A 56,868-nucleotide genomic window follows, 5' to 3' on the forward strand; every position below is an offset into this window, starting at 1 on the left:
CCCCGATCCCGAGCTGGCGCCCAGGGTGCGTTCCCTGGTGCGCGGGCACCACCAGATGCACGCCTCCGAGTTCACCGGCGACCACGACGCGGGCCGGGAACTGCAGTACCGCAACGACCAGTTGATGTTCGTCACCGAGGGAGCGGTGGAGATCGAGGCCGAGGGGCGCGCCTACCGGCTGGGGCGCGGCGACACGCTGTACCTCACCGGCGGGGTGCGGCACCGGTGGCGGGCCACGGTGCCCGACACCCGGCTGGTCGTGGTCGCCGTCGCCGAGCACATCGAGGCGGTCCGGGACGGGCCTCGCCGGTGAGGGTGTGCCGGTGAGGGTGGTCTCCCTGGTGCCGTCGCTGACCGAGGCGGTGGCCCGTACCGTTCCCGGCGCCCTGGTGGGCGCCACCGACTGGTGCACCCACCCGGCAGGCCTCGACGTCGCACGCGTCGGCGGCACGAAGAACCCGAAGCCCGAGCGGATCGTCGCCCTCGCCCCCGACCTGGTGGTCGCCAACGAGGAGGAGAACCGCGCCCCCGACCTGGACGCCCTGCGCGCGGCCGGTGTCGAGGTGCTGGTGACCGAGGTGCGCACGGTGCCGCAGGCCCTCACCGAGCTCGACCGGGTGCTGGCCGCCTGCGGTGCGCGGTCCCGGCCCCGGTGGCTGGACGACGCGGAGACGGCCTGGTCGGCCCTGCCGCTCCCGCAGCGGCGCCGCACGGCCGTCGTGCCGATCTGGCGCAGGCCCTGGATGGTGCTGGGCCGCGAGACCTTCGCGGGCGACGTGCTGGCCCGCCTCGGCGTCGGCCACCTGTACGCCGATCACGCCGAGCGCTACCCGAAGATCCCGGTCGAGGAACTGCGGGCGGCCCGCCCGGACGTCGTGGTCCTGCCCGACGAGCCGTACCGCTTCACCGCCGCCGACGGCCCGGAGGCCTTCCCCGGCCTGCCCTGCGCCCTCGTCGACGGGCGGCACCTCACGTGGTACGGGCCGTCGCTGGCCGAGGCGCCCCGGGTACTGGGCGCGGCCCTGCGAGCAGCGCGCCGCTGACCACGCCGCGCGCGGTGTGCACGGCGGCGACGGCCCAGGCGACGACGAGGACGGCGTACAGGACCACGGTGAGTCCGTCGTAGGCGGCGAGCCCCGTGTGCCGTGCCAGCGCCGCCGAGCCGGTGACACAGGTGCCCACCGGGAAGGTGAACGACCACCACGTCATCGAGAAGCCCATGCCCTCCCGGCGGGCCCGCACGACGTGCGCGGTGGCGAGACACAGCCACATCAGCGCGAAGCCCATCACGGGAACGCCGTACAGGACGACGAGCGCCCCGAAGCCCTCCGCGTGCGGGTCCGGCACGACCCCCGGGGCCACGTCCGCGAACTTCCCCACGGCGGTGGTCGACTGCCCGAGCGGTCCCAGCACCAGGAACAGCGACGGGGTGAGCGCGAGCGGCAGCGGACCGCCGGTGAGCAGCCGACCGAAGATAACCGGCAGCGTCACCAACGTCGCCAGCAGGCTCACCCCGAACATCGCGACACAGGCGAGCAGCAGGGTCTGGCGGGGCTGCCCCGGCGGGAGGTGCGGGACCAGCAGCGGCCCGACGGCCGCGGACACCATCGGCGCGACGAGCGGCAGCAGCCACACCGGACTGGCCTGACCCGGCTCCATCCGGTGGCGTACGGCCATCAGGTACGGCACGGCGACCGCCGCGGCCAGCCCGATGACCGTACCGGCGCTGAACAGCACGGCGTCCAGGGCGACCGCGGCGGAGGTGCCGATCCAGTCCCGCCCGACGGTCAGCGCGCCGCCGCCGACGGCCAGCAGGGCCATCGACAGACAACCGTAGAAGGGAGCCGCCGCCGGGTCCAGCAGATGGGCGCGGGCCTGGTCGCGGTGGTGGAGCCAGTGCAGGGACCGGGCCACCAGCAGGACCGCCAGCAGGACGAGGGACAGTGCCCAGACCGTGGTGCAGACGGCGCCCAGCCCGGGTACCTGCCGGGGGAGCGCGGCCCCCGCGGTACCGACGATGGCGGTGCCCATGACGCAGGAGTACCAGTTCGGCCCGAGATGACGGACGGACGGGACACGCCGGGCCGGGGCGACGGGAGACAGGGGCTGGGCTGCGGTGACCATGCGACCACGATCTCGAGGACAGACGCCCCTGACCAGGGACCATGTCCCTATGAGGGCATAAGCTGGAGTTATGAGCAGTAGCACGGGAGGCACGGGCGGGCCGGGCGGGCCGGGCGGGCTGGACGGGCCGGGACGGCACGCGGCGGGCTCGCTCGCCCACCGGGTACCGGATCTCGGAGCCATGGAGCTGCTGCTGGCGGTGGCGCGCCTGGGCAGCCTCGGCGGGGCTGCGCGCGAACTGGGCATCACGCAGCCGGCCGCCAGCAGCCGCATCCGCTCGATGGAGCGCCAGCTGGGGGTGGCCCTGGTGGACCGTTCGCCGCGAGGCTCCCGGCTCACCGATGCGGGCGCGCTGGTCACGGACTGGGCGCGCCGCATCGTGGAGGCGGCCGAGGCGTTCGACGCGGGCGCGCAGGCGCTGCGGGACCGACGGGACTCGCGGCTGCGGGTGGCGGCGAGCATGACGATCGCCGAGTACCTGCTGCCGGGGTGGCTGGTCGCCCTGCGCACCCAGCTGCCGGACACGGCGGTGTCGCTGCACGCCGGGAACTCGACGGTGGTGGCGGAGCGACTGCTGTCCGGCGAGGCCGACCTGGGCTTCGTGGAGGGGGTGAGCGTCCCGGCGGGCCTCGACTCGGCCGTCATCGCCCACGACCGGCTGATCGTCGTGACCGCGCCGGGTCACCCGTGGGCCCGCCGCCGGCGCCCGCTCGCGGCGACGGAACTGGCGGCAACCCCGCTGATCCTGCGGGAGAAGGGCTCGGGCACCCGGCAGGTCCTGGACGCGGCCCTGGGCGGTCTGGCCCGCCCCCTGATCGAACTGTCGTCGACCACCGCGGTGAAGGCCGCGGCCGTGAGCGGCGCCGGCCCGTCCGTCCTCAGCGAACTCGCCGTGGGTGAGGAGCTCGCCACCCGGCGCCTGGTGAGCGTGCCCGTGTCGGACGTCGCCCTGGCCCGCGACCTGCGCGCGGTGTGGCCCACCGGCCACCGCCCGACGGGCCCCGCGCGGCAACTGCTGTCGCTGACGCGGGCGTAGGCTCGCCGGCCGGGTCGGGCGGCGTGTCCCGGCCGGGTCGGGCGGCGTGTCCCGGCCGGGTCGGGTGGCGTGTCCCGGCCGGGTTGGGTGGTGTGCCCCGGCCGGGTTGGGTGGCGTGTCCCGGCCGGGTCGGGTGGTGTGCCCCGGCCGGGTCCGGCGGCGTGCCCCAGCCGGGCGGGGCGCAGGCGAGCGGCCGGGCGCGTTGCCGGGCTGGGGCTGGAGGCGGGGCTGGGGCTGGAGGCGGGGCTGGAGCTGGGGCTGGGGCTGGAGCTGGAGGCGGGGCTGGGGCTGGGGCTGGAGTTGGAGTTGGAGCTGGAGGCGGGGCTGAAGCTGGAGTCGGAGCTGGGGCTTGGCTGGGGTTGGGCCGAGAGGGAAGCCGGGATGAGGTGCCGGGGCCCGGGCGCCGGGGTGCCGGGGTCCGGCATGGCCCGTGCCGTCGCGGGACCGGGCGTCTCAGGAGGGTCCCGCCGCCTCCACCAGTGCGCGCATCACCCGCGCGTCCTCGCCCATCTCCGGATGCCACTGCACGCCGAGGACCCAGCCCGGCCCCGACGGCAGCTCCAGGGCCTCCACGGTGCCGTCCGCGGCGTGTGCCGACGCGACCAGACCGGTGCCGATCCGGTCCACCGCCTGGTGGTGATAGGTCGGCACGAACAGCTCCTCGGACACGATCCCCGCGTACAGCGACCCCGGAACCGGCTTGACCGGATGGCCGCCGAACACGCCCACCACCTCGGCGTGGCCCTCGATGTGCTGGACGAGGGTTCCGCCCAGGGCGACGTTGAGCAGTTGCATGCCCCGGCAGATGCCCAGGAGCGGGACGCGCGCGGCCAGGGCGGCCTCGATGAGCGCCAGCTCCCACGTGTCCCGGGCCCGGGCGGGCGGGCCGGTGCGCGGGCCCGGTTCGGCGCCGTAGCGGACCGGCTCCACGTCCGGGCCGCCCGCGATCACCAGCCCGTCGAGGCGGGCGACGGTGGCGGCGGCGTGCTCCGGTACGTCCGGCGGGAGCATCGCGGCCAGTCCGCCCGCCCGCTGCACGAGCCGCGGATAACCGGCCGGCAGCAGCGCCGCCTCCAGCTCCCACACGCCCCAGCGCGCCCCGGACTCCAGGTACGTGCTGACGCCGATCAGGGGCCTGCCCGCCATCCGACCTCCCGGTGAGGATCATCAATGGGTTGCCTTCATACCTTTGCCGTGCCACACCGTCACGGCAAGACGCCCACGAGCGGAACACCTATGGACCGGACACCTATGGACCGGACACCTATGGACCGGACACCTACGGACCGGACGCTCACCCGCGGGACACTCACGCCAGGAACCCGCGCAGGAGCGCCGCCGTCCCCGCGCAGTGCTCGCGCGTGATCTCGCGTGCCCCGTCCGCGTCCCCGTCGAGCACGGCCTCCACCAGCGCGGTGTGCTGCCGCTGGGAGTGCTCCAGGTTGCGCACCAGCAGCGGGATGCAGTCCAGCAGGTCGTTGAGGGTCGCGCGGACGGCCGCGTACTGTGCCGCCAGCGCCGGTGAGCCGCACAGGTCCGCGAGGGTGAGATGCAGCCTCGTGTCCAGCCGGCGGTACTCCGCCAGCGGCGCTTCCCGCGTGCCGGCCAGCGCCTCGCGCAGCCGCCCCGCCTCCGCTTCCGCCGGCCCGTGCGCCGCGCACAACCCGGCCGCGCCCACCTCCAGCACCTCCCGGAAGCGCAGCACGTCCTCGAGGTCGACCCCGGCGACCCGGCGCCGCAGCTCGTCCTCGCCGCCCGCGTCCGCACGCGGCAGCACGAACGTTCCGCCGTACCGGCCGCGGCGGGCCTCCACCAGACCCTGGTCCTGGAGCACCCGCAGCACCTCGCGCAGTGTCACCCGGCTGATCCCCAGCCGCTCCGCCAGCTCCCGCTCGGCCGGCAGCCGCTCGCCCTCCGAGACCAGGCCCAGCCGGACGACCTGGAGGATCTGCTCCAGCGCCTCCTCGAAGCCGTTGCCCGCCCGCACCGTCCGCAGCACCGGTGCGAGCCGGTCCGTCACGCTCCCGCCGGTTTCCTCCGGCATACGGCCGCGCCCCCTTCCCAAGCAATGGTTTCCGGCAATACCTTATGGCTCCCGGCCAGAAGGAGGCTCTCCCCGTGCCAGACCGCACACCCCCGCTCGCGGTCGAGGAACTGCACGCCCTCGTCGCCGCCGGTGACATAGACACCGTCGTCCTGGCCTTCCCCGACATGCAGGGCCGCCTCCAGGGCAAGCGGTTCGCCGCGCGCTTCTTCCTCGACGAGGTCCTCCGGCACGGTACCGAGGGCTGCAACTACCTCCTCGCCGTGGACGCCGACATGAACACCGTCGACGGCTACGCGATGTCCTCCTGGGACCGCGGCTACGGCGACTTCGCCATGCACGCCGACCTGGCCACCCTGCGCCGCCTGCCGTGGCACGAGGGCACCGCGCTGGTCGTCGCCGACCTCGCCTGGGAGGACGGCTCACCGGTCCTCGCCGCGCCCCGCCAGATCCTGCGCCGCCAACTGGAGCGCCTCACCGGCCACGGGTACACCGCCCGGGCCGGCACGGAGCTGGAGTTCATCGTCTTCCGGGACACCTACGAACAGGCCTGGGACGCCGGCTACCGCGGCCTGACCCCGGCCAACCAGTACAACGTCGACTACTCGGTCCTCGGCACCGGCCGCGTCGAACCCCTGCTGCGCCGCATCCGCAACGAGATGGCCGGCGCCGGCCTCGCCGTCGAGTCCGCCAAGGGCGAGTGCAATCCCGGCCAGCACGAGATCGTCTTCCGCTACGACGAGGCCCTGGTCACCTGCGACCAGCACGCGGTCTACAAGACCGGCGCCAAGGAGATCGCCGCCCAGGAGGGCATGTCCCTCACCTTCATGGCCAAGTACAACGAGCGCGAGGGCAACTCCTGCCACATCCACCTCTCCCTCGCCGACGCCGACGGCAACGGCGCCATGGCCGGTGACGGGGAAGGCGGCATGTCGGAGGTCATGCGGCACTTCCTCGCCGGACAACTGGTGGCACTGCGCGAGTTCTCCCTCCTCTACGCCCCCCACATCAACTCGTACAAGCGCTTCCAGCCCGGCTCCTTCGCCCCGACCGCCGTCGCGTGGGGCCACGACAACCGCACCTGCGCCCTGCGCGTCGTCGGCCACGGCCGCTCGCTCCGTTTCGAGAACCGGCTCCCCGGCGGCGACGTCAACCCGTACCTCGCGGTGGCCGGCATGGTCGCGGCCGGACTGCACGGCGTCGAGCAGCGGCTGGAGCTGCCCGAGCCCTGCGCCGGCAACGCCTACACCGCCGACTACGCACACGTCCCCACCACCCTGCGCGAGGCCGCCGGGCTCTGGGAGAACAGCACCCTCGCCAAGGCCGCCTTCGGGGACGAGGTCGTCGCCCACTACCGCAACATGGCGCGCGTCGAACTGGACGCCTACGACGCCGCCGTCACGGACTGGGAGCTGCGCCGCTCCTTCGAACGCATGTGAGGCACCGGTTGTCCGACACATCGCCCGACGAACTGCGGGTACTGAACCCCGCCACCGAAGAGATCCTCGCCACCGTCCCCGCCGCCACCGCGGCCGACGTCGACGCCGCCGTGGTACGGGCCGCGCGGGCGCAGACCACCTGGGCCGCCCTCGCCCCCGGCGACCGTGCCCGGCTGCTGCGCCGGTTCGCCACCGCCGTCGACGAGCACCTGGAGGAGCTGGCCCGGCTGGAGGTCCGCGAGGCCGGACACACCATCGGCAACGCCCGCTGGGAGGCCGGCAACGTCCGCGACCTGCTCGACTACGCCGCCGGGGGAGTGGAGCGGCTCACCGGACGGCAGATCCCGGTCGCCGGCGGCCTGGACGTGACGATCCTCGAACCGCTCGGCGTCGTCGGCGTCATCGCGCCTTGGAACTTCCCCATGCCGATCGCGGCCTGGGGCACCGCGCCGGCCCTGGCGGCGGGCAACGCCGTCCTCCTCAAGCCCGCCGAGACGACCCCGCTGACCGCGCTGCGCCTGGCCGAACTGGCCCTGGCGGCGGGTCTCCCCGAGCACCTCTTCCAGGTGCTGCCCGGTCGCGGGCCGGTCGCGGGCGACGCGCTCGTCGAACACCCCGGCGTGGCGAAGATCGTCTTCACCGGGTCGACGGCCGTGGGACGGCAGGTGGCCGCCAAGGGCGCCGCCCTCCTCAAGCCCGTCACCCTCGAACTGGGCGGCAAGAGCCCCAACATCGTCTTCGCCGACGCCGACATCGAAGTCGCCGCGGCGGCCACGCCCATGTCCTTCCTCGACAACTCCGGCCAGGACTGCTGCGCCCGCACCCGCATCCTCGTCCAGCGCACGGTGTACGACCGCTTCCTCGCCCTGCTCGCCCCCGCGATCGAGTCCGTCCTCGTCGGCGACCCGGCCGACGAGCGCACCGACATGGGCCCGCTGATCTCCCGCGCCCAGCTGGACCGCGTCCGCTCCCTCGTCCCCGCCGACGCCGACGGCATCCGCGGCAAGGCCCCCGAGGGCGGCCCCGGCTTCTGGTTCGCGCCCACCGTCCTCACCGGAGTCGACGCGCACGCGCGCGTGGCCGTCGAGGAGGTCTTCGGACCCGTCGCCGTCGTCCTGCCCTTCGACGACGAGGCCGACGCGGTCCGCCTGGCCGACGCCACCGACTACGGACTGTCCGGCTCGCTCTGGACCAGGGACGTCGGCCGCGCCCTGCGCGTGTCGAACGCGGTCCGCGCCGGGAACCTGTCCGTCAACTCCCACTCGAGCGTCCGCTACTGGACGCCGTTCGGCGGGTTCAAGCAGTCCGGCCTCGGCCGCGAACTCGGCCCGGACGCGCTGACCGCCTTCACCGAGACCAAGAACGTCTTCATCAGCAACGTCCCGTCGAGCACGGAGGACCCCGCACAGTGAGCGAAGACATCGTGTGCCGCAGGCTCGTCGGCCGTACCGCCGTCGTCACCGGAGCGGGCAGCGGCATCGGCCTCGCCGCCTCCCGCCGGCTGGCCTCCGAGGGCGCGCACGTCGTCTGCGGCGACGTGGACGAGACCCGGGGCAAGGCGGCGGCCGAGGAGACCGGCGGCATCTTCGTCAAGGTCGACGTCACCGACCCCGAGCAGGTCGAGGCGCTGTTCCAGGCGGCGTACGACACCTATGGCAGCGTCGACGTCGCGTTCAACAACGCCGGTGTCTCGCCGCCCGACGACGACTCCATCCTGGAGACGGGACTGGAGGCGTGGAAGCGCGTCCAGGAGGTCAACCTCACCTCCGTCTACCTGTGCTGCAAGGCCGCCATCCCCTACATGCGGCGCCAGGGCAGGGGGTCCGTCATCAACACCGCGTCCTTCGTGGCCCGGATGGGCGCGGCCACCTCGCAGATCTCGTACACGGCCTCCAAGGGCGGCGTCCTCGCGATGTCCCGTGAACTGGGCGTGCAGTTCGCCCGGGAGGGCATCCGCGTCAACGCCCTGTGCCCCGGCCCGGTCAACACCCCGCTCCTCCAGGAGCTGTTCGCCAAGGACCCGGAGCGGGCCGCGCGGCGCCTCGTGCACATCCCGCTCGGGCGGTTCGCCGAGGCCGAGGAGATCGCCGCCGCCGTCGCGTTCCTGGCCAGCGACGACTCCTCCTTCGTGAACGCCACCGACTTCCTGGTGGACGGCGGGATTTCCGGGGCGTACGTCACACCGCTGTAGATCGCCGCGGGCGGCGTCCTACAGTGCCGGAATGAGCATGACGCCGCCGCCCGGCTGGTACCGCGATCCGTCGGCCCCGCACCAGGAACGCTGGTGGGACGGCACGGCCTGGACGGAGCACCGGCGCGCACCCGGGCCCACCGGGTTCGGAGCGCCCCCGTCCCCCTCCCCGCCCCCGCAGGAGCCCGTCCCCCAGCAGCCGGTGCGGCACCGGCAGCCGATGGACCCGCGGCAGCCCGAGCGGCAGACGCAGCCCGGGCAGGCGTCGACCGTGCCGCTGTTCGCGGGCGGCGGCCCGGGGCAGCGGCGGCCCGCGGGCGGCGGCGGGCGCGGAAAGGCCGTCGCCCTCACCACCACGGCGGCCGTGCTGGTCGCGGCGATCGTCACCGGAGCCCTCGTCCTCGGCGAGGACGACGGCGGCCTCGGGGCCCAGGCCCCGCCGGCCACGGCGACGTCCACCGTCCCGGAACCGGCGAGCGCGACGCCGACCGCCTCACCCACCCCCTCCGAACCCTCCGCCGACGACCCGGCCGTGGTCGAGGACCAGCTCAACGGCGTCACCTTCCCGCTGCCGGACGGATGGGTCCTGCCGAAGTACGTCACCGAGGACGACGTCATGATGACCACGGACGGCACCTACGACTGCCCCGGCGACGGCGGCGTGTGCCGGCACGGTCTGGTCATCTCCCGCACCGTCACCGCGAACGCCGAGTCCTCCCCGAAGGTCCTCGCCGAGCAGGACATCGAGGACGCGGCGGACGACGCCTACGACCGCGACCTGATCGGCAACAAGCCCTTCGGCGGCCTCGAGTCCCACGAGGAGGTGGCGTCCGGGCCGGTCGCGGTCGCCGGACGCGCCGGGTACTACGTGCGCTGGCGGGTGCAGACGGCGAAGGGCCCCGGCGGCTACGTGCAGTCGATGGTGTTCCCCTCCACCGTCGGCACCGAGTCCCCGATCCTCGTCCGCTACGTCTTCGACGCCGGCGAGGACGGGCCGCCGCTCGACGACATGGACCGGATCACCAAGGGCATCCGGCCCGTCGGCGACGCGGACACGGGCGGCGGCGTGGGCAGCGGCATCGGCCCCTCGAACTGACCGGCACGGGCCGCGGCCCGCGGGCCAAGGCCGAGCGCTACAGGGGCCCGCGGGCCAAGGCCGAGCGCTACAGGGGCCCGCGGGCCAAGGCCGAGCGCTACAGGAAGGTGTGCCCCTCGCCCCGGTACGTCGGCACCGTCGCCGTCACCACGTCCCCCTCCACGAGGTGCAGCGCGTCGAACCGCTCACACAGCTCCCCGGCCTTGGCGTGCCGGAACCACACCTTGTCGCCGACGAGGAGGTCGTCGGCGGGCGACCCGAGCAGCGGTGTCTGCACCTCGCCGGCGCCCTCCTGGGGGTCGTAGCGCAGGCCCTCGGGCAGATACGGGACCGGCAGCCGGTCGGCGCCGGGCGCGCCGGAGGCCGGATAGCCGCCGCCGAGGACGGCCACGGCCCCGACCCCCGGCCGCCGTACGACGGGCTGGGCGAACAGCGCCGCCGGACGGCCCCGGAAGGACGTGTAGTTGTCGAACAGCCGCGGCACGTACAGCCCGGACCCGGCCGCGATCTCCGTGACCGCGTCCTCCGCGGCGGTGTGCTGCACGCTGCCCGTGCCGCCGCCGTTGACGAACTCCAGACCGGGCACGACGGCCCGGACCGCCCGCACCACCGCGGCCCGCCGCTCGGCGAGTTCCCGGCGGGCGGCGGCCTGCATCAGCCGCACCGCCCGCGACCGCAGCGGCCGGCCGGCCACCGCGTCCCCGACCCCGGCGACATGACCCTCGTACGCCATGATGCCGACGACCTCGAACCCCGGCCGGCGGACCACCGCGCGGGCCAGGTCGGCGACCTGCGCGGGGGAGTGCAGCGGGGAGCGCCGGGCCCCGACCCGCACCCGCCCGCCGAGCAGCTTCAGCGAGGTGTCCAACTCCAGGCAGACCCGCACGACTTCGCCGCCGCCGTCGCGCGCGGCGTCGATGAGGTTCAGCTGCGCCGGATCGTCGATCATGACGGTCACGGTGGAGGCGAGCTTGGGGTCGGCGGCCAGTTCGGCGTACCGGGCGCGGTCCGCCGAAGGATAGGCGAGGAGCACGTCCTCGAAACCGGAGCGCGCCAGCCACAGGGACTCCGCCAGCGTGAACGACATGACGCCCGCGAAACCGTCCCTGGCCAGGGCACGTTCGAGCAGCGCACGGCAGCGTACGGACTTGCTGGCGACGCGGATCGGCTTGCCGCCCGCGCGGCGGACCAGGTCGTCCGCGTTGGCGTCGAAGGCCTCCAGATCCACGATCGCCACAGGGGCGTCCAGATGGGCGGTGGCCCGGTCGTACCGGGCCCGATCGGCGGCGCGCGCAGTCATGGACGCAGCCTGCCAGACAGGATTACCGCAGGGTAGGGGGACGTTCCGGGCCAATGCCACGGGCACGCGGACTGGTTCCCCGCCGGGCGGGGGCACGCCGTAGAGTGACGCGCACGCACGGTGGAACGGCCCGGGCGGCAGGGCCCGAGGTCCGCGCCGGGATGGCGGTCCACCCGTGCGGGTATGCGTGCCCGGGACGGATCGGTCCGCGCCGGGCCGGGGCGGGAGACCACATCACCGGCCCGCGTCGGAGAACGGGCCGGGCCCGAGGAAGAGGAAACGGGGGGCGCATGAGCACGGAAGCACGCCGCGCCTCCGTCCCCCCGCCCCCCGGGACGCCGCCCCGCCCGGAGACCCCGCCCCGCCCGGAGACCGCGCCCCGGCCCGTTACTCGACCCCGCCCTGAGACGCCGCTCCGGCCGGAGACCCCGCCCCGCCCGGAGACCCCGCTCCGGCCGGAGACTTCGCCCCGCCCCGAGACACCGCCCCGCCGCCCCGACACCCCTCCGCGCGCCGGTACGCCGCCTCACCCGGACGCACCGCCTCGTCCCGGCGTCCAGCCCTACCCGGCACAGGCGTCCTCGGCGCCCGGCCGCGACACGAACGTCCCGCCGCGCCCTACCGCCTGCCGGGGCATCGACGCGCCCTCGGCACCGGAGGACGACGGCGCGCCGGGCCGACACACGGCGATGCCGGAGGCCCGGACGGCCACGTCCAACTCTTCGGACGCCGATCTGCCCGCGCCGGGCGGCCGGGACGCCGGCCCGACCGTGCCGGGCGGCCCAACTGTGCCGGGCGGCCCAACTGTGCCGGGCGGCCCAACTGTGCCGGGCGGCCCAACTGTGCCGGGCGGCCCAACTGTGCCGGGCGGCCCAACCGCGCCGGGCGGCCCAACCGCGCCGGGCGGCCCAACCGCGCCGGACGGCCCAACCGCGCCGGGCGGCCCAACCGCGCCGGACGGGGAAGGCGGCCTGTCCGTGCCGGGCGGCCCGACCGTGCCCGACGGGGAAGGCGGCCTGTCCGCGCCGGGCGGCCGGAACGGCGCCGCCGAGGTGTCCGGCCCCGGTGGCGGAGTCCGGCCCCGGTACCCGCGTTTCCGGCTCGCCGATTCGGGAGGCGCCGACGCCGCGCACCCGCCACCCCGCGCCTCCGCCCGCTTCCCCGACGCGCCGCCGGCCGCCGGTCGCGCGAACCCGGGCGGAAGCGGGACGCCGGAGGCACCGCCCCGCCGTCTCGACGCCCCCGCGGAGAGCCCGTCGGAGACGACCAGGCGCCTGCGCCCGATCCCGGCGGATCCCGTACCGGCGCCCGCACCGGAACCGGGACCCCGAGCGGAGACACGTCGGGAACCTCCGCATCCGCGCCCCCACCCACAGCCGCAACCGCAATCGCATCCGCAACCGCAATCGCATCCGCATCCGCATCCGAGACGCCCGGCACCCGCCCCGCCCTCCGACCCGGCGGCCCCCTTCCCGAGCACCGCCGCCCCCGACCCCGCCTTCTCCTGGAGCGTCCCCGCGGCGCCCGGCGACGGGCGGCCCCGGGTGTCTCTCGGGGAGCCCGAGGGGTACGACGAGCTCGCCCGGCCGCGTCCGCTCGGTGGGCGACTGCGGCCCCAGGCCGTGGCCGCGGCCGTCTGTCTGGTGCTCGGTCTGGGACTCGTCACCGGCGCCGTCACCGGCAGCTGGCTCGCCGGAGACTCCGGGGACGGTGGCGCGCGCGGTGCCTTCGCCGAGGCCGGGGAGCTGTGGCACAGCGTGCCGGTCGACCAGCTGTTCCCGCCCACCGTGCGGGGACAGGGCGCGGGCCCCGGCGGCGCCGACCGCGCCTGGACGCGTGTCGCCGTCGCCCCGGACAGCGACTGCGAGGGCGCCTTCGACCCGCTGCTGGCCAAGGTCCTCGGCCCCGTCGGCTGCCGGCGCCTGCTGCGCGCGACGTACACCGACGCCACCCAGAGCTACGTCACCACCGTCGGCCTGCTCTTCGCCAAGGCCGACGCCGCCGCCATGACCTCGCTGGCGGGCCGGTTCGAGAAGGAGGAGCTCGGCCGCCGGGAGGACCTCATGCCGCTGCCGTACGCCGCGAAGGACACCGTCGCCGCCGGCTTCGGCGCGCCGCAGCGGGCCTCGTGGACCGTCTCCGTCCTCACCGACGCTCCCGTCGTCGTCTACGCCGTGTCCGGCTGGGCCGACGCCCGCGCCGTCGACGAACCGGAGCCCGCCGAACAGGCCATGGAGTCCGGCGCCACGACGGCTCCGGCCCAGGCAGGCCTCGGCCATGAGGCGAAGGGCCTCGCCGACCGCGTCGAACGTGCCCTGCGCAAGAACGTCGGCGCGGCCACGGAGCGCCCGTCGTGACCGCCGCCACCCGCCGCAGGACCGGCGCACTGAGCCTCCTCCTCGCCGCAGCCCTGGTCCTCGTCCCGGCACCCGCCGCGCACGCCGACGGCATCCGTGCCCAGCAATGGGGGCTGGACGCCATGCACACCCAGGAGGCGTGGCGGACCACCAAGGGCGCCGGTGTCACCGTCGCCGTCCTGGACACCGGCGTCGAGGCCGACCACCCCGACCTGACCGGCAACGTCCTCGCCGGCAAGGACCTGGTGGGTTTCGGCGCGAGTGAGGGAGACCGCGCCTGGGCCCGGCACGGCACCGCCATGGCCGGGATCATCGCCGGGCACGGCCACGGCGCCGGCAACGCCGACGGTGTCATGGGGATCGCCCCGGAGGCGAAGATCCTGCCCCTGCGGGTGATCCTGGAGGACGGCGACCCGTCCCGCGCCAAGGCCCGCAAGACCCGCGGCAACGCTCTCGCCGAGGGCATCCGCTGGGCCGCCGACCACGGCGCCGACATCATCAACCTCTCCCTCGGCGACGACTCGGCCTCCGCCCACCCCGAACCCGCCGAGGACGAGGCCATCCAGTACGCCCTGAAGAAGGGCGTGGTCGTCGTCGCCTCGGCCGGCAACGGCGGCGAGAAGGGCGACCACATCTCCTACCCGGCCGCCTACCCGGGCGTGATAGCCGCGACCGCCGTCGACCGCTACGGCACCCGTGCCTCCTTCTCCACCCGCCGCTGGTACGCCACGGTCAGCGCCCCCGGCGTCGACGTGATCATCGCCGATCCCGACCACCGCTACTACGAGGGCTGGGGCACCAGCGCCGCCTCCGCGTTCGTCTCCGGTGCCGCCGCCCTCGTGAAGTCGGCCCACCCCGGCCTCAGCCCGGCCCAGATCAAGGACCTCCTGGAGGACACGGCCCGCAACGCGCCGGCCGAGGGCCGCGACGACTCCCGCGGCTACGGCTTCGCCGACCCCGCCGCCGCCATCGAGGCGGCCCGACGGCTGAAGCCGGAGGGGCTGAAGTCGGCGGCGTACGGAGAGAAGTACTTCGGCTCCGGCCCCGACGCCCCCGCCTCCGACGACGACACCTCCGCCTGGGCGGCCCCGCTGGCCGGCGGCGCGGGCGGCGTCATGATCGTCGCGGCCGTCGTCCTGTGGCGGGGCCGCCGCGGACGCTACGACGACTTCTGATCGGGGTCGGTGTCGCCCGCCCCCGTGAACACGGACACCGCCGCCCGCGCCGCCGCCTCGGTGAGCGAGACACCCGCGGCCTGGGTCGCGCTGCCCCGCGACACCACCGCCACCAGGCGGTCGCGACCGCCCGACGTGACCCGTCCGATGCTGTTGACCACCCACAGCCCGGTGGTGCCGCGCCGCAGCCAGCCGTTCTTCAGCGCCCACCCCGAGCCGTTGCCACTTCCGCCACCGTCGCCACTTCCGCCACCGTCGCCACTCCCGCCACCGTCGCCACTCCCGCCCCCGTCGGCCGCCGCCGACACACCCCACCGCTGACCGTCGGCGATCCGTCCCATCAGCCTTCGCACATAAGCCCGTGAGGCCTCGCTCAGTTCGGAGCCGTCCGCCACGAACACCTGCCGCAGCAGCGTGACCTGGTCGGCGGCCGTGGTCTGCGTCAGCCCCCACAGCGCGCCGCCACCGCCCTCGGTCCGCGTCAGCCCGAAGCGGTCGTTCGCCGCGTCCAGCCCGTCCGCCGCCCCGATCGCACGCCACAGTGCCGACGCCGAGTCGTTGTCACTGCGCTCGATCATGGCGACGGCGTACGACTTCTCGGCCGCGGTCGGCGTGCGCCCCGCGTCCTGTGCCTGCAGCAGCAACGCTGCCAGGATGTCGACCTTGACGATGCTCGCCGTGTCGAAGAGACCCGTGCCGTACGAGGCGCTCTCGCCGCAGTCCGGGTCGAGCACCGCCACCGACACCTCGGCGCCCTCCGGCACTGTCACCGGCGCCATGGCCGCGGCCAGCAGCGCGTGCCGGTCCACGACCGGCTCGACCGTCTCCACCGTTGCCTCCCCGCCCGAGGGTGCCGAGGCCGACGACGATACGGCGCCACCCGCGCCGGGCACGCGCCGGTCTCCCCGTGAGGCCGGTGAGGGGTGCCGTCCACCCCCGGATAGGGTCGGGGACCGTGGCGAACAAGAACATTCCCGACTCCGGCTACTCCGACGACGACGGCTCCGCCGACCCCCGGCTGAGCGCGGCGCTCGCCGCGTGGGCCGAGGACCGCACCGCCCTGGCACCGGTACTGGAGGCGCTCAAGGGCGCCCGGCTGCTCGTGCCGGTGGTGGCCGTCCTCGGCGAGGTCGAGGAGGACGGGAACGGACTGCGCCGTGAGAAGACCAGCGACATGGCCGTACCGACGCTGAAGGCCGGGGACCGTACGGCCCTGCCCGCCTTCACCTCCACCGACTCGCTCGCGCGCTGGGACCCCGGCGCCCGCCCCGTCGCCGTGCCCGTGCACCAGGCGCTGCGGGCGGCCGCGCACGAGAAGGCGGACACGGTCGTACTGGACCTGGCCGGACCGGTGCCGTTCGAGCTGACCGGAGCCGTGCTGCTGGCACTGGCCGAGGGCCGTACGACGACCGACCCGCTCGCCGACCCCGCCGTGGCGGAGGCCGTCCGCGCCGCCGTGGCCGCCGAGCCCGCGGTGTCCCGGGCGCACCTCGGGCCGGGCCGGGCCGACGGCACCCTGGCGCTGCAGCTCGACCCCGACGCCGACCCGGCGAAGGCCGCCCGCGCCGTCGCCGAGCGTCTGGCCGCCGACGAAACGCTGAGGGCCCGCCTGGTGCGCGGCCTCGACCTGGCGCTGCTGCCGGCCGGGGCCACGCCACCGGGCGAGCCCTTGTACGTGCGGGGATAGCGGAGGGGCTCAGCCGTAGACCGGGCCCGTGTACTTCTCGCCCGGACCCTGGCCCGGCTCGTCCGGGACGAGCGCGGCCTCGCGGAAGGCGAGCTGAAGCGACTTCAGACCGTCACGCAGCGGCGCCGCGTGGAACGAGCTGATCTCCGTCGCGGTCGCGTCGAGCAGACCGGCCAGCGCGTGCACCAGCTTGCGGGCCTCGTCCAGGTCCTTGTGCGCCTCGCCCTCCTCGGTCAGGCCCAGTTTCACGGCGGCGGCGCTCATCAGGTTGACGGCGACCGTCACGATCACCTCGACCGCCGGAACCTCCGCGATGTCGCGGGTCATGGCGTCGAAGTCGGGCGTCTCAGGAGGGGTGTCACTCATGCCGCACACGATAGGCGCAGGGCGCCGGACGGCCCCACTCGGTCTCGGTTAGCCCTTCCCCTGCCGAGCTGCTAACCTTGTGTAACGACCGGTCGGACACGCACGCCCCACGGCGGCGGGCCCGGCCCACAAGTGGAGGCTTTCGAACTCCCACCTGGCCGTCCTCAGGGCGGCGGGTCACCGGTCAGGCGGTCCCGTCCCAGCGGCGGCGACCGGCCCGAAATCGCGCCCCGCGACCATCGCGACGGTGCTCCGGTAGTAGTTCGAGGAGCCCCGCCTGTGATCGTCCCGGGGCATTTTTGTTGCGCCGGCGCGGTTAGGTCTATCGAACACAGACGTTACGCGGCTGTCCGCCAGACCGTCGCGTGGTGCTACCGAGGAGGATCCATCAGCGCCGAGCCCCGCATCAACGACCGGATTCGCGTTCCCGAGGTGCGACTTGTCGGTCCCAGCGGCGAGCAGGTCGGGATTGTCCCGCTTGCCAAGGCCCTGGAGCTTGCGCAGGAGTACGACCTCGATCTCGTCGAGGTCGCGGCGAACGCCCGTCCGCCCGTGTGCAAGCTCATGGACTACGGGAAGTTCAAGTACGAGTCGGCCATGAAGGCACGTGAGGCGCGCAAGAACCAGGCGCACACGGTCATCAAGGAGATGAAGCTCCGGCCGAAGATCGACCCGCACGACTATGACACCAAGAAGGGTCACGTCGTCCGGTTCCTCAAGCAGGGCGACAAGGTCAAGATCACGATCATGTTCCGTGGTCGCGAGCAGTCCCGGCCGGAGCTCGGCTACCGACTGCTGCAGCGTCTCGCGGAGGACGTGGCCGACCTCGGGTTCGTGGAGTCGAACCCGAAGCAGGACGGCCGAAACATGATCATGGTCCTCGGTCCGCACAAGAAGAAGACCGAGGCGATGGCCGAGGCTCGCCAGGCGCAGGAAGCCCGCAAGGCGGAGGCGAAGGCCAACCCCGGTCGCTCGCAGAACGCCGCGGACGACGACGCCGTGAACGCCGAGGTCTCGGACGAGACCCCGGCCGAGGCTTCCGCCGAGGCGTGACTCCGGGGGACACCGTCCCCAGGACGTAACCGATACAAGCGACGCTCCACCGTGCCCGGTTTCACGACCGGGCATCGGAGCGCCATCGACGAGGAGAGAACGGCGCTATGCCGAAGAACAAGTCGCACAGCGGTGCCAGCAAGCGCTTCAAGGTCACCGGCTCCGGCAAGGTGCTCCGTGAGCGCGCCGGCAAGCGCCACCTGCTCGAGCACAAGTCGTCGCGCCTGACGCGTCGCCTCACCGGCAACGCCGAGATGGCCCCGGGCGACGCCAAGAAGATCAAGAAGCTTCTCGGCAAGTGACGTACGGGCGCCACTGAGCGTCGTACGTCAGGACCGGGACCCAATCGATACCGGGCCGCGTGAGGATCACCGCGGCCCCGCTACAAGGAGTTAACAAGTGGCACGCGTCAAGCGGGCAGTCAACGCCCACAAGAAGCGCCGGGCGATCCTCGAGCAGGCCTCCGGCTACCGCGGTCAGCGCTCGCGCCTGTACCGCAAGGCCAAGGAGCAGGTCACCCACTCGCTGGTCTACAACTACAACGACCGCAAGAAGCGCAAGGGTGACTTCCGCCAGCTGTGGATCCAGCGCATCAACGCCGCTGCCCGCGCCAACGGCATCACGTACAACCGCTTCATCCAGGGCCTGAAGGCCGCCAACGTCGAGGTCGACCGCAAGATCCTCGCCGAGCTGGCCGTCAACGACCCGAACGCGTTCGCCGCGCTCGTCGAGGTCGCCCAGAAGGCGCTGCCGAGCGACGTCAACGCGCCGAAGGCCGCGTGACGCTGCGCCGGCTCGAGCCGACGTACTGAAGGACCCGCAGGCACGAAGCCTGCGGGTCCTTCGGTTGCCGCCGCCTGGCCGGTCCTTCGGCCGCGGGCGCGTTGTGGCTCGTCGCGCAGTTCCCCGCGCCCCTGAGGGGCGCTCCAGCCCGCGTCGGGACAACTGTGAAGGTGAAGAAGTCGATGCGCCCTGCCGACCCCGAGCCGATCTCCCCCCGCTCCCCCCGGGTCGCCGCCGCGCGGCGGCTGGCCAAGCGGAACTTCCGGGGGAAGGAGCGGCTGTTCCTGGCCGAGGGGCCGCAGGCCGTGCGGGAGGCCGCGGAGTACGGGGACACCCTGGTCGAGGTATTCGCCACCGTCGAGGCAGCGGAGCGGTACGCCGACATCATCGGCGCGGCCCGCGACGCCGGGGCCCGTATCCACCTCGCCGCCGAGCAGGTGATCGAGGACATCTCCACCACCGTCACCCCGCAGGGCCTGGTCGGGGTCTGCCGGTTCCTGGACACCCCCTTCGACGAGATCCTCGCCGCCCGCCCCAGACTCGTCGCCGTCCTGGCGCACGTCCGCGACCCCGGCAACGCCGGCACCGTGCTGCGCTGCGCCGACGCCGCCGGCGCCGAGGCCGTCGTGCTCACCGACGCCTCCGTCGACCTGTACAACCCCAAGGCCGTACGCGCCTCCGTCGGCTCCCTCTTCCACCTGCCGGTCGCCGTCGGCGTACCCGTCGAGCGGGCCGTCGCGGGCCTCAGGGACGCCGGGGTGCGCGTCCTGGCCGCCGACGGCGCGGGTGCGCACGACCTCGACGCCGAACTCGACGAGGGCACCATGGGCGGCCCCACCGCCTGGGTGTTCGGCAACGAGGCATGGGGGCTGCCGGAGGAGACGCGCGCTCTCGCCGACGCCGTCCTGCGCGTCCCGATCCACGGGAAGGCCGAGAGCCTGAACCTCGCGACCGCCGCCGCCGTATGTCTCTACGCGTCGGCGCGTGCACAGCGCGCCGCCGGAGGGTGCCGCTCCGTCACCGAGAGCTAGTAGGGTGACCAGCTCAAGGCCCCTGCGCGGTTGAGAGGTGGGGTACGGGGATGAGCGTCGGCACGAGCAGCGCACCGGGAGCACGGCAGGCGCCGCGTCCGCCCGCGCCCCGCACGCCCGGCGACCTCGCCGACCTCGGCGTCGACCCGGACGAGCTGCCCGACGGCCTGGTCGTCGCGGACGAGCACGGGCGCGTCGTCTGCTTCAACGCGGCCGCCGCCCGTATCACCGCCACCCCCGCCGCCGACGCCCTCGGACAGCGACTGGACAAGGCCCTGCCCTTAGAGGACCTGGAGGGGCGGCGCTGGTGGCAGCTCACCGATCCCTACGGCGGCCTCGCCATCCGCGTCCGCCAGCCCGAGCGCAACCTCCTGCTCCCCGGTGGACGAGAGGTCCTCGTCTGCGCCCGCTACGTCCGCGCCCGGCCCACCGGCCCCGTCGACCGCGTCGTCGTCACCCTCCGGGACACCGAGGCCCGCCGCCGCACCGAGCGCAGCCACGCCGAGCTGATCGCCACCGTCGCCCACGAACTGCGCTCCCCGCTCACCTCCGTCAAGGGCTTCACGGCCACGCTGCTGGCCAAGTGGGAGCGGTTCACCGACGACCAGAAGCGGCTGATGCTGGAGACCGTCGACGCCGACGCCGACCGGGTCACCCGGCTCATCGCCGAGCTGCTGGACATCTCCCGCATCGACTCCGGCCGGCTGGAGGTCCGCCGCCAGCCCGTCGACATCGGGGCCGCCGTCGGCCGCCACATCCAGGCCTACGTCGCCGCCGGCCAGGAGGCCGACCGCTTCCTGCTCCGCCTCGCCCAGCCGCTGCCCGACCTGTGGGCCGACCCCGACAAGATCGACCAGGTGCTCAGCAACCTCATCGAAAATGCCGTGCGGCACGGCGAGGGAACCGTCACCATTGACATCACGCCCACGGCGTCCCCCCGCGAAGGGGAGGACACCGGCACGTCGGTCACGGTGAGCGACGAAGGGGCCGGCATCCCGGAGGAGTCCATGAACCGCGTCTTCACCCGCTTCTGGCGGGGCAGCAAGCGCGGCGGGACCGGCCTCGGGCTGTACATCGTCAAGGGCATCGTCGAGGCCCACGGCGGCACCATCACGGTCGGCCGCGCCCCCGGCGGCGGCGCCGAGTTCCGATTTACGTTGCCCGTGGCGGCTCCGGCCTACCTGGCCTGAGCACCGCGGGCGCATCCGCCTCCCTCCACCCCGTTAGACTCGGCCTTTGGCACCTTTGTGTCCCGCAGACGGAGACGCTCAGACGCAGACGCTTCGTCCACGAGCCGGTGACGGGGACCATCAGCCAGCCAATCGGAAGCACGGGAAGAGATGTCGGCACCGAATAAGTCGTACGACCCTGTCGAGGTCGAGGCGTTGAAACCGGAAGAGATCGAGCGCATGCGGGACGAGGCGCTCGCCGCCTTCGCCGCAGCGGACTCCCTCGACGCGCTCCAGGAGGCCAAGGTCGCCCACACCGGCGGCACCTCGCCGCTGGCGCTGGCCAACCGCGAGATCGGCGCCCTGCCCCCGCAGGCCAAGGCCGAGGCCGGCAAGCGCGTCGGCATGGCCCGCGGCGCCGTGAACAAGGCCCTCGCGGCCCGCCAGGAGGAGCTGGAGGCCGAGCGCGACGCGCGGGTCCTGGTCGAGGAGGCCGTGGACGTCACGCTGCCCTACGACCGCGTACCGGCCGGCGCCCGGCACCCGCTCACCACGCTCTCCGAGCGCATCGAGGACGTCTTCGTGGCCATGGGCTACGAGGTCGCCGAGGGCCCCGAGGCCGAGGCCGAGTGGTTCAACTTCGACGCCCTGAACATCGGCCCGGACCACCCGGCCCGCGGCGAGGCCGACACCTTCTTCGTCGAGGGACCGGATGGCGGCACCGAGTCCGGTGTCGTGCTGCGCACCCACACCTCGCCCGTGCAGATCCGCTCCGCGCTCGACCGCGAGCTGCCGGTCTACGTGATCTGCCCCGGCCGCGTGTACCGCACCGACGAGCTGGACGCCACGCACACCCCCGTCTTCCACCAGGTCGAGCTGCTCGCCATCGACGAGGGCCTGACCATGGCGGACCTCAAGGGCACCCTGGACCACATGGTCCAGTCGCTGTTCGGCGCGGAGATGAAGACCCGGCTGCGGCCCAACTTCTTCCCCTTCACCGAGCCGTCCGCCGAGATGGACATGCTCTGCTACGTCTGCAAGGGCGCGTCCGTCGGCAACCCCGACCGGCCCTGCCGCACCTGCTCCAGCGAAGGCTGGATCGAGCTGGGCGGCTGCGGCATGGTCAACCCGCGAGTGCTCACCGCCTGCGGCGTCGACCCCGAGAAGTACAGCGGCTTCGCCTTCGGGTTCGGCATCGAGCGGATGCTGATGTTCCGCCACAACGTCGAGGACATGCGAGACATGGTCGAGGGTGATGTGCGCTTCACCCGGCCGTTCGGGATGGAGATCTGATGCGGGTCCCGCTTTCTTGGCTGCGGGAGTACGTCGACCTGCCGGCCACGCAGACCGGCCGCGACGTCCAGGCCAAGCTCATTTCGGCCGGACTCGAGGTCGAGACCGTCGAGCACCTCGGTGCCGACCTCAAGGGCCCCCTCGTCGTCGGCCAGGTGCTGAGCATCGAGGAGCTGGAGGGCTTCAAGAAGCCGATCCGCTTCTGCACCGTGAACGTCGGCCAGGCCAACGGCACCGGTGAGCCCCAGGAGATCGTCTGCGGCGCCCGGAACTTCGCCGTCGGCGACAAGGTCGTCGTCGTCCTCCCCGGCGCCACCCTGCCGGGCGGCTTCTCGATCAGCGCCCGCAAGACCTACGGCAAGACGTCCCACGGCATGATCTGCTCCGGCGACGAGCTGGGCATGGGCGACGACGGCTCGCACGGCATCATCGTGCTGCCGCCGGAGACCGAGGTCGGCAAGGACGCCATCGAGCTGCTCGAACTGGTCGACGAGGTCCTGGACATCGCGGTGACCGCCAACCGCGGCGACTGCCTGTCCATCCGCGGCGTCGCCCGCGAGGCCGCCATCGCCTACGGCCTGCCGCTGCGCGACCCGGCCCTGCTCGACGTGCCCGGCCCGAACGCCTACGGCTACCCGGTGAAGATCTCCGACCCCACTGGCTGCGACCGCTTCACCGCCCGCACGGTGACCGGCCTCAGCGCCGAGGCACGCTCTCCGATCTGGCTCCAGCGGCGGCTCCAGAAGGTCGGCATGCGCCCGATCTCGCTCGCCGTCGACGTCACCAACTACGTCATGATGGAGCTGGGCCAGCCCCTGCACGCCTACGACCGCTCCCTGGTCCAGGGCACCATCGGCGTCCGCCGGGCCGGGGAGGGCGAGAAGATCGTCACCCTCGACGGCACCGAGCGGAAGCTGCACGCCGAGGACCTGGTCATCACCGACGACCGCGGCCCGATCGGCCTCGCCGGCGTCATGGGCGGCGCCAACACCGAGATCGCGGATCACGGTGCCGCCGAGAACGGCGGGACCGCGACGACCGACGTGGTCATCGAGGCCGCCCACTTCGACCAGGTGGCCATCGCGCGCACCGCCCGCCGCCACAAGCTGTCCTCCGAGGCCTCCCGCCGCTTCGAGCGCGGCGTCGACCCGCAGGCCGCCGCCGCTGCCGCGCAGCGCACCGTGGACCTGCTCGTGCTGCTCGCGGGCGGCACCGCCGAGGCCGGCGTCACCGAGATCAGCGCCCCGTCCGCACCGCACACCATCCGCGTCCCGGCCGACCACCCGGACAAGGTCGCGGGCGTCGAGTACGGCCGCGAGACCGTCGTACGCCGCCTCCAGCAGGTCGGCTGCGACGTGTACGGACAGGACGAGCTGATCGTCACCGTCCCGTCCTGGCGTCCCGACCTCACCGACCCGAACGACCTGGCCGAAGAGGTCATCCGCCTGGAGGGCTACGAGAACCTGCCCTCCACGCTGCCCAGGCCCCCGGCGGGCCGCGGCCTGACCTCCCGGCAGCGGCTGCACCGCCGGGTCGGCCGCGCGCTGGCCGGCGCCGGTTACGTCGAGGCGCCGAACTACCCGTTCGTCAGCGAGCAGGTCTTCGACCGGCTCGGGCTGGCCGCCGACGACCCGGCCCGCCGCGTCGTCAAGCTGGTCAACCCGCTCAGCGACGAGGAGCCCGCGCTGCGGACCTCACTGCTGCCGGGTCTGCTCGGCGCGCTGCGCCGCAACGACGGCCGGGGCTCGCACGACCTCGCGCTGTTCGAGACCGGCCTGGTCTTCCACCCGCGCGACGAGCGGAAGGTGGCCGCCAACCTGCCCGTCGACCGGCGCCCCAGCGAGGACGACCTCGCCGCGCTGGACGCCGCGCTGCCCGACCAGCCGCGGCACGTCGCCGTCGTTCTGACCGGCGCCCGCGAGCAGGCCGGCTGGTGGGGCAAGGGCCGTCCGGCCGACTGGGCCGACGCGGTCGAGGCCGCCCGGACCGTCGCCCGCGAGGCCGGCGCCGAACTGGGCACCCGCAAGGGGCAGTACGGTCCCTGGCACCCCGGCCGCTGTGCCGAGCTGACCATCACGGTGGACGGCGCGGACCGGGTGATCGGGCACGCCGGCGAGCTGCACCCGCGCGTCCTGAAGACGCTGGGCCTGCCCGCGCGCACCTGCGCGATGGAGCTGGACCTCGACGCCGTGGCACGGGTCGGCGACGACACCCCGCAGGCGCCGGGCATCTCCACGTTCCCGGTCGCCACGCAGGACGTCGCCCTGGTGGTCGACGCGTTCGTGCCGGCGGCGGACGTCGAGGCCGCGCTGCGCGACGGCGCGGGTGAACTGCTCGAGTCCATCCGGCTCTTCGACGTCTACGACAACGCCGAGCAGCTCGGTGAGGGGCGCAAGTCCCTGGCGTACGCGCTGCGCTTTCGCGCGGGGGACCGGACGCTGACGGTCGACGAAGCCTCCGCGGCTCGCGATGCGGCGGTCGCCCTCGCGGGCGAGCGTGTCGGAGCGGTGCTGCGTAGTTAGCGGGCGGTTCGCCCAAGGGGCGTGGGGTTCTGCCGGTCGGCGGCTGCGGGTAGTCGGTGGCTGGTCGCGCAGTTCCCCGCGCCCCTTGTCGGCGTCAGGGGGACGTCCCTCCAGGGGCGCGGGGAACTGCGCGAGCGACCACGATGCACCCGCACTCGACAACGCACCCGCACACTGATCGGCGATTAGTCGCTCCGCGAAGCCGGCGGAGCCGTCCGCCCCGCCACGGAGTGTCGGGCAGGCAGCCGGGCGGACGGCGTGGAAACGGGCCGCCGCACTGTACGAGGGGGAGCCGGCGGCCCGGCCGGCCTCTTTCGAGGCAGTTCAGTCAACCGGCCCGGAACTCTCCGCGACAGCGCGCACACGGTACGGATGCACGTACTCCGTTCACACCCCGTGTGAAGACCGACGCACTACGCTGTCGGCACCGAGTCACCGGGGGGCACCCATGCAGCCCAACACCCTGCTCGACGCGATCCTCGACGAGGCCGGGATCTCGCACGCGGGACTGGCCGCGCACGTCAACCAGGCGGGGCGGGCGCGGGGACTCGCGCTGAGATACGAACACACCGCCGTGGCGCGGTGGCTGAAGGGACAGCGGCCGCGTGGCCAGGTGCCCGACCTGATCTGCGAGGTCCTCGCGTCCCGGCTGCACCGCCCCGTCACCCTCGACGACATCGGCCTCGGCGTGCCCGGCGAGCCGGCCGCTGCGCACACCGGTTCACTGTCCGGGTTCGTGGAGCGCGCGACCGCCCTGTGGCGCTCCGACCAGCAGCAACGCCCACACGTCCTCGGCGCCCCCGCCCTCACCGGGACGCCCGCCGTGATGCCGGTGTGGGAGTGGGAGAACCCGCCCGAGGACGTGGACGTCTCCCGCGGCGGCAGACACCGGGTCACCCCGGCCGACCTGGAGACGCTGCGCTGCGCGCGCGCCCACTACGAGCAGATGTACCGCAAGGCCGGCGGCATGGCGACCCGCGCCCGCATCGTCGGCTTCCTCAACTCCGAGGCCGCCCCACTGCTGCGCGGCAGCTACACCGACGCCACCGGCCGCCAACTGCACCGGGCCACTGGCGGGTTGGTGGCGGTCGCCGGCATCTGCGCGTACGACTCCGACGCGCACGGTCTCGCCCAGCGCTACTTCCACCAGGCGCTCCGGCTCGCGAAGGCCAGCGCTGACCGGGGTCTCGGCGCCTACGTCATCGCGCTGCTCGTCAACCAGGCGCTGTTCATGCGGGAGAACCGGCAGGCCGTAGCCTTCGCCGAGGCCGCCCTGCGCACCGCCGGCCGGCAGATCACCCCGGCGCTCGCCTCCGACCTGTACGCGATGCAGGCCAAGGCCTACGCCCACCTCGGCGACGGCACCAGTGCCCTGTCCTGCATCCGGCGGGCCGAGCAGGCCGCCGAGCGCATCCGGCGTGGCTACGAACCCGACGAGACCGGGTATGTCCAGCCCGGCCTGGTCAACGTCCAGGTCGCCGAGGCGCTGCTCAGCCTCGGTGAGCTCGCGGCGGCGGGGGAGCACGCGGCGGCCGCCGTCGACAACCCGGCGCACGACCGGGGCCGCGTGCACCGGCTCGCCATGCTCAGCACGGTCGAGCTGCGCCGGGGCAACGCCGACAAGGCGGTGGCCACCGCGGTGCAGATGGCCGAACAGGCCCGCGGCATGGAGTCCCAGCGTCTGCGCGACAGACTCCGCGCGGTCCGGGAGCACCTGGTGCGCAGCGGTGGCGCGGGCACCGCCGAGGCCGCCGAACTCATCGACGGGGCCCTGCGCGTACCGCTGTGACCGTCCTGGCGCCCGGGCCTGCGCCCGCCGCTGCGCCGTGAGCGGCCACCGTGCGCCTGCTGCCGGGAGGCCACTGCTGCGATATTGCCACCTACTCCAGGAAAGGTGGCAGAACCGTGCAGTGGACGAAAGAGAACGAACAAACTGTGTACTCAAACCGCTGGTTCAGCGTCAATCTCGCCGACGTCGGGCTACCGGACGGCCGGCACCTCGACCACTTCCTCATACGGATGCGCCCCGTGGCCGTCGCCACCGTCGTGAACGACGCGAGCGAGGTCCTCCTGCTGTGGCGGCACCGCTTCATCACCGACAGCTGGGGCTGGGAACTCGCGGCCGGCGTCGTCGAGGACGGCGAGGACGTGGCGAAGGCGGCGGCCAGGGAACTGGAGGAGGAGACCGGCTGGCGGCCGGGACCGCTGCACCACCTCATGAGCGTGGAGCCGTCCAACGGGCTCACCGACGCCCGGCACCACATCTACTGGGCCGACGAGGGCACGTACGTCGGACACCCCGTGGACGACTTCGAGTCGGACCGCCGGGAATGGGTCCCCCTCAAACTCGTTCCCGACCTGGTCGCCCGCGGGGAGGTCCCGGCCGCCAACATGGCGGCCGCGTTACTCCTGCTGCACCACCTCAGGCTCGGACAGGACGCTCCGCCCCGCGGCCGGGGCGGCGGTGCCTAACGTCCGAGCGCCTGCCAGACCGCCACGACCAGGGCGCCCACGGCCGTGACGACCGCGAGAGAGGGCAGTGGCCAGCGGGCGTGCTCCAGGGCGGTCAGCCGGGTGTTCAGATCCTCCAGCTCCTTGGCGGTCTCCTCGGTGCGGTGGGAGAGCAGGGCCAGTCCCCCCTCGACGCGGGCGTAGGCCACGTCGAGCCGACGTCGTAACTCTGCGAGTTCTCCCTGGACGACGGAATGCTCGGGATCGGCGGTCACGGACCGCTCCTTTCCGTAGTCGTCTCACATCCCTTGCATGTGCATGGTGAGTCAACCCGCCTGGTGGGCGCGTGGGGAGAGTGTGCGGGCGGCATATGCGGGCCCGGCGCGCACACGCCGTGTGAACGCGGCGGGCCCGGCACCTCGTCAGGTGCCGGGCCCGCGCGATGTCACGCTGCGTGTCAGCCGTACGAGTAGAAGCCCGAGCCGCTCTTGCGGCCCAGCCGGCCCGCGTCCACCATGCGCTGGAGGAGCGGGGGAGCGGCGTACAGCGGCTCCTTGTACTCCTCGTACATCGAGTACGCGACCGAGGAGACCGTGTCCAGGCCGATCAGGTCGGAGAGCTTCAGCGGGCCCATCGGGTGGGCGCAGCCCATCTCCATGCCGTTGTCGATGTCCTCGCGGCTGGCGATCCCCGACTCGAACATCCGGATCGCGGAGAGCAGGTAGGGGATGAGCAGCGCGTTGACCACGAAGCCGGAGCGGTCCTGGGCGCGGATGGCGTGCTTGCCCAGCACCTTCTCGGTGAAGAGCTGTGCCCGGCTGAGGGTGCCCTCGGAGGTGGTGAGCGCCGGGATCAGCTCGACGAGCTGCTGCACCGGGGCCGGGTTGAAGAAGTGGATGCCGATGACGTGGTCGGGCCGCGAGGTGGCGACCGCCAGCTTCACCAGCGGGATCGAGGAGGTGTTGGAGGCCAGGATCGCGTCCGGCCGGGTCACGACCTGGTCGAGCACCTGGAAGATCTCGGTCTTGACCTGCTCGTTCTCGACGACGGCCTCGATCACCAGATCACGGTCGGCGAACTCGCCGAGGTCGGTGGTGAAGCTCAGTCGCGCCTGCGTCGCGTCCCGCTCCTCCTCGGTGATCTTGCCGCGCTCGGCGGCCTTGGCGAGCGAGTTGTACAACCGGGTCCGGCCGATCTCCAGGGCCTCGCCGGTGGTCTCGGCGACCATCACCTCCAGACCGGAGCGGGCGCACACCTCGGCGATGCCCGCCCCCATCTGACCGCAGCCCACCACGCCGACGCGTGCGATATCTCCCGAGATGCCGGTCACATCGTCCCTTTCGCTGACTCCACGGCTGTGGCAGCAGGCGAGCCGGGGTCCCCGGAGCCTGCTCCGATCGAGCACGTTACCTCCGAATGGTCACGGATCCCGCCTCCGGGTCGGGCATGCTGGGTTCCCCCTCACGATCCGTGACCGTGCGGATCCACAACGTTCAGGAGGTCTCCCCATGGGCCGTGTCTCGCGTCGTGCCTTCGCGGTGGCGGCGTTGTCGGCGTTCACCATGGCGCCCCGGGCGTCGGCGGCTCCGGTTCCGTCGGGTGCGCCCACGCCGCCGCCCACGCCCGGCTCCGCCATGGAGCGGCCCGCACACCGTGCCGTCCCCGGGATGCGGGGCATGTGGCTGGCCACGGTGGCCAACCGCGACTGGCCCAGCCGTGCGGGGCTGCGGGCGGCCGAGCAGCGCGCGGAACTGATCGAGCACCTCGACAACGCGGTGCGGCACCGCCTCAACACCGTGATCTTCCAGGTGCGGCCGACGGCCGACGCGCTGTGGCCGTCGGCGTACGAGCCCTGGTCGGAGTACCTGACCGGCAGCCAGGGCCGCGACCCGGGCTGGGACCCGCTGGGCACCGCGGTGAAGGAGGCCCACGCCCGCGGCCTGGAGCTGCACGCCTGGTTCAACCCGTACCGCGTCGCCGCGCACGACGACCCGGCCCGCCTCGTGCCCTCCCACCCCGGGCGCAGGAACCCCGCGTGGGTGGTGCCGTACGGCGGGAAGCTCTACTACAACCCGGGGCTGCCGGAGGTCCGGGCCTTCGTCCAGGACGCGATGATGGACGCGGTGGAGAAGTACGCGGTGGACGGCGTCCACTTCGACGACTACTTCTACCCCTACCCGGTGGCGGGCCAGAGCTTCGACGACGGCGGCACCTACGGCACCTACGGCGGCGGCTTCACGACGAAGGCGGCCTGGCGGCGGGAGAACATCGACCTGCTGGTGCGCGAGACCGCGGAACGCGTCAAGAAGGTCCGGCCGGCCGCCCGCTTCGGGGTCAGCCCGTTCGGGGTGTGGCGCAACGCGGCCACCGACGCGAAGGGCTCGGACACCAGGGCGGGCGTGCAGACGTACGACGACCTGTACGCGGACACCCGCAAGTGGGTGCGCGAGGGCTGGCTCGACTACATCGTGCCGCAGCTGTACTGGCACATCGGCCTGGACGCCGCCGACTACGCGAAGCTGCTTCCCTGGTGGGCCGAGGTCGCCAAGGGCAGCCGGACGCAGCTGTACGTGGGTGAGGCGCTGTACAAGGCCGGCGCCCCGGCGCAGCCCGCCGCCTGGCAGGACCCGGCCGAACTCTCCCGGCACCTCACACTGGCCCGGGAGCACCCGGAGGTGCGCGGCCACGTCTTCTTCTCCGCGAAGGAGGTGGCCGACGACCGGATCGGGGCGATGGCACGGGTGAGTGCCGACCACTACGCACAGCCGGCCGGCACCTCGCGCTAGGACGGAAATCGGCTGCGACCGGATCGGCTGCGACCGGATCGGCTGCGACCTGATCGGTTGCAACCGGATCGGCTACGGCTGGGTCGGTTACAGCTGGATCTCCCTGTGCCGGATCTCCGAGTCGGGGCCGGGCGAGCACACCGCCTCGTGCCCGTCCTCGAACCGGACCCGGTACGGGGGAGCGCCCTCCTTGCCCATGACTTCGACGATCTCCGCCACCTTGTCGTGCTCACCGACCACCCGGCCGTGCTGGATCAGCTTGTCGCCCTTGGTTGCGTGCATCTGTGAGGCCTCCTCACCTGTGTGCCGCTCAGCCCCGGGCCCGCTGGGTGACCGCGATGCACACCAGTACCGCCGCCGCCGTCAGCGGAGCTGCCACCGTCAGGTGCTCGCCCAGGAGAAGTACCGACCACACCAGTGTGAGCAGCGGCTGGGCGAGCTGCAACTGGCTGGCCTTGGGGATGCCGATGGCCGCCATGCCCCGGTACCAGACGACCAGGCCGAGGAACTGCGAACCCGCCGCCACCCACAGCAGCCCGGTCACACTGTGCGCCGTCAGGTGCACCGGCTCGAACGACAGGGCGACGGCCGCCATCGGCACGGTCAGCGGCAGGCACAGCACCAGCGCCCACCCGATGACCTGCCAGCCCGGCATCACCCGGGCCAGCCGCCCGCCCTCGGTGTAACCGGCAGCGCACACCAGCAGCGCCGCGAAGAGACAGGCGTCGGCCGTGGTCAGGGCACCGCCGCTCTGCTGCACCGTGAAGGCGAGAACGGCCGCCGCACCCGCCAGGGCCGCGATCCAGAAGGTGCGCGAGGGCCGGGTGCCGATACGCAGGGCGGACAGCAGCGCGGTGGTCAGCGGAAGCAGGCCGACCACGACGGCGGCATGCGCGGTGGTCGAGGTCTGCAGGGCGAGCGTCGTCAGCAGCGGGAAGCCGAGGACGACGCCGCCGGCCACCACCGCGAGCCCGAACCAGTGCCGTCGCTCGGGCAGCGGCGCGCGCACCGCCAGCAGACAGCCACCGGCGATCACCGCGGCGAGGAAGCTGCGCACGGCGATCAGTGACCACGGGCCGAACCCCTCCAGGCCCCAGGCGGTGGCGGGGAAGGTGAGGGAGAAGGCGATGACACCGAGGGCGGCCTGGAGGGTGCCGAACGAGCTCCTGCCGGATGCGGCGTCCGGACTGCCGACCGCTATCGTCGTCGAGTCGGTAGCGCTACTCTGTGCTCTCATGCAAGAGCGTAGCAGTGTCGCTGACCTGGCGAACCAGCTGCGGCGAGAGCTCGACCGCTACTCACCCGGCGGAAAGCTCCCGTCCAGCCGAGCCCTCGTCGACCGCTTCCGGGTGAGCCCGGTGACCGTCTCCCGCGCCCTGGCGCAGCTGGCCGCCGAGGGGCTGGTGGTCACCCGGCCCGGCGCCGGGGCCTTCCGCGCCCGGCAACGCGAGTCGGCCGTGCCCTCCGGGGACACCTCGTGGCAGGAGGTCGCGCTCAGCGCCGACGGCGCCGCCGACCTCGTACCGCGCTCGGTGGACGCCTCCGGAGTCCTGGTCTCGCTGTCCGCCCCGCCGCCCGGCGTCGTGGAGTTCAACGGCGGCTATCTGCACACGTCGCTGCAGCCGGAGCGGGCGATGGCGGCGGCGCTGTCCCGGGCCGGACGGCGTCCCGGTGCGTGGGGCAGACCGCCGATGGAGGGGCTGCCGGAGCTGCGGGAGTGGTTCGCGCGCAGCATCGGCGGGGCCATCACGGCGGCGGAAGTGCTGATCACCGCGGGCGGCCAGTCCGGGCTGACCACCGCGCTGCGCGCCCTCGCCCCGCCAGGTACCCCCGTCCTGGTCGAGTCCCCGACCTACCCCGGCATGCTGGCCATCGCACGGGCGGCCGGTCTGCGCCCGGTGCCGGTCCCCGTGGACGCGGACGGTGTGCGGCCGGCCCTGCTCGCCGACGCCTTCCGGGCGACCGGCGCCCGTGTCTTCGTCTGCCAGCCCCTGTTCCAGAATCCGACCGGTGCGGTGCTCGCCCCCGAGCGGCGCGGCGAGGTGCTGCGCATCGCCCGAGCGGCCGGCGCCTTCGTCGTCGAGGACGACTTCGTACGGCGGCTGGTGCACGAGGACGCGGGCCCGCTGCCGGCCCCGCTGGCCGCCGACGACCCGGACGGCGTCGTCGTCCACGTCTGCTCGCTGACCAAGGCGACCTCGCCCAGCTTCCGGGTCAGCGCCCTGGCCGCGCGCGGACCGGTGCTGGAGCGGCTGCGGGCCATCCAGGTCGTCGACACCTTCTTCGTGCCCCGGCCCCTCCAGGAGGCGGCGCTGGAACTCGTCGGCTCGCCCGCCTGGCCGCGGCATCTGCGTGCCGTCTCGGCGGAGTTGAAGGCTCGCCGGGACGCGATGACGTCCGCACTGCGCCTGCACCTGCCCGAGGTGACCCTGTCCCACGTCCCCTCCGGCGGCTACCACCTGTGGCCGCGCCTGCCCGAGGGGACGGGCGAGGCGGCAGTCACCTCGGCGGCACTGCGCGCGGGCGTCGCCGTCACCCCCGGCCGCCCGTACTTCAGCGCCGAACCCCCGGCCGCCCACCTCCGGCTGAGCTTCGCCGCGGTCGCGGGCGTCGGGGAGATCGCGGAAGGGGTACGGCGCCTGCGCACGGCCTTTGCGGAGGTGTGGGGCGGACCCTCATAACGGGTCGACGCGGGCTCCCCGCCCCTGCGAGCATCCCCGCATGAAGGCGGCGCCGCCCCTCCCCGAGGGCTACGAGATCTCCACCGACCCGCACCGCATCGACGCCGGGCGGGTGCACCGCTGGCTGTCCACCGACGCGTACTGGGCGCTCGGGCGGTCCCGGGAGAAGCAGGACCGGGCCATCGAGGGCTCACTCAACTTCGGGGTCTACGACGCGGCGTCCGGGGAGCAGGTGGCGTACGCCCGGGTGGTCACCGACCGGGCGACCTTCGCGTGGCTGTGCGACGTGTACGTCGACCCCTCCGTACGCGGAAAGGGCCTCGGGACGGCGCTGGTCGGGGCCGTGCGCGACCACCTGCGGCCGGACGGGCCGCGGCGCGTCCTGCTGGCCACGCACGACGCGCACGGCGTGTACGAAAAGCTCGGCTTCACGGCGCTGGACCGGCCGGACCAGTGGATGGAGCTCACCTTCGGCCGGTGAGCCCTGGGACACCCTGGGTAACCCACAGGTAACACCCCTTGACCTGCGCACCTTGGCGCAGCACCATCACCGCATGGCGCTTCGGGTCACGTTCGTCGCGGCCGCACGCAGTTCACCGCTGCTCGCGGAGCGCTTCGACGACGACCGGCCGCTCGACCAGGCCGGGTGGGACGAGGCGCTGCGCGCCGCGGGCGGCCTGCTGCCGCTGGCGGCGGCCGAACTGCGCTACTGCTCGCCCACACCCCGCAGCCGCGCGACCGGGGACGCCTTCGGCTGCGCGCCGCTGGTCCAGCTCGCCCTGCGGGACTGCGACATGGGCCGCTGGCGCGGACTGACCCTCGGCGAGGCCATGGCCCGCGAGCCGGCGGCCGTGGACGCCTGGCTCGCCGACCCGCGGACGGCACCGCACGGCGGGGAGTCGCTGCTGGGCTTCATCACCCGGGTCGGCGGCTGGCTGGACACCCGCCCGGGGGAGGACGGCGACCGCATCGTCGCCGTGGCCGAGCCGTCCGTGATCCGGGCCGCGCTGGTGTACGCGCTGAAGGCGCCGCCGGCGACGTACTGGAACCTGGACGTCCGCCCGCTGTCGGCGACCACCGTCACGGGCCGCGCGGGCCGCTGGAACCTCCGCTTCGAAGGGTGCCGGTCTGGCTAGGCCCCTCGAACGCCGGGCGTTTCGCGGGTGTAATCCGTCGTGAGCAGCAGGTCCTTCGCCGGGCCGCCCACGCGCCACACGGTCCGCCAGTGGTCCGCGTCCCGGACGGTGAACTCGCCGCGGTAGAGGTCGGCGGCGCACGGGTGGTCGGCCACATGGCGGCCCGAGGTCAGGTCCAGGCCGTGGAAGGGGCGCCCGTCGGCGAAACGCACGTCGGCGGTGCCCGGTGCGGCCCCCGGCGCGTAGCGCAGCGTCCGCTCGGCGGGGCGGGTCACGCCCTGCCAGGTGAAGGCACCGGCCTCCCGGCTCAGCAGCCCGTCGCCGTCGAGCGCGTCGAACGCGGTGACCCCCTCGAAGCGGCCCTCCGCGCCGCTCGCCAGATCCCGTACCGACCGCTCGGTGCGCCACCGGCCCGCGAGAAACGCCAGCACGTCCGGCACCGGCCACAACTCGCCCATTTCCACCCGCTTTCCGTCTCAGGCTCCCTGGTTGCCGCGCGACCCATTGACGCGCCTCCGCCCCCTCCCTATCTTGCCGTTCGAAGTGCTGACCAACGTCCGATATTTCGAACGACCTAGTGAGAGCCGCGGAGTATCCATGTCACGCACCCGCTGGAGACTCGGTCTCAGCGTCACCGCCCTCCTGACCGCCTCGGCCCTGCTGCCGTCGCCGGCGCACGCGGAGGCCGCCGCCGACTACACGATCACCGTCGACCCCTCCGCCGAGGGCGCCGCGATCGACGACACGATGTACGGCGTCTTCTACGAGGACATCAACCGGGCCGCCGACGGCGGTCTGTACGCCGAACTCGTGCAGAACCGGTCCTTCGAGTACTCCACCGCCGACAACGCCTCGTACACACCGCTCACCTCCTGGTCGGCCGACGGCACGGCCGAGGTGGTGAACGACGCCGGCCGCCTCAACGAGCGCAACCGCAACTACCTCGCCCTGGGCGCCGGTTCGTCCGTCGCCAACGCCGGTTACAACACCGGCGTCCGGGTGGAGCGGGGCAAGAAGTACGACTTCTCGGTGTGGGCCCGTGCCGAGGGCGGCACCACCCTCACCGTCACCCTCCGGGACGCGGCGGGCACGCTCGCCAAGGTGCGCCGGGTCGCCGCGAAGGGGGAGTGGCGCAAGTACACCGCCACCTTCACGGCGAACCGCACCAGCAGCCACGGCCGCCTCGCCGTCGCCACCACCGCGCCGGCCGCCCTCGACATGGTGTCCCTCTTCCCGCGCGACACCTACAAGAAGCAGCCCAACGGCCTGCGCAAGGACCTCGCCGAGAAGATCGAGGCCCTCGACCCCGGCTTCCTGCGCTTCCCCGGCGGCTGCCTGGTCAACACCGGTTCCATGGAGGACTACAGCGAGGCGAGCGGCTGGCAGCGCGAACGCAGCTACCAGTGGAAGGACACCGTCGGCCCGGTCGAGGAGCGCGCCACCAACGCCAACTTCTGGGGCTACAACCAGAGCTACGGCCTCGGCTACTACGAGTACTTCCGCTTCGCCGAGGACATCGGCGCCATGCCGCTGCCCGTCGTGCCCGCCCTGGTCACCGGCTGCGGCCAGAACAAGGCCACCGACGACGACGCGCTGCTGAAGCGGCACATCCAGGACACCCTCGACCTCATCGAGTTCGCCAACGGCCCCCGCACCAGCGAGTGGGGCGGTGTGCGCGCCGAGATGGGCCACCCCAAGCCCTTCCACCTCACCCACGTCGGCGTCGGCAACGAGGAGAACCTCCCCCGGGAGTTCATGGCGCGCTTCAAGGAGTTCCGCTCCGCGATCGAGGCGAAGCACCCGGACATCACCGTCGTCTCCAACTCCGGCCCGGACGACTCCGGCACCACCTTCGACACCGCCTGGCAGCTCAACCGCGAGGCCGGCGTCGAGATGGTCGACGAGCACTACTACAACAGCCCGCAGTGGTTCCTCCAGAACAACGACCGCTACGACTCGTACGACAGGAAGGGCCCCAAGGTCTTCCTCGGCGAGTACGCCTCCCAGGGCAACGCCTGGAAGAACGCGCTGTCCGAAGCCGCCTTCATGACCGGCCTCGAGCGCAACGCGGACATCGTGAAGCTCGCCTCCTACGCCCCGCTGCTCGCCAACGAGGACTACGTGCAGTGGAGCCCGGACATGATCTGGTTCAACAACCACGCGTCCTGGAACTCGGCCAACTACGAGGTCCAGAAGCTCTTCATGAACAACACCGGCGACCACGTCGTTCCCTCCGAGGCGACCGGCACGCCGGCCGTCAGCGGCCCCATCACCGGCGCCGTCGGCCTGTCGACCTGGGCGACCAGCGCGGCCTACGACGACGTGAAGGTCACGTCGGCCGACGGGAAGACCCTGCTGGCCGACGACTTCTCGGGTGACGCGTCGCAGTGGACGCACTCGGGCGCCGGCAGCTGGACCGTCCAGGACGGCCAGTACGTCCAGACCGACGCCGCCGCCGAGAACACCCTGGTCACGGCGGGTGACCCGGCCTGGAAGGACTACGACCTGCACGTGAAGGCCACCAAGAAGTCCGGCCAGGAGGGCTTCCTCGTCGCCTTCGGCGTCAAGGACACCGGCAACTACTACTGGTGGAACCTGGGCGGCTGGAACAACACCCAGTCCGCCGTCGAACAGGCCTCGGACGGCGGCAAGTCGACGCTGATCTCCAAGGCCGGCTCGATCGAGACGGGCCGCGCCTACGACATCGACGTCAAGGTGCGGGGCCGCCAGGTGACCCTCTACCTCGACGGCGAGGAGTGGGGCAGCTTCACCGACGACAAGCCGGCCGAGCCGTTCCGCCAGATCGTCACCGAGGACGCGCGGACCGGCGAGCTGATCGTCAAGGTCGTCAACGCCCAGGACACGGCGGCCCGCACGGCCGTCGACCTCGGCGGCGCCAGGGTCGCTCCCAAGGCCCGCGTCACCACGCTGGCCGCCGACCAGGACGCGGTCAACACCGAGACGGACACGCCGGTCACCCCGGTGCGGTCCACCTTCTCGGGGGTGGCGAGCGAGTTCACGTACACCTTCCCGGCGAACTCGGTGACGTTCCTGCGGATCAGGCAGAGGTAGGTACCGGCCCGGGGCGGCCTCGCCAGTGCGCGCGGTCGCCCCGGACCCCGGGCCCGGCGCCCGTCATCCGTGGCGGAAGACGCACCCCTCCCGGTACGGCAGCGCGCTCGGTACCCGGTGCCGTACGCAGGAGGCGTGGAGCGAACCCGACCGCGCCCCTGCCCCTCACGTTCTGGTCCCGCATGGCCGGCGGCGCGGCGAACCGGTGGTCCCAGGGGTGCTCGGCCCGCGCCGGCCCGGCGAGGCTCAGTCCGTCCACGAACACGGCGGTGCCGCCGTTGGACAGGTCGAGGCTGTCGTCGCCGGCGCCGAACGTGTTCCCCACGGCGGCAGGCTACTGTGACCGAGAACCCCCTCACCGCCATTACGCCCCCCAGATCGGCGAGTTGTGGCGCAGGGGACTGCCCAGATCAACACCGAGCTCGCGGTGCCGGAGCAGCCGAACGATGTTCGCCCGGCCAACGGAAGGCACGCTGGTCGCGTCCGCCAGCTCGGAGAACGTCATCACCCGACCCTCCCGGCCGCCGATAGCGGTGAGCAACCGAGCCGCAGTCGATCCCGCAGCCTGGCATCCCCCTTGTACTCCGCGATCAGTTGGTCCAGGTGACTTGAATCCGATGGGATCTTCACCCTCGCTACCTCGCCCACTGGCCAAGCACAGCACCCCCCCGCCCGGCCACGGGTCCATACTTCGGAACTGATCGCGTGTGCCGGGGCACGGCAGTTGGAACCGTCAGTTCGTGGTGACCTGGCGGTTCGCTTCGCGTGGGACACGCATGTGGGAAGCGAATGGTCACGCTTCTTGCAACCTTCGCTGAATCGTCATCCTTGTTGGAATCGGTTCTGGGCGACCAGCACCGCCGAGGGGCGGCGGGCCAGCGCCGTGACCGGCAGCTTCACGATGTTCATAGGGCACACTCGGGACGCAGCAAGTGACTGGTGCCCGCGCAGCGGGCGCTGGTTGACCTTGACACGGTGACAGGGCCTTGACTGCTCGCCAAGGAGGTGGTCTCGATGACGGTCACGAGACAGGACACGGATAAGATATGGGCGCTTCAAGGGCTGGAGGACGACCGTTCGTCCGTGCGACTGCGGGCCGCTCTGGCGGCCGGCACGACACCTGACCCGCGCTTCGTCGACAAGCTCATCGAGCGATGCGCGATCGAGCCCGAGTTCTTCGTCCGCGACATGCTGACCTGGGCGCTCACCCGCCACCCAGTGTCCATGACGCTTCCCGAGCTGGTCCGCGCAGTCCGCTCGGAGCATGCGCAGGCGCGGAGCCAGGCGCTGCACACGCTGTCCAAGATCGGAGACCGGCAGGCATGGCCGGTGATCACACGGGCACTGTTGTCCGACGCCGACGACGAGGTGGCGCGGAGCGCCTGGCGGGCCGCGGTCGTGCTCGTCCCCGAAGGCGAGGAGTCCGCGTTGGCCACGGTGCTGGCGACGCAGCTCGGACGCGGTGAGCGGCAGACGCAGCTGAGCCTCAGCCGGGCGCTGGTCGCACTAGGGGAAGTGATGGTGCCGACTCTGCTTACCGCGACGACGGCCCCTGACCCGCGCGTGCGCGCGCACGCGCTCGCCACCAGGCGGCTGCTGCGCGAGCCGGACGCCGGGTTCGAGTTCGTGATCGAGGAGGCGAAGCGCGCCGTCGCCCTCGGCGGGACCGGCCAGGAGGGACGCTAGGACGTGTTGATCGGTGAGGTGGCGCGACGGTCCGGGGTCAGTGCCCGCATGCTCCGGCATTACGAGTCGCTCGGCCTGGTGCGTCCTTCGGGCCGTACCGGTTCCGGATATCGGGAGTACTCCCGACAGGACATCCGGCGGATCTTCCATGTCGAGAGCCTGCGGTCGCTGGGCCTTTCGCTGCGGGAGATCGGGCGTGCGCTCGACGATCCCGGCTTCACGCCCTCGGCGCTCGTCGGCGACCTCATCCGTCAGACGCGCGAACGCATCACCGCGCAGACCGAGCTGCTCACGCGGCTGCGCCGGATCGATGCCGCGGACCCCGCCGACTGGGAGGACGTTCTCCAGGTCGTTGCGCTCCTCCAGGCCCTGGGCTCGAGGAGCGCCGACGCGCGCCAGCGCGCGGCCCTCTCCTCGGGCGACGAGGTTCCGGTGCCGGTGGAGGCCCTGGTCGAGGCGGCACTGAGCGAGACGGAGCCGAACGTCGCCGGGGCCCTTCGATGGGCGCTGGCACGATCGGGCGACGGCGGCCCTGCGCTGCTGGCGCAGGGCCTCGGCTCACCGGTGGCCGCGGTACGGAAACGCGCCGTTCAGTCCCTCGCCGAGATGCCCGGTGATGAGGCTGCCGCGCAACTGCAGGATGCCCTCGCGAGCCCCGACGTCGTGGTCCGAGGGTATGCGGCTCTGGCGCTCGGGACACGTGGCGTGGCCGATGCGGTCCCGACGCTCGTCGACATGATCGTGGAGGGCAGGAATGACACCGATGCGGCCGATGCGCTGAGCGCGCTTGCGAACAACACCGCGACGGCGGATCAGATCGCGACCAGGCTCGCCGACCGCCTCGCCCACCACACCACCCGAGCGCCTGCACGAGGACGGCTCACCCAGGCGCTGGCGGCCATCCCGGGGACGAGGGCGTCCTGTGCCCTCGCCGAACTGTCACATGACGAGGACCGAGCCGTTGCCGTGACTGCGACGTACCTTCTCCAGCTACGCGCCGCACGGTGACAGAGCTCTCCTGAGGTGCCGCGTACGCGCAGTTTGCGGATCTTGGTCTCATAACGCTGCGTTGCGATGAGCCGGGACACGTTGGTTGGAACCTGGTCTTGCTTGTTGGAACCGGTCGGTCTCGTTGCTGCTGCCAGTCACAGCTACGCGGGCCGCGCACCAAGGCTGGATTGCATAAACGTGCAGCTTTACGTATAGTCATGCCATCAAAGAGGAGGATGTCATGGCGGTACGTGCGGCGGTGGCCGGAGCGAGCGGGTATGCGGGCGGTGAGCTGCTGCGTCTGCTCCTCGCGCACCCCGAGGTGGAGATCGGCGCCCTGACCGGCAACTCCAACGCGGGCCAGCGGCTCGGCGCGCTGCAGCCGCATCTGCTGCCGCTGGCCGACCGGGTCCTGGAGCCGACGACGCCCGAGGTGCTGGCCGGGCAGGGCCGACGGCACGACGTGGTCTTCCTCGCGCTGCCGCACGGGCAGTCCGCCGCCGTCGCCGAGCAGCTCGGCCCGGACGTCCTGGTCGTGGACATGGGCGCCGACTTCCGGCTGAAGGACGCCGGCGACTGGGAGCGGTTCTACGGCTCCCCGCACGCCGGTACCTGGCCCTACGGCCTGCCCGAGCTGCCGGGTGCCCGCGCCGCGCTGGAGGGGTCCAAGCGCGTCGCGGTGCCCGGTTGCTACCCGACCGCCGTGTCCCTGGCGCTCTTCCCGGCCTACGCCGCCTCGCTGGCCGAGCCCGAGGCCGTGATCGTCGCCGCCTCCGGCACCTCCGGCGCGGGCAAGGCGGCCAAGCCGCACCTGCTCGGCAGCGAGGTCATGGGCTCCATGTCGCCGTACGGCGTCGGCGGCGGACACCGGCACACCCCCGAGATGATCCAGAACCTCGGCGCGGTCGCCGGCGAGCCGGTCACCGTCTCCTTCACGCCGACCCTCGCGCCGATGCCCCGCGGCATCCTCGCCACGTGCACCGCCAAGGCGCGCCCGGACGTGAGCGCCGAGTCGGTCCGCGCCGCCTACGAGAAGGCCTTCGCCGACGAGCCCTTCGTGCACCTGCTGCCCGAGGGGCAGTGGCCCGCGACCGCGTCCGTCCACGGTTCCAACGCCGTTCAGGTCCAGGTCGCGTACGACGCCGCCGCGGGCCGCATCATCGCCATCAGCGCCATCGACAACCTGGCCAAGGGCACCGCGGGCGGTGCCGTCCAGAGCATGAACATCGCCCTGGGTCTCGACGAGACCACCGGACTGACGACGATCGGAGTCGCGCCGTGAGTGTGACGGCAGCAAAGGGGTTCACGGCGGCCGGTGCCGCCGCCGGGATCAAGGACAGCGGCAACCCCGACCTGGCCCTCGTGGTCAACACCGGACCCCGCCGCGCCGCCGCGGGCGTCTTCACCTCCAACCGCGTCAAGGCCGCCCCGGTCCTGTGGTCCGAGCAGGTCCTCAAGAGCGGGCAGCTGTCCGCCGTCGTCCTCAATTCCGGCGGCGCCAACGCCTGCACCGGCCCCAAGGGCTTCCAGGACACCCACGCCACCGCCGAGAAGGTCGCCGAGGTGCTCGGGACGGGCGCGGGCGAGGTCGCCGTCTGCTCGACGGGACTCATCGGCGTACCGCTCCCCATGGACAAGCTGCTGCCGGGTGTCGAGGCCGTGGCCGGTCAGCTGTCCGAGCACGGTGGCGAGAAGGCCGCCATCGCCATCAAGACCACCGACACCGTGCACAAGACGTCCGTGGTGACCAAGGACGGCTGGACCGTCGGCGGCATGGCCAAGGGCGCCGGAATGCTCGCGCCGGGCCTCGCCACCATGCTCGTCGTCCTCACCACCGACGCCGACCTCGGCACCGAGGTGCTCGACCGCGCCCTGCGCGACGCCACCCGGGTCACCTTCGACCGCATCGACTCCGACGGCTGCATGTCCACCAACGACACGGTGCTGCTGCTCGCCTCGGGCGCCTCGGGCGTCACCCCGGCCCACGACGACTTCGCCGCGGCCGTACGCACCGTCTGCGACGACCTCGGGCAGCAGCTCATCCGGGACGCCGAGGGCGCGAGCAAGGACATCAAGGTCGAGGTCGTGAACGCCGCGACCGAGGAGGACGCCGTCCGGGTGGGCCGCACCATCGCGCGCAACAACCTCCTCAAGTGCGCCATCCACGGCGAGGACCCCAACTGGGGCCGCGTGCTCTCCGCGATCGGCACCACGTCGGCCGCCTTCGAGCCGGACCGGCTGAACGTCGCCATCAACGGCGTCTGGGTCTGCAAGAACGGCGGCGTCGGCGAGGACCGCGAGCTGGTCGACATGCGCTACCGCGAGGTGCACGTCGTCGCCGACCTCGCCGCCGGCGACGCCACCGCCACCATCTGGACCAACGACCTCACCGCCGACTACGTCCACGAGAACAGCGCGTACAGCTCATGAGTACGACGAGGAAGCACACCGCGCTCCCCAAGGCCCAGATCCTCATCGAGGCGCTGCCCTGGCTGACCCGGCACCACGGCAAGACCGTCGTCATCAAGTTCGGCGGCAACGCCATGGTGGACGAGGACCTGAAGGCCGCCTTCGCCCAGGACGTCGTCTTCCTGCGCCACGCGGGCCTCAAACCCGTCGTCGTGCACGGCGGCGGCCCGCAGATCAGCCGCGCGCTCGACAAGGCCGGCATCGTCAGCGAGTTCAAGGCCGGCCTGCGCGTCACCACCGAGGACGCCATGGACGTCGTACGGATGGTGCTGGCCGGGCAGGTGCAGCGCGAGCTGGTCGGGCTGCTCAACCAGCACGGAGCGTTCGCCGTGGGCCTCACCGGCGAGGACGCGCACACCATCACCGCCACCAGGCACCAGCCCGAGATCGACGGCGAGTTCGTCGACATCGGACGGGTCGGAGAGATCACCGAGATCGACACCGGCGCCATCGAGGCGCTGCTCGCCGACGGCCGCATCCCGGTCGTCTCGTCGGTCGCCCGTTCCCAGGACGATCACCACGTCTACAACGTCAATGCCGATACGGCGGCCGCGGCACTCGCCGCGGCGCTCGACGCCGAGACTCTCATGGTCCTCACCGACGTCGAGGGTCTCTACGAGGACTGGCCGAACTCCGACGAGGTGATCAGCCGCCTCACCGCGTCCCAGCTGGAGAAGCTGCTGCCGGACCTGTCCTCGGGCATGGTGCCCAAGATGGAGGGCTGCCTGCACGCGGTGCGCAACGGAGTCACCACCGCCCGCGTCATCGACGGCCGGGTCCAGCACTCGATCCTGCTGGAGATCTTCACCGACGAGGGCATCGGCACGATGGTCGTGCCGGACGAACAGGGGGAGCCGTGAGCAACACAGGGGGAGCCGTGGGCAACGAAGAGCTGACCGAGCGGTGGCGGGGCGCGCTCATGAACAACTACGGCACCCCGCGCCTGCCCCTGGTACGCGGTGAGGGCTCCCGGCTCTGGGACGCCGACGGCAAGGAGTACCTCGACTTCGTCGGCGGCATCGCGGTCAACGCGCTCGGCCACGCCCACCCGGCGGTGGTCGAGGCGGTGAGCCGGCAGATCGCCGCCCTCGGCCACGTCTCCAACCTCTTCGTCGCCGAGCCGCCCGTCGCGCTCGCCGAACGGCTGCTCCAGCGCTTCGGCCGCGACGGCAAGGTGTACTTCTGCAACTCCGGCGCCGAGGCCAACGAGGGCGCCTTCAAGATCGGCCGGCTGACCGGACGGCCGCACATGGTCGCCACCCACGGCGGCTTCCACGGCCGCACCATGGGTGCCCTGGCGCTGACCGGCCAGCCCGGCAAGCAGGAGCCGTTCCTGCCGCTGCCCGGCGACGTCACCCACGTACCGTACGGCGACCCGCAGGCGCTGGCCGCCGCGGTCACCGAGGAGACGGCGCTCGTGGTCATTGAGCCGGTCCAGGGCGAGAACGGCGTCGTCGTCCCGCCCCCCGGCTACCTGAAGGCGGCCCGGGCCATCACCGCCGCCACCGGCGCGCTGCTCGTCCTGGACGAGGTGCAGACCGGCGTCGGCCGGACCGGCCACTGGTTCGAGTACCAGGCCCACGAGGGAGTCCTGCCGGACGTGGTGACCCTCGCCAAGGGCCTCGGCGGCGGACTGCCGCTGGGCGCGACGGTCGCCTTCGGCCGCGCCGCCGAACTTCTCCGGCCGGGCCAGCACGGCACGACCTTCGGCGGCAACCCGGTCGCCTGCGCCGCCGGACTCGCCGTCCTCGACACCATCGCGGACGAGGGACTGCTGGACAACGTCAAACGGCAGAGCGAGAAGCTCCGCGGCGGAGTCGAGGCGCTCGGCCACCCGTTGACCGGCCACGTCCGGGGCGCGGGCCTGCTCCTGGGTATCGTGCTCACCGAGCCGCTCGCACCCCAGGTGCAGCAGGCGGCTCAGGACGCCGGAATCCTGGTGAACGCGCCCGCACCCGATGTCGTACGGCTGATGCCGGCGCTGAACCTCGGCGACGACGTGGTGGACGCGTTCCTCGGGGCGCTGCCCGGCATCCTTGACCAGGCCGCCGAGGCGGCCCACGGGGACGGACGATCCGGAGAATGAGACGACGATGAGCCATGCGCAGGAGCACGAGCAGACGGCCGGGCCCGCCCTCCCGCAGACCCGCACCGCACGCCACCGCCGGATCGTGGACATCCTCAACCGGCAGGCGGTGCGCTCCCAGAGCCAGCTGGCGAAGCTGCTCGCCGACGACGGACTGACCGTCACGCAGGCGACGCTCTCCCGGGATCTGGACGAGCTGAACGCGGTGAAGATCCGCAACTCCGACGGCGACCTCATCTACGCGGTGCCCAGCGAGGGCGGTTTCCGCACCCCGCGGGCTCCGCTCGGGGAGTCGGCGAAGGAGGAGCGGATGCGGCGGCTCTCGGCGGAGCTGCTCATCTCCGCGGAGGCGTCCGCCAACCTCGTGGTCCTGCGGACCCCTCCGGGAGCGGCGCAGTTCCTCGCCTCGGCGATCGACCAGGCGGAGCTGCACGACATCCTGGGGACGATCGCGGGGGACGACACGCTGATGCTGATCAGCCGGGATCCCACGGGTGGGCAGGCGCTGGCGGACCATTTGCTGCGGTTGGCTCAGAACGGCCACTGAGCGCCGCGGCGGCTTGTGCCGTAGGCAGGGCGCGGGTGATCGGTGGCTGGTCGCGCAGTTCCCCGCGCCCCTTCCCCCCCAGCTGCGGGCAGTCGTGCCGCTGGGGCGGCACGGGCGGGCGCAGCGGCACCCCGCCAACGCGGGCGAGTGACACCCCGGTACCTCAGCCACAGCGCCGTTCACCAGAAGACGCCGGTCACCCCAGCCACCGCGCCAGACCCCCCGTGCACCGCACCTCGTCCCCCGCGGTCACCAGCAGTCCCTCGACCCCGTCCAGAGACTCCAGCCACCGCAACCCCTCCCGCGACCCCATCGTGAACGCCGCCGTCGCCCAGCAGTCCGCCCACGTCAGCCGCGGCGCCACCACCGTCACCGACACCAGATCGGTCACCGCGGAGCGCCCGGTGCGCGGATCGACGATGTGCGCGCCCCGCTCCGCGCTGCCGGACGTCGCCACGGCCAGCTCGGCCGCCCCCGCCGCGGAGACGACGGCCGCCAGTCCGCCCGGACGCAGCGGGTCCGACACCCCGACCCGCCACGGCCGCCCCGCCCCCGGCGTGCCGAGCAACTGCACGTCCCCGCCCCCGTTGACGCTGACGCCGCTCGCACCCGCCGCCGCGACCCGCCGGGCGGCGCACTCCACGGCCCAGCCCTTGACGATCCCGGTCGGGTCGAGACGGCCGTGGTACGACGTGCTGAACCAGCCGTCGCTCACCCGCTCCGCCTCCGCCGCCAGCTCCAGCACCTCGGCGACCTCGGGCACGCACGCGTCGACGGTCACCTCACCGCGCGCCAGCCGGGACACCTGGCTGTCCTCCCGATAGGTGCTGAACACCTCGTCGACCCGGCGCAGCCCCGCGACCGCCTCGTCCAGCGCCGCCCGGACGGCCGTGGGTTCCCCGCCGCGGACGTCGAAGGAGAAGACGGTCCCCATCGTCTCCTCCACGTGACGCACCGCGGCGGGAGCCTGTGCGGCTTCGGCCACCGTGTCAGCCACCGGCCTGGTCCAGTGCCGACTGCAGGGACTGCTTGTATCCGGCGCTGGTGTAGGTGGCGCCGGAGACGGCGTCGATGTCGGCGCTGCCCGCGGTGACGGCGGCCTGGTTGAGTTCGGGTACGGCGTCGGCGGTGACCTGGTCGCTCTGCCCGCCCTTGGGCGCCTGGAGGGTCTCCGCGCCGGTGATCTTCCCGCCGCTGACCGTGATCCGGACCTGCACGGGCCCGTACCGGGTCTGCGCGGCCGCGCCGGTGAGCGTCTGAGTGCCCTGGGCCCCGTCGCCCGGGCCGTCACCGCCCGCCTCCTGCCCGCCCGAGCCCTGCCCGGCGGACCCCGCGGCCATCCGGTCCAGTGCCGACTGCAGGGACTGCTTGTATCCGGCGCTGGTGTAGGTGGCGCCGGAGACGGCGTCGATGTCGGCGCTGCCCGCGGTGACGGCGGCCTGGTTGAGTTCGGGTACGGCGTCGGCGGTGACCTGGTCGCTCTGCCCGCCCTTGGGCGCCTGCACGGCCTCGGCGCCGGTGATCTTCCCGCCGTTCACCGTGATCCGGACCTGCACGGGCCCGTACCGGGTGCCGGCCGCGTCACCGGTGACCGTACCGGCGCCCGCGCCCCGGCCGCCCTGCGGCGACTGCGCGGCCACCGGAGGGGCGGCGCCGCCCGCCGCCGAGGCGGAGCCCGGGTCGGACGCCGGTTTCAACGACAGCAGCAGCACGATCCCGGACACGGTCGCGGCGCCGGCGAGCACGGCACGCCGGACGGGGTGGCTTTTCCTCATCTGTCCTGGACTCCTGATGTCCGTCGCTCACATCTCGAACGACTCGTGATGGATACGGCGGGCGGGGACCCCCGCGCCGCGCAGTGCCTCGTACACCGACTGGGCGAAGCCGGGCGGCCCGCACAGGAAGACGTCGTGGCGGTCCACGTCCGGGATCTTGCGGCCGAGCGTCTCCGCGGAGATGTCGGGGCGCTCCCCGTCCGGACTGTTCACCGCGTACATCAGCCGGGCCCCGCGCTCCTCGGCGATCCCGGCCAGCTCGTCCCACAGGGCCAGGTCCTGGGTGCTGTTGGCCCGGTAGAGCAGGGTGATGTCGCCGGACGCGCCGGGCAGGGTCTCGAACAGCGCCCGCATCGGTGTGATCCCCACGCCGCCCGCCACCAGCAGCACCTTGCCGCGGCTGCGGCGCTGGGCGGTCAGGGCCCCGTACGGTCCCTCCGCCCACACCCGGGTGCCGGGCTCCAGCTCGCGCAGCCGGGCGCTGTGGTCGCCGATCGCCTTCACGGTGATCCGCAGCATGTCCGGGCGCGGCGCCGCCGACAGCGAGTACGGGTGCGAGCTGAACCGCATCCCGGGCGCCAGGAACCGCCAGCGGAAGAACTGGCCGGCCTCCGCGCCCATCCGGTGCAGCCTGCGCCCGCCGATCAGCACCGACACGATCCCGGGCGTCTCCTCGATCACCGCCTCGACCCGCATCCGGTGCCGCAGGTTGAGGCGGAGGGGGGTCAGGACGCGGTACCAGAGCACCAGCGCGGTCACCGCCCCGTACAGCGCGTACCAGACGGTCTTCGCGACCGGCTCGACGGCGAAGTCGTTCCCGGTGGTCAGCTGGTGCCAGAAGGTCAGGAACACCGCCACGTAGGTGAGCAGGTGCACGTGGTACCAGGCGTCGTACGGGATCCGGCGGCGGACGGGGCCCACGGACAGCAGTCCGATGAGGACCAGCAGTCCGGTGCCGATGGCTGCCTTGCCCATGTCCGGCAGCTGGTTCACGGAGTCGACCGTCTGCTGCACGATGTCACCGAGGCCCTGGCCGGCCTGGGCGGCGTACCCCCACATGATCAGGAAGACGTGGGCGAGGACCAGGCAGAGCGTGTAGCGGCCGGTCATGGCGTGCCAGCGGGCGACCCGGTCGGAGCCCACCCGCCGCTCCAGCGCCGGCACGCGGGCCATCTGGAGCACCACCAGCGCCATCAGGTACCCGGCGAGCAGGCCGGTGATCCGGCCCGCGTTCAGGATCATGCCGGTCTGGTCGGAGATGGCGGGCGTGTTGCGCCACCACAGCCACAACACGCCCGCCGCGCCCGCCCATACGGCGAGCAGCAGGGGGACGGCGGGGGAGCGGCGCGGACGGATGCGCCGCATCGTCTGACGGCGGGCGGCACGGCCGCCGGCGAGCGTGGTGGTCACGGTTCCTCCGTGGGGACTTGACCCTTGGCCCACAGATACGCGCCGCACCCCCGGAGCGTTCAGAGTGCTTGCGCGGCCCGTCGAGTCAGCCCGAGGACGGGCACACGGACACGGGGACCACCGACGTCACCGTGTGGGCGGGCAGCACGGTCCGCTTCCCGCCCTCCGGACGCAGCGCCACACCGTCCGGCCCCGAAGCCAGCAGTTCTCCGCAGCGCTGACCCCCCGTGGTCGTTACCTGGACCAGGTGGCCGGGGGGCGTGCCGGTGGTGGTCCAGACGACGACCAGGGCGGCGACGACCAAGGCCACCCCCGAGACACAGCACAGGGCGGCGTACCGCACGGATCGCGTCACGCGCGCGATCTCCCCCCGCGTCCAGTCGCGCAGCGCCTGTCCGGCCAGGAGCACCCGTTCGCCCGGACTGCCGTGAGCGGCCCGCATGGCGAGAATGGAGCCGGTCACCAGAAGCAGGAAGCCGGTGCCCACCAGGACGCCGGCGGTCAGCCGCGCCGTATCGGGGACCTGGGAGAGGTCGTCCCGGCCCTTGAGCGTCGTCAGGACGGCGACCAGGGCGGCGAGACCGGTGAGGCCGGTACGCCATCCCTCGGCCTGCCGCCGCAGCTCCGGGAGCTGGGTGAACTCCAGCTCCCGGGCGAGCTGGGCCCAGCGCCGGTCCGAGTGTGCGCTCACGTGCCGTCCGTCTCGACGAGCGCGGTCACCCGCCAGCTCGCCCCGCAGCCCACGAACGGGGCGTCGGCGGGCAGGCCGGAGTGCGGGTGGCCGCATTCGCAGTAGTGCACCTCGCGCAGCAGGGCCGCCCCCTGGCTCTGCGTGGCCGCCGGGTCCGTCCCCCGCCGCCGGGACCACAGGGCTTTGGTACCGGTACCGGCCAGACCGTACGCGTACTCCGAGACGGTGGTGCCCAGACACCGCGGACAGGCGCCCTCGACCTGGAGTCTCGAACCGCCCTCGACAGCGCGGCGGAGGAAGGTACCGGCCGGCCCCAGGTACGTTTCCTCGTAGACCGCTGCGTGGTCGTGGCCGACGTGCGGCGCGTCAGTCAACGTCTTCACTCCTCTCCTCTACGACCAGGTCGAACATCCGCGCGTACAGGCGGAGCCTCGTCTCGACCCAGGCCTCGCTCTCGCCGGTGGCCACGGCGGCCCGCCGGATGTGCCGGCGGCTTACCCGTCCCGCGAGCGCGGGCAGCACGCCGTCCAGATCACGGCTGAGAAGGGCCAGGTCCTGCCAGAGCGGCAGGACGTCCGGTGCGGGGGGAAGAGCCGTGGCCTCGGTTCCGTGCAGGGGCAGGTAGGGCTTGATCCGTTCGACGGTGCGCGTCACGGGCTCACCGAGCCGGCCCGCGATGCTCACCAGGTCGAGGGCACAGTAGGGTGCGTGCTCGCGCGTGACGCGGTGGGCGCCTCCCAACGCCAGGAGGTCGTGCTCGTCCGGCATGACGTCGCGGAGCGCGGTCAGCGCCTCGGCGGTGAGCGGGGGGACCGGAGCGCCGATCGCGCGCAGGGGCAGGAGGGTCTCGTAGGCGGTGGCCGCGTCGGACGCCAGCCGTTGGGCGTAGGCGGCCAGGCCCGCGCCGGTGAGGCGCCCCCACCTCGCGGTGCCGGTGACACCGGTTCGATCGTCAGGGGGGCAGTCGACCAGTGCGGCTGTCACGCCCGAGGTGGGACGCAGCTCGGCGAGGTCTTCGGGCAGGGAGGGCATCTCCAGCCCGTAACGCCTCGCGTAGTCGTCCGCCGTCGTCCAGACCACGCGCAGCGTCTCGTTGAGCCGTTCCGCGGCGTAGCAGAGAGCGCCGGCAGTGATCTCCGCGGCGGGGTGGTCCTCCTCGTCGAGAGCGGGTTCCTTGCCCGAGAGGATGTACCGGACGCGCAACGGCAGGCGGCTCCAGTCGTCGAGGAGCGAGGTGTCCCCCGGGACGGTCACACCCGCCTCCCGCATGTCCGCCACCGCGGTGGCCATGTCCCATCCGGGGCGGGAGAAGCTGTGCGCCAAGGCCAGCGACTCCAGGTCGAGCCCTTGCTCCAGACCGTGCTCCAGCACTTCCAGGTCCCGGGACAACCGAGCCGCATCCCGCGAGGGCCGGACCCGGGCCGCGGCGGTGTCCTGTGCGTACCGGCGTGTGTAGCGCAGGCCGAGCCTTTCGGCGTGCCGCGCCAGTCGCCGCTCGGCTTCGAAGAGGTCCGTCTTCAGGCTGTCGGCGTAGTGCACGACCGCCGCCCAGGGCAGTTCCCTGACTCCCTCCGCGTTCTTCCTGGAGAACAGGAGGACGAGTTCACTGAGGACTTCGTCGTCCGAGAGCAGTGTCCACGGCGCCAGCGCCTCGTTCGTCGGGACGGCCCAGCCCAGCCAGGAGAAGTCGGCCAGGCGGCGCAGCACCTCGGCCACCGGACGACCGGACTGCTCGGCGACGGAGCACACGAGCAGCGGCTCGTCCGCCAGCGACCAGACGGTGCCGCGGGACGCCTGCTGCGAGCGGGTGAAGAGGCATTCCAGGTCGTCCTGAGTGCAGACGTAGTCGTGGAAGCGCGCGGGAGCCTCGGGGACCGGAGACGGCAACAGCGGGCCGAAGCGGCCGAGCCTCGCGGTCAGTTCGCCGAGCGGTGCGGACAGACGCATCGAGGCGAGGACCAGACCGCCCCAGTGGCCAGAGCCGTCGCCGTCGGTCACCAGTGTCCCCTCGGCGCGTCCCAGCAGGTCCTTCACCAACGCGTCGTCACGGTCGTCGGGCTCGATGTCCACGGCCTCGCCGACCTGGGGAAGCGGCCTGTACTGGTGATGCGCGACGCGCAGGGCCCGCTGGCGGCGCTCGATCTCCGCGATGCTCGTCTCCTGCGCCCTCGCCTGCACCACGACATGGCACCACGAGTCCCCTGGCATACGGGTCAGGTTGGCGTCCCCGGCGGCAGCGACCGGATAGCCGGCGAGGTCGAGCGGCGGGGCGGACGCCTGACGGCTGTCGTGCGACAGTCCGAGAACCGCGTTGCGCCAGGGCTGGTACGCGTGTTGGGTAACGCCTCGCCTGTCGCCGTGGACGAGGAGCCGGTCCGGATGGAACCAGCCCACCCGGTCCAGGGACACCGGGTCACCGTCCCAGCCGCGGACTCGCACGTCCTTGCCGCGCCACGTGGCGTCGAGGGCCCGAGCCGTGGCAGGGCTGAGCTCGTCGAGCTGCCCCAGCCAGTCCAGGGACAGCCCTGGCCAGGACAGCAGCGAGTCCGCTCCTCGCCGCCACAGCGTCCGCACCCATTCGGCGTCGAACTCCTGTAGTTCCGTTCGGCTGACACTGAGCTTCCCCGCGTGCGCTCCGGTCAGGTTGACCACATGGCCGAACGGTTTCTGGTCCGTCACGATGCCGTCGCACAGAACCGCTCCGGTGCCGTTGACCCACCACAGCGTCCTCGGGACGGCCTCCAGAACGTCGGCGGGGTCCGCGCCGGGCCCGGCCTGCAGGACACCGGGCAGCCAGACGTGCTCGTGTCCCGAACCCTCCCGCACCGTCAGGGAGAACTCGCTGACCCGGACGAGCTCCCGGAGCACCGCCGCACAGGACATTCGCCGGATCCTGGGATCGTCGCGCAGGTACAGTCGCACCCGCGTGCCGCCCTCGGGGCAGCCGTCGTCCGATCCGTCATGGCGCTGGATTCGGAACAGGCTCCCGCTGCTGGGGATCTCAACCCGGAACGCGTGCTCCGCGGGGATGCCCTCCGGGCTGACCTGGCGCGTCACGATGGTCATCTCGTCGGCCAGCATGAAGTAGCTGAACACGCCGATGCCGAAACGGCTGTTGGGATAGAGGCGCAGTGCCGGGTCGTGGCGCAGCCACCGGGACTGCTCCTTGCGGAACGACGCGGACCGCTCGAAGCGACTGCCGGCCCGGGTGAAGGTCTGCTTGAGCTGCTCGGCGCTCATGCCCACACCGTTGTCCCGGCATTCCACGTACCGGCCGCGCTCGTCCTGGCCCTGGGTGAAGACGATGTCCCCGCTCCAGTCGGCCGGCCGGCGTCCGGCACTGTTCAGGTACGTCCAGCGCATGGCCCGGTAGCGGCAGGCGTCCATCGCGTTCTGGTACAACTCGCGCAGGGCCAGCTGCGGTTCGCCGCCGTAGAGCTGCTCACCCATGAGCAGGTCCCGTACTTCCGTCTGCGCGAGATGGAAGCGCAGGAGCGGCACTTCGTAGGCGGCTTTCCCCGCGCTGCGCTGCGGCTGCAGATCACGGTTGGTGACGCGCCCCGGTACCGAGGCCAGCAGCTCCGCCTCGGCCTGGGGCATCCCGGAGGCCATCCGACCCGTGCGGGCGGCCAACTGGTCGGCCGCGTCGGCGGTTTCGAGGAGCGCGGCGTGCACCGCCTGGTGGGGGCAGAGCGCGTCCAGATGGAGGGCGTTGCCGTCCCGGTGCCAGCTGAGCTCCCGGGCGACGGCCAACGCCTGTTGCGGCAGGACCGGGTCCGAGACGGCCAGATGCTCCGCCACGACATCCGGCAGGGCACGGACGTCCACGGCCAGGGTGGCGGCCAGCCCGAGCAGCGCGGCCAACGGGCGCACGCGCAGGCGATGGTGGCCGCCGCGCAACGGTATGGTGCGCGGCCCCGGAGTGTTCTGCTCGTCGAAGGGATCGTCCATGCCGATTGCCTGGGCGGCCATGGTGAGCGACTCCGCGAGGTCCCGCACCCTGCCGTCGGCGACACCGAGCTCCGCGGCCAGCCGCTCGGCCGGCTGCGCGGGAACGGCCTCGTCGTCGGTCTGGAAGCGGTCCGCGATCCAGCGGTGGACGAGCCACATCACGATCGCCGCGGCGTCCTCCACCCGTCCGCGGCCCTGGCAGTCGACCAGCTTGCGCGCCAGCCGCCCGTGCTGCTCGACGATCTGCTCGTAGTGCCGACGATGAGCGTGTGCCTGTGGGTGCCGTTCGAGGACGCTCGGTCGGATCTCCGCGGCGTGACTCAACCGTTCGGCCCACGCCACCTCGTGCAGGAAGGGGGCGGCTACGAGCGCGATCACCTCGATGGGGGACAGCTCCGCTCCCTCGGGCAGCAGCTGGGGCAGCCGGTCGCACAGCACTCTGACCGGGAAGCCGTCGTCCGCCCACGGGTCCGGGAACGGCAGGCGCTGCTGGGACAGGTGCACCGAGCGCGCACACCCCTCCACGAAGTCGCTCACCGCGGATTGCAGGCGATCCACGTCGGCGGCGGCCTCGGGGCTCACGTGCCGCCACAGCGAGGTGCTCCGTGCGGCGTCCAGCCATGCCTCCAGGAGCGGCCGTCCTTCGCAGATCTCCGTCTTCCTGGTCTCCGCCTCGGCGTCGCGCCCGTAGTGGTACCAGGGGACCTGGTTGAGTCCGTGCCGCCGGGCCGTCTCGATGGTCCTCGCCCGTGCGGCGACCAGCACCTCGTCGACCGTGCGTGCGGGCGTCAGCGGCCCGAGAGCGTCGGCCAGCCCACGGGCGAAGAAGCTCCCCCCGTCGGTGTAGCCGCTTCGCTCACCGGCCGAGCACCCGGCCATCACGGCGAATCCGCCGTGCGGCGGGCCGGTGTCGGCCCGGTTGGCGAATGCCTCCCCGTCGCTCGGCGTGTCCGTACGGCAGGCGTCGACGAACCACAGGACGGTCCCCGCCGGACAGTCACCGAGCAGCGGATTGATGTTGACGGGGAGGAGCGAGTCCAGGTACGGCTCCCGCCAGTTGCCGTCACCGGGCGGCACGGCATCCGCCGGTACGAGGTAGTCGGTGCGGTTGACGCGCAGGCCGTGCCCGGTGAAGTACAGCAGCAGGGTCCCGCCCGGCGGAGTGTCCCGCGCGACCTCGTAGATCGTCGACCGGATCTTGCTGCGCCCGGCGTCGTGCAACGTGTCCACCAGGTACCCGGAAGACGTGAGCGCGGCGCTCAGCAGCCGCAGGTCCGCCTCGACCGGCGCGGCCAACGGCTCCAGGGCGGTGACGGAAGGTGTGTGGCCGACGCCGATGAGCAGAGCCCTGCGTGCCACGTCCATGTCCCCGTGCCCCTCCCCGAGTCAGGAGAACATGATGGCACCGGGCACCGGCGGATGTGGCGGGGCGGGTCAGTAGCGGGTGATCACGGTCGGCCCGCCCGAGGTGCCGATCGCGATGTGCGGCCGGGCCGCCGGGTCGGCCCACCGCAGGATGCGGCGCATCGCCTCCGCGGGCACCGAGACGCACCCCGCCGTCGCCCCCCGCCCGTTGACGTGCAGGAAGATGCCCGCGCCGCGTCCGCGCACCGGGCGGTGGTAGTTGAAGCCGACGACCAGGGCGTGCGCGTACTGCGCCGAGTAGGTGATCAGATGCTCGGCCTCGGCGGCGCGGCAGTCGGCGGGGCGGGGTTCGGTCCAGCGGTTGTAGGAGCGGGAGGCGTTGTCCTGGCACCACCAGGAGTCCTGGCGCACCGGGCGGTACCGGTACGCCGTGCCGCGCGGCGCCGGCTCGATGCCGAAGGCGTACGGCAGGTCGTACAGGCCGGTCGGAGTGGTGTTCGTGCCCTGCTCGCGCGTCGCCCCGTCGGCCAGCCCGTTGGCTCCGAAGCGGGCCGGCGCGGAACCGGCCGCCACCCACCGGCCGCCGCCTTCGCCGCCGCCCCCGCGGTTCCACCAGGTGACGCGGCCCTCGGTCGATCCGGTCCGGGGCGCCACCGCGGTGATCAGCTGGCCGCCGCCGCCGGTGTCCGCCATCCGGGCCGGCAGCGGCGGGGCGGCGGGCCCGCCGGCGGGCGCGGCACCGAGCACGAGGAGGGAGGCGGAGACGAGGACGGCGACGACACCGGGGCGCATGGCTCAGACGGTAGACGGGGGCAGCGGCAACGGCAGCCCGGGAAGGCCGTCCATGCTCGTCGCGATGTGCTCCTTCTTGGTGAAGTACGCGCTGAGCGACGCGTCGTCCTCGCGGGCGAACCGCTTGCCGTGCAGATCCCGGTCGTTCTCGTACGCCATGAAGGGGACGGCGTAACCGCAGGAGTCGCGGACGAGTTCGGCGGTGACCACGATGACCGCGCGCAGTCCGTGCTCGGTGCTGTCGATGTCCGGGAAGTGGGTGAGCAGCTCCGGGAAACGGGGGTCGTCGCGGAAGACCGGTTCGCCGCGACCGTGCACCCGCACGATGCTCGGCGGCCCCTGGAAGGCGCACCACATCAGCGTGATCCGCCCGTTCTCGCGCAGGTGGGCGATGGTCTCGGCGGTGGAGCCCGCGAAATCGAGGTAGGCGACGGTGAGCTCGTCGAGCACCGCGAAGCTGCCCGTGAGGCCCTTGGGGGACAGATTGACCGTGCCGTCGCCGGCCAGGGGAGCGGTGGCGGTGAAGAAGAGGGGCTGTGCCTCGATGAAGGCGCGGAGTCTGCCGTCTATTCGTTCATAAGTCTTTCCCATGTCTAACGATTATGGGTGCTGGTCGAGTGCCTGTCCGGAGAATTCCCGGTGCTCCCGCCATGCGGACGCCACTGCGCTCTCCCGGCCACCCGTGGCCGCCCCGGCCGGCGTTCCACGGGGCGGCCACGGTGCCCGCGCCCCCACCGGACGTACGGGTGAGGGGGCGTCCCGCGTTCACCCGTCCGCGAAATTGACGAATCATGCAGAGCTCTGCATACTCATGCATGCCACCGGAGGCGCCGTGCGGATGCGGTGGCCCACCAACGGACCTGAGGAGCGACCCGAATGAGCAGCAGCAGCGGTGACGTCCGGCTCTGGGGCGGCCGTTTCGCCGACGGTCCCGCCGAGGCCCTGGCGAAGCTGTCCGCGTCCGTCCACTTCGACTGGCGTCTCGCGCCCTACGACATCGCCGGTTCGCGTGCCCACGCGCGCGTGCTGCACGCCGCGGGGCTGCTCACCGAGGAGGAGCTGACCCGGATGATCGCCGGGCTCGACCAGCTCGAAGCGGACGTCGCCGACGGCTCCTTCGTCGGCACCATCGCCGACGAGGACGTGCACACCGCCCTCGAGCGCGGCCTGCTGGAGCGGCTCGGCCCCGACCTCGGCGGCAAACTGCGCGCCGGGCGGTCCCGCAACGACCAGGTGGCGACCCTCTTCCGCATGTACCTGCGCGACCACGCCCGGACCGTCGGCGGCCTGATCGCCGACCTCCAGGACGCGCTCGTCGGCCTCGCCGAGGCCCACCCGGACGTCGCGATGCCCGGCCGCACCCACCTCCAGCACGCCCAGCCGGTGCTCTTCGCCCACCACGTCCTCGCCCACGTCCAGGCGCTCTCCCGGGACGCGGAGCGGCTACGCCAGTGGGACGAGCGCACGGCCGTTTCGCCGTACGGATCCGGCGCCCTGGCCGGTTCCTCCCTCGGCCTCGACCCGGAGGCGGTCGCCAAGGACCTCGGCTTCGAGCACGGCAGCGCCGGCAACTCCATCGACGGCACGGCCTCCCGCGACTTCGTCGCCGAGTTCGCCTTCATCACCGCGATGATCGGAGTGAACGTCTCCCGGATCGCCGAGGAGATCATCATCTGGAACACGAAGGAGTTCTCCTTCGTGACCCTGCACGACGCCTTCTCCACCGGATCGTCGATCATGCCGCAGAAGAAGAACCCGGACATCGCGGAGCTGGCCCGGGGCAAGTCCGGCCGCCTCATCGGCAACCTGACCGGCCTGATGGCCACCCTCAAGGCCCTCCCGCTCGCGTACAACCGCGACCTCCAGGAGGACAAGGAGCCGGTCTTCGACTCCATCGACCAGCTGGAGATCCTGCTCCCCGCCTTCACCGGCATGATGGCCACCCTCACCGTGCACCGCGAGCGCATGGAGGAACTGGCCCCGGCCGGGTTCTCCCTCGCCACCGACATCGCCGAGTGGCTCGTCAAGCAGGGCGTGCCGTTCCGCGTCGCGCACGAGGTCGCCGGCGAGTGCGTGAAGGCGGCCGAGGCCGACGGCAGGGAACTGGACGAGCTCACCGACGAGCAGTTCGCCAAGATCTCCGCCCACCTGACCCCCGAGGTGCGCACCGTACTCAACGTCCCCGGCGCCCTCGCCTCCCGCGGCGGCCGCGGCGGTACGGCGCCCGGCGCGGTCGCCGTCCAGCTCGCCGAGATGAAGGCGGACGTGGCCGGCCAGCACGCGTGGGCGAACGCGAAGAAGTAGCAGCCGGTGT

Annotated in this window: 52 protein-coding genes (1 of these 52 cut by a window edge); 32 read left to right on the forward strand and 20 right to left on the reverse strand. The window is 72.8% G+C overall.

Translation table 11 applies throughout. The features are described from left to right. Both ACZ4V1_RS16835 and ACZ4V1_RS16840 read left to right on the forward strand, forming a co-directional pair. A protein-coding gene (locus ACZ4V1_RS16835) for a helix-turn-helix domain-containing protein (RefSeq protein ID WP_468335847.1) crosses the window boundary here: on the forward strand, nt 1-313 show its 3' portion. It extends 257 nt beyond the left edge of the window; 313 of the gene's 570 nt are visible here — the last part of the coding sequence; the start codon falls outside the window, past its left edge; the stop codon is at nt 311-313. Nucleotides 314-323: 10 nt separating this feature from the next. Further along, on the forward strand, nt 324-1,043 hold the full coding sequence (locus ACZ4V1_RS16840) for a helical backbone metal receptor (protein ID WP_468335850.1): 720 nt from the start codon (nt 324-326) through the stop codon (nt 1,041-1,043). Here ACZ4V1_RS16840 and ACZ4V1_RS16845 read toward each other — a convergent pair. Next, nucleotides 970-2,124 carry a TDT family transporter gene (locus ACZ4V1_RS16845; RefSeq protein ID WP_468335853.1) on the reverse strand — a complete coding sequence of 385 codons (1,155 nt, stop codon included), beginning with the start codon at nt 2,122-2,124 and terminating at the stop codon, nt 970-972. The genes ACZ4V1_RS16840 and ACZ4V1_RS16845 overlap by 74 nt on opposite strands. 70 nt (nt 2,125-2,194) lie before the next feature. On the opposite strand from ACZ4V1_RS16845, the gene ACZ4V1_RS16850 reads away from it, so the two are divergent. Beyond that, nucleotides 2,195-3,160, forward strand: coding sequence for a LysR family transcriptional regulator (locus ACZ4V1_RS16850; RefSeq protein WP_468335856.1), 966 nt, complete (start codon nt 2,195-2,197; stop codon nt 3,158-3,160). A 453-nt stretch (nt 3,161-3,613) separates the two neighbouring features. Here ACZ4V1_RS16850 and ACZ4V1_RS16855 read toward each other — a convergent pair whose 3' ends face one another. Both ACZ4V1_RS16855 and ACZ4V1_RS16860 read right to left on the reverse strand, forming a co-directional pair. Continuing rightward, a complete protein-coding gene (locus ACZ4V1_RS16855; RefSeq protein ID WP_468335859.1) occupies nt 3,614-4,306 on the reverse strand; it encodes a gamma-glutamyl-gamma-aminobutyrate hydrolase family protein in 693 nt (230 codons plus the stop codon). Between the two features lie 163 nt (nt 4,307-4,469). Then, the gene (locus ACZ4V1_RS16860; RefSeq protein WP_468335862.1) at nt 4,470-5,204 is read right to left on the reverse strand and encodes a FadR/GntR family transcriptional regulator; all 735 of its coding nucleotides are present in this window, start codon (nt 5,202-5,204) and stop codon (nt 4,470-4,472) included. A gap of 74 nt (nt 5,205-5,278) precedes the next feature. Here ACZ4V1_RS16860 and ACZ4V1_RS16865 point away from each other — a divergent pair, with 74 nt between their 5' ends. From ACZ4V1_RS16865 to ACZ4V1_RS16880, 4 genes are read left to right on the forward strand one after another with little or no spacing between them, the layout of a single operon-like run. After that, nucleotides 5,279-6,643, forward strand: a complete 1,365-nt coding sequence (locus ACZ4V1_RS16865; RefSeq protein WP_468335865.1) for a glutamine synthetase family protein — start codon at nt 5,279-5,281, stop codon at nt 6,641-6,643. Between the two features lie 8 nt (nt 6,644-6,651). Further along, on the forward strand, nt 6,652-8,055 hold the full coding sequence (locus ACZ4V1_RS16870) for an aldehyde dehydrogenase family protein (protein WP_468335868.1): 1,404 nt from the start codon (nt 6,652-6,654) through the stop codon (nt 8,053-8,055). After that, nucleotides 8,052-8,834, forward strand: a complete 783-nt coding sequence (locus ACZ4V1_RS16875) for a 3-oxoacyl-ACP reductase (RefSeq protein WP_468335871.1) — start codon at nt 8,052-8,054, stop codon at nt 8,832-8,834. Before ACZ4V1_RS16870 ends, ACZ4V1_RS16875 begins: the two co-directional genes overlap by 4 nt. Before the next feature lie 37 nt (nt 8,835-8,871). After that, nucleotides 8,872-9,930, forward strand: a complete 1,059-nt coding sequence (locus tag ACZ4V1_RS16880; protein ID WP_468336459.1) for a DUF2510 domain-containing protein — start codon at nt 8,872-8,874, stop codon at nt 9,928-9,930. A 97-nt stretch (nt 9,931-10,027) separates the two neighbouring features. Here the strand turns inward: ACZ4V1_RS16880 and ACZ4V1_RS16885 are convergent, their stop codons facing one another. Next, nucleotides 10,028-11,230 (reverse strand): amino acid deaminase/aldolase, encoded by a 1,203-nt coding sequence (locus ACZ4V1_RS16885; RefSeq protein ID WP_468335874.1) that lies wholly within the window; start codon nt 11,228-11,230, stop codon nt 10,028-10,030. A gap of 1,544 nt (nt 11,231-12,774) precedes the next feature. Here ACZ4V1_RS16885 and ACZ4V1_RS16890 point away from each other — a divergent pair. Continuing rightward, nucleotides 12,775-13,587 (forward strand): hypothetical protein, encoded by an 813-nt coding sequence (locus ACZ4V1_RS16890; RefSeq protein WP_468335877.1) that lies wholly within the window; start codon nt 12,775-12,777, stop codon nt 13,585-13,587. Further along, on the forward strand, nt 13,584-14,762 hold the full coding sequence (gene mycP / locus ACZ4V1_RS16895; RefSeq protein WP_468335880.1) for a type VII secretion-associated serine protease mycosin: 1,179 nt from the start codon (nt 13,584-13,586) through the stop codon (nt 14,760-14,762). The genes ACZ4V1_RS16890 and mycP overlap by 4 nt, the downstream gene beginning before the upstream one ends. Here mycP and ACZ4V1_RS16900 read toward each other — a convergent pair. Continuing rightward, a complete protein-coding gene (locus tag ACZ4V1_RS16900) occupies nt 14,747-15,541 on the reverse strand; it encodes a serine hydrolase (protein ID WP_468336462.1) in 795 nt (264 codons plus the stop codon). The two genes, mycP and ACZ4V1_RS16900, sit on opposite strands and share 16 nt — an antisense overlap. A 176-nt stretch (nt 15,542-15,717) precedes the next feature. Here ACZ4V1_RS16900 and ACZ4V1_RS16905 point away from each other — a divergent pair, with 176 nt between their 5' ends. Next, on the forward strand, nt 15,718-16,449 hold the full coding sequence (locus tag ACZ4V1_RS16905) for an SseB family protein (protein WP_468335883.1): 732 nt from the start codon (nt 15,718-15,720) through the stop codon (nt 16,447-16,449). 9 nt (nt 16,450-16,458) lie between these two features. On the opposite strand, the gene ACZ4V1_RS16910 is transcribed toward ACZ4V1_RS16905, so the two are convergent. Beyond that, nucleotides 16,459-16,815, reverse strand: coding sequence for a DUF1844 domain-containing protein (locus ACZ4V1_RS16910; RefSeq protein ID WP_468335886.1), 357 nt, complete (start codon nt 16,813-16,815; stop codon nt 16,459-16,461). 387 nt (nt 16,816-17,202) lie between these two features. On the opposite strand from ACZ4V1_RS16910, the gene infC reads away from it, so the two are divergent. From infC to ACZ4V1_RS16955, 9 genes are all read left to right on the forward strand, one after another. Continuing rightward, nucleotides 17,203-17,868: a translation initiation factor IF-3 gene (gene infC, locus ACZ4V1_RS16915; RefSeq protein ID WP_468336465.1), complete on the forward strand. Its 666-nt coding sequence runs from the start codon at nt 17,203-17,205 to the stop codon at nt 17,866-17,868. Nucleotides 17,869-17,975: 107 nt separating this feature from the next. Further along, nucleotides 17,976-18,170, forward strand: coding sequence for a 50S ribosomal protein L35 (rpmI, locus tag ACZ4V1_RS16920; protein WP_007829094.1), 195 nt, complete (start codon nt 17,976-17,978; stop codon nt 18,168-18,170). Between the two features lie 97 nt (nt 18,171-18,267). Continuing rightward, nucleotides 18,268-18,651 carry a 50S ribosomal protein L20 gene (gene rplT, locus ACZ4V1_RS16925; RefSeq protein WP_003977226.1) on the forward strand — a complete coding sequence of 128 codons (384 nt, stop codon included), beginning with the start codon at nt 18,268-18,270 and terminating at the stop codon, nt 18,649-18,651. 182 nt (nt 18,652-18,833) lie between these two features. Continuing rightward, nucleotides 18,834-19,682 carry a TrmH family RNA methyltransferase gene (locus ACZ4V1_RS16930; protein WP_468335889.1) on the forward strand — a complete coding sequence of 283 codons (849 nt, stop codon included), beginning with the start codon at nt 18,834-18,836 and terminating at the stop codon, nt 19,680-19,682. A 50-nt stretch (nt 19,683-19,732) separates the two neighbouring features. Next, the gene (locus tag ACZ4V1_RS16935; protein ID WP_468335892.1) at nt 19,733-20,872 is read left to right on the forward strand and encodes a sensor histidine kinase; all 1,140 of its coding nucleotides are present in this window, start codon (nt 19,733-19,735) and stop codon (nt 20,870-20,872) included. Nucleotides 20,873-21,022: 150 nt separating this feature from the next. Then, the gene (gene pheS / locus ACZ4V1_RS16940) at nt 21,023-22,144 is read left to right on the forward strand and encodes a phenylalanine--tRNA ligase subunit alpha (RefSeq protein WP_468335895.1); all 1,122 of its coding nucleotides are present in this window, start codon (nt 21,023-21,025) and stop codon (nt 22,142-22,144) included. Further along, on the forward strand, nt 22,144-24,666 hold the full coding sequence (gene pheT, locus ACZ4V1_RS16945) for a phenylalanine--tRNA ligase subunit beta (protein WP_468335898.1): 2,523 nt from the start codon (nt 22,144-22,146) through the stop codon (nt 24,664-24,666). Before pheS ends, pheT begins: the two co-directional genes overlap by 1 nt. A 448-nt stretch (nt 24,667-25,114) precedes the next feature. Then, nucleotides 25,115-26,455: a transcriptional regulator gene (locus tag ACZ4V1_RS16950; RefSeq protein WP_468335901.1), complete on the forward strand. Its 1,341-nt coding sequence runs from the start codon at nt 25,115-25,117 to the stop codon at nt 26,453-26,455. Nucleotides 26,456-26,571: 116 nt separating this feature from the next. Further along, nucleotides 26,572-27,138, forward strand: a complete 567-nt coding sequence (locus ACZ4V1_RS16955) for an NUDIX hydrolase (protein WP_468335904.1) — start codon at nt 26,572-26,574, stop codon at nt 27,136-27,138. Here ACZ4V1_RS16955 and ACZ4V1_RS16960 read toward each other — a convergent pair. Continuing rightward, nucleotides 27,135-27,392: a hypothetical protein gene (locus tag ACZ4V1_RS16960; protein ID WP_468335907.1), complete on the reverse strand. Its 258-nt coding sequence runs from the start codon at nt 27,390-27,392 to the stop codon at nt 27,135-27,137. The two genes, ACZ4V1_RS16955 and ACZ4V1_RS16960, sit on opposite strands and share 4 nt — an antisense overlap. Nucleotides 27,393-27,574: 182 nt before the next feature. Beyond that, nucleotides 27,575-28,447: a 3-hydroxybutyryl-CoA dehydrogenase gene (locus tag ACZ4V1_RS16965; RefSeq protein WP_468335910.1), complete on the reverse strand. Its 873-nt coding sequence runs from the start codon at nt 28,445-28,447 to the stop codon at nt 27,575-27,577. Between the two features lie 178 nt (nt 28,448-28,625). Between ACZ4V1_RS16965 and ACZ4V1_RS16970 the strand changes: the two genes are divergently transcribed. Beyond that, nucleotides 28,626-29,903 carry a glycoside hydrolase family 10-like protein gene (locus ACZ4V1_RS16970; protein WP_468335913.1) on the forward strand — a complete coding sequence of 426 codons (1,278 nt, stop codon included), beginning with the start codon at nt 28,626-28,628 and terminating at the stop codon, nt 29,901-29,903. An 87-nt stretch (nt 29,904-29,990) separates the two neighbouring features. Here ACZ4V1_RS16970 and ACZ4V1_RS16975 read toward each other — a convergent pair whose 3' ends face one another. Further along, on the reverse strand, nt 29,991-30,185 hold the full coding sequence (locus tag ACZ4V1_RS16975) for a DUF1918 domain-containing protein (RefSeq protein WP_468335916.1): 195 nt from the start codon (nt 30,183-30,185) through the stop codon (nt 29,991-29,993). Nucleotides 30,186-30,213: 28 nt separating this feature from the next. Then, nucleotides 30,214-31,140 (reverse strand): DMT family transporter, encoded by a 927-nt coding sequence (locus ACZ4V1_RS16980; protein WP_468335918.1) that lies wholly within the window; start codon nt 31,138-31,140, stop codon nt 30,214-30,216. Here ACZ4V1_RS16980 and ACZ4V1_RS16985 point away from each other — a divergent pair. The 3 genes from ACZ4V1_RS16985 to ACZ4V1_RS16995 all read left to right on the forward strand — a co-directional run bounded on the left by ACZ4V1_RS16985 (nt 31,139) and on the right by ACZ4V1_RS16995 (nt 33,720). Next, nucleotides 31,139-32,584, forward strand: a complete 1,446-nt coding sequence (locus ACZ4V1_RS16985; protein ID WP_468335921.1) for an aminotransferase-like domain-containing protein — start codon at nt 31,139-31,141, stop codon at nt 32,582-32,584. The genes ACZ4V1_RS16980 and ACZ4V1_RS16985 overlap by 2 nt on opposite strands. A gap of 40 nt (nt 32,585-32,624) precedes the next feature. Then, nucleotides 32,625-33,065, forward strand: a complete 441-nt coding sequence (locus ACZ4V1_RS16990; protein ID WP_468335924.1) for a GNAT family N-acetyltransferase — start codon at nt 32,625-32,627, stop codon at nt 33,063-33,065. A gap of 73 nt (nt 33,066-33,138) precedes the next feature. After that, entirely contained in the window at nt 33,139-33,720 is a 582-nt protein-coding gene (locus tag ACZ4V1_RS16995) for a histidine phosphatase family protein (protein WP_468335927.1), read from the forward strand. On the opposite strand, the gene ACZ4V1_RS17000 is transcribed toward ACZ4V1_RS16995, so the two are convergent. Next, nucleotides 33,717-34,178 carry a DUF6314 family protein gene (locus tag ACZ4V1_RS17000; RefSeq protein WP_468335930.1) on the reverse strand — a complete coding sequence of 154 codons (462 nt, stop codon included), beginning with the start codon at nt 34,176-34,178 and terminating at the stop codon, nt 33,717-33,719. The genes ACZ4V1_RS16995 and ACZ4V1_RS17000 overlap by 4 nt on opposite strands. A gap of 139 nt (nt 34,179-34,317) precedes the next feature. Between ACZ4V1_RS17000 and ACZ4V1_RS17005 the strand changes: the two genes are divergently transcribed. Then, complete coding sequence (locus tag ACZ4V1_RS17005) at nt 34,318-36,792, forward strand: alpha-L-arabinofuranosidase C-terminal domain-containing protein (protein ID WP_468335933.1); 2,475 nt, start codon at nt 34,318-34,320, stop codon at nt 36,790-36,792. Here ACZ4V1_RS17005 and ACZ4V1_RS17010 read toward each other — a convergent pair. Beyond that, a complete protein-coding gene (locus ACZ4V1_RS17010) occupies nt 36,779-37,117 on the reverse strand; it encodes a hypothetical protein (RefSeq protein WP_468335936.1) in 339 nt (112 codons plus the stop codon). The genes ACZ4V1_RS17005 and ACZ4V1_RS17010 overlap by 14 nt on opposite strands. 689 nt (nt 37,118-37,806) lie before the next feature. Here ACZ4V1_RS17010 and ACZ4V1_RS17015 point away from each other — a divergent pair. The 7 genes from ACZ4V1_RS17015 to ACZ4V1_RS17045 all read left to right on the forward strand — a co-directional run bounded on the left by ACZ4V1_RS17015 (nt 37,807) and on the right by ACZ4V1_RS17045 (nt 44,570). Next, nucleotides 37,807-38,478, forward strand: coding sequence for a HEAT repeat domain-containing protein (locus ACZ4V1_RS17015; RefSeq protein ID WP_468335939.1), 672 nt, complete (start codon nt 37,807-37,809; stop codon nt 38,476-38,478). Nucleotides 38,479-38,481: 3 nt separating this feature from the next. Continuing rightward, on the forward strand, nt 38,482-39,486 hold the full coding sequence (locus ACZ4V1_RS17020; protein ID WP_468335942.1) for a MerR family transcriptional regulator: 1,005 nt from the start codon (nt 38,482-38,484) through the stop codon (nt 39,484-39,486). A gap of 223 nt (nt 39,487-39,709) precedes the next feature. Beyond that, nucleotides 39,710-40,750: an N-acetyl-gamma-glutamyl-phosphate reductase gene (gene argC, locus ACZ4V1_RS17025; protein WP_468335945.1), complete on the forward strand. Its 1,041-nt coding sequence runs from the start codon at nt 39,710-39,712 to the stop codon at nt 40,748-40,750. Beyond that, complete coding sequence (gene argJ, locus ACZ4V1_RS17030) at nt 40,747-41,898, forward strand: bifunctional glutamate N-acetyltransferase/amino-acid acetyltransferase ArgJ (RefSeq protein ID WP_468335948.1); 1,152 nt, start codon at nt 40,747-40,749, stop codon at nt 41,896-41,898. The genes argC and argJ overlap by 4 nt, the downstream gene beginning before the upstream one ends. Beyond that, nucleotides 41,895-42,797: an acetylglutamate kinase gene (argB, locus tag ACZ4V1_RS17035; protein ID WP_468335951.1), complete on the forward strand. Its 903-nt coding sequence runs from the start codon at nt 41,895-41,897 to the stop codon at nt 42,795-42,797. Before argJ ends, argB begins: the two co-directional genes overlap by 4 nt. A 17-nt stretch (nt 42,798-42,814) precedes the next feature. After that, nucleotides 42,815-44,023 (forward strand): acetylornithine transaminase, encoded by a 1,209-nt coding sequence (locus tag ACZ4V1_RS17040; RefSeq protein WP_468336468.1) that lies wholly within the window; start codon nt 42,815-42,817, stop codon nt 44,021-44,023. Between the two features lie 7 nt (nt 44,024-44,030). Next, on the forward strand, nt 44,031-44,570 hold the full coding sequence (locus ACZ4V1_RS17045) for an arginine repressor (protein WP_468335954.1): 540 nt from the start codon (nt 44,031-44,033) through the stop codon (nt 44,568-44,570). A 196-nt stretch (nt 44,571-44,766) separates the two neighbouring features. Here ACZ4V1_RS17045 and ACZ4V1_RS17050 read toward each other — a convergent pair whose 3' ends face one another. The 8 genes from ACZ4V1_RS17050 to ACZ4V1_RS17085 form a co-directional block, all read right to left on the reverse strand. Next, nucleotides 44,767-45,504: an FAD:protein FMN transferase gene (locus ACZ4V1_RS17050; RefSeq protein WP_468336471.1), complete on the reverse strand. Its 738-nt coding sequence runs from the start codon at nt 45,502-45,504 to the stop codon at nt 44,767-44,769. A gap of 55 nt (nt 45,505-45,559) precedes the next feature. Beyond that, nucleotides 45,560-46,345: an FMN-binding protein gene (locus tag ACZ4V1_RS17055; RefSeq protein ID WP_468335957.1), complete on the reverse strand. Its 786-nt coding sequence runs from the start codon at nt 46,343-46,345 to the stop codon at nt 45,560-45,562. 27 nt (nt 46,346-46,372) lie between these two features. Further along, the gene (locus ACZ4V1_RS17060) at nt 46,373-47,755 is read right to left on the reverse strand and encodes a ferredoxin reductase family protein (RefSeq protein ID WP_468335960.1); all 1,383 of its coding nucleotides are present in this window, start codon (nt 47,753-47,755) and stop codon (nt 46,373-46,375) included. 85 nt (nt 47,756-47,840) lie between these two features. Beyond that, a complete protein-coding gene (locus ACZ4V1_RS17065) occupies nt 47,841-48,446 on the reverse strand; it encodes a hypothetical protein (RefSeq protein WP_468335963.1) in 606 nt (201 codons plus the stop codon). Further along, the gene (locus ACZ4V1_RS17070; protein WP_468335966.1) at nt 48,443-48,829 is read right to left on the reverse strand and encodes a hypothetical protein; all 387 of its coding nucleotides are present in this window, start codon (nt 48,827-48,829) and stop codon (nt 48,443-48,445) included. Before ACZ4V1_RS17070 ends, ACZ4V1_RS17065 begins: the two co-directional genes overlap by 4 nt. Then, nucleotides 48,813-53,762, reverse strand: a complete 4,950-nt coding sequence (locus tag ACZ4V1_RS17075) for a caspase family protein (RefSeq protein ID WP_468335969.1) — start codon at nt 53,760-53,762, stop codon at nt 48,813-48,815. The genes ACZ4V1_RS17070 and ACZ4V1_RS17075 overlap by 17 nt, the downstream gene beginning before the upstream one ends. Nucleotides 53,763-53,831: 69 nt before the next feature. Beyond that, nucleotides 53,832-54,554, reverse strand: a complete 723-nt coding sequence (locus ACZ4V1_RS17080; RefSeq protein WP_468335972.1) for a L,D-transpeptidase family protein — start codon at nt 54,552-54,554, stop codon at nt 53,832-53,834. Between the two features lie 3 nt (nt 54,555-54,557). Then, nucleotides 54,558-55,145: a pyridoxamine 5'-phosphate oxidase family protein gene (locus ACZ4V1_RS17085; RefSeq protein ID WP_468335975.1), complete on the reverse strand. Its 588-nt coding sequence runs from the start codon at nt 55,143-55,145 to the stop codon at nt 54,558-54,560. Between the two features lie 285 nt (nt 55,146-55,430). On the opposite strand from ACZ4V1_RS17085, the gene argH reads away from it, so the two are divergent. Further along, nucleotides 55,431-56,858 (forward strand): argininosuccinate lyase, encoded by a 1,428-nt coding sequence (gene argH / locus ACZ4V1_RS17090; protein ID WP_468335978.1) that lies wholly within the window; start codon nt 55,431-55,433, stop codon nt 56,856-56,858. Nucleotides 56,859-56,868: the final 10 nt, after the last annotated feature.

Source organism: Streptomyces sp. NPDC028991 (genome assembly GCF_055564775.1).

Bases quoted from the DNA above. Each gene is read 5' to 3' on its own strand.
- ACZ4V1_RS16930 (WP_468335889.1), top strand. From the start codon at position 18,834: ATGCGCCCTGCCGACCCCGAGCCGATCTCCCCCCGCTCCCCCCGGGTC.
- pheS (WP_468335895.1), top strand. From the start codon at position 21,023: ATGTCGGCACCGAATAAGTCGTACGACCCTGTCGAGGTCGAGGCGTTG.
- ACZ4V1_RS17045 (WP_468335954.1), top strand. From the start codon at position 44,031: ATGAGCCATGCGCAGGAGCACGAGCAGACGGCCGGGCCCGCCCTCCCG.
- ACZ4V1_RS16950 (WP_468335901.1), top strand. From the start codon at position 25,115: ATGCAGCCCAACACCCTGCTCGACGCGATCCTCGACGAGGCCGGGATC.
- ACZ4V1_RS16850 (WP_468335856.1), top strand. From the start codon at position 2,195: ATGAGCAGTAGCACGGGAGGCACGGGCGGGCCGGGCGGGCCGGGCGGG.
- ACZ4V1_RS17055 (WP_468335957.1), bottom strand. From the start codon at position 46,345: ATGAGGAAAAGCCACCCCGTCCGGCGTGCCGTGCTCGCCGGCGCCGCG.
- argH (WP_468335978.1), top strand. From the start codon at position 55,431: ATGAGCAGCAGCAGCGGTGACGTCCGGCTCTGGGGCGGCCGTTTCGCC.
- ACZ4V1_RS17005 (WP_468335933.1), top strand. From the start codon at position 34,318: ATGTCACGCACCCGCTGGAGACTCGGTCTCAGCGTCACCGCCCTCCTG.
- ACZ4V1_RS16995 (WP_468335927.1), top strand. From the start codon at position 33,139: ATGGCGCTTCGGGTCACGTTCGTCGCGGCCGCACGCAGTTCACCGCTG.
- ACZ4V1_RS16990 (WP_468335924.1), top strand. From the start codon at position 32,625: ATGAAGGCGGCGCCGCCCCTCCCCGAGGGCTACGAGATCTCCACCGAC.
- ACZ4V1_RS16970 (WP_468335913.1), top strand. From the start codon at position 28,626: ATGGGCCGTGTCTCGCGTCGTGCCTTCGCGGTGGCGGCGTTGTCGGCG.
- rpmI (WP_007829094.1), top strand. From the start codon at position 17,976: ATGCCGAAGAACAAGTCGCACAGCGGTGCCAGCAAGCGCTTCAAGGTC.
- argC (WP_468335945.1), top strand. From the start codon at position 39,710: ATGGCGGTACGTGCGGCGGTGGCCGGAGCGAGCGGGTATGCGGGCGGT.
- ACZ4V1_RS16910 (WP_468335886.1), bottom strand. From the start codon at position 16,815: ATGAGTGACACCCCTCCTGAGACGCCCGACTTCGACGCCATGACCCGC.
- ACZ4V1_RS17050 (WP_468336471.1), bottom strand. From the start codon at position 45,504: ATGGGGACCGTCTTCTCCTTCGACGTCCGCGGCGGGGAACCCACGGCC.
- argB (WP_468335951.1), top strand. From the start codon at position 41,895: ATGAGTACGACGAGGAAGCACACCGCGCTCCCCAAGGCCCAGATCCTC.
- pheT (WP_468335898.1), top strand. From the start codon at position 22,144: ATGCGGGTCCCGCTTTCTTGGCTGCGGGAGTACGTCGACCTGCCGGCC.
- ACZ4V1_RS16845 (WP_468335853.1), bottom strand. From the start codon at position 2,124: ATGGTCACCGCAGCCCAGCCCCTGTCTCCCGTCGCCCCGGCCCGGCGT.
- ACZ4V1_RS17075 (WP_468335969.1), bottom strand. From the start codon at position 53,762: ATGGACGTGGCACGCAGGGCTCTGCTCATCGGCGTCGGCCACACACCT.
- ACZ4V1_RS16975 (WP_468335916.1), bottom strand. From the start codon at position 30,185: ATGCACGCAACCAAGGGCGACAAGCTGATCCAGCACGGCCGGGTGGTC.
- ACZ4V1_RS16880 (WP_468336459.1), top strand. From the start codon at position 8,872: ATGACGCCGCCGCCCGGCTGGTACCGCGATCCGTCGGCCCCGCACCAG.
- ACZ4V1_RS16985 (WP_468335921.1), top strand. From the start codon at position 31,139: ATGCAAGAGCGTAGCAGTGTCGCTGACCTGGCGAACCAGCTGCGGCGA.
- ACZ4V1_RS16980 (WP_468335918.1), bottom strand. From the start codon at position 31,140: ATGAGAGCACAGAGTAGCGCTACCGACTCGACGACGATAGCGGTCGGC.
- ACZ4V1_RS16860 (WP_468335862.1), bottom strand. From the start codon at position 5,204: ATGCCGGAGGAAACCGGCGGGAGCGTGACGGACCGGCTCGCACCGGTG.
- ACZ4V1_RS17080 (WP_468335972.1), bottom strand. From the start codon at position 54,554: ATGCGCCCCGGTGTCGTCGCCGTCCTCGTCTCCGCCTCCCTCCTCGTG.
- ACZ4V1_RS16855 (WP_468335859.1), bottom strand. From the start codon at position 4,306: ATGGCGGGCAGGCCCCTGATCGGCGTCAGCACGTACCTGGAGTCCGGG.
- ACZ4V1_RS16935 (WP_468335892.1), top strand. From the start codon at position 19,733: ATGAGCGTCGGCACGAGCAGCGCACCGGGAGCACGGCAGGCGCCGCGT.
- ACZ4V1_RS17000 (WP_468335930.1), bottom strand. From the start codon at position 34,178: ATGGGCGAGTTGTGGCCGGTGCCGGACGTGCTGGCGTTTCTCGCGGGC.
- ACZ4V1_RS16900 (WP_468336462.1), bottom strand. From the start codon at position 15,541: ATGGCGCCGGTGACAGTGCCGGAGGGCGCCGAGGTGTCGGTGGCGGTG.
- ACZ4V1_RS16885 (WP_468335874.1), bottom strand. From the start codon at position 11,230: ATGACTGCGCGCGCCGCCGATCGGGCCCGGTACGACCGGGCCACCGCC.
- ACZ4V1_RS17015 (WP_468335939.1), top strand. From the start codon at position 37,807: ATGACGGTCACGAGACAGGACACGGATAAGATATGGGCGCTTCAAGGG.
- ACZ4V1_RS17085 (WP_468335975.1), bottom strand. From the start codon at position 55,145: ATGGGAAAGACTTATGAACGAATAGACGGCAGACTCCGCGCCTTCATC.